Below are 56,236 nucleotides of genomic sequence, written 5' to 3' on the forward strand. Positions count from 1 at the left end.
ACCGGATCGTGCAGGCCTGTGCCAAGGAGCAGCAGATCTTCCGCATCGACCACTATCTCGGCAAGGAGACGGTGCAGAACATCCTGGTGCTGCGCTTCGCGAACACCATCTTCGAGCCGATCTGGAACCGGAACTACATCGCCAGCGTGCAGATCACCGCCGCCGAAACGGTGGGGGTGGAGGAGAGGGCCGGTTACTACGAGACCAGCGGGGCCCTGCGCGACATGGTGCAGAACCACCTCACCCAGATGCTGGCCCTCACCACGATGGAGCCACCGGGGCGGTTCGATCCGGAGGCGATCCGCAACGAGAAGGCGAAGGTGCTGCAGGCCGCCCGTCTGGCCAGTGAGGAGGAGGCCTGGACCTGCTGCGTGCGCGGCCAGTACGGCCCGGGGGGATCGGCCGGCCGGCCGATCCCCGGCTACCGCCAGGAGCCGGGCGTGAACCCCAACAGCACCACCGAGACCTACGTGGCGATGAAGCTGTTCATCAACAACTGGCGCTGGCAGGGGGTGCCCTTCTACCTGCGCACCGGCAAGCGGCTGCCGAAGCGCCTCTCGGAGGTGGTGCTCACCTTCCGCGAGGCGCCGGTCCATCTGTTCGACGCCGCCGGCGGCGCCCCCACCCCCAACCAGCTGATCCTCCGCATCCAGCCCGATGAGGGTGCCGAGTTCTGCTTCGAGGTGAAGGCTCCCGGATCCGGCATGCGCAGTCGCCCGGTCGACATGGCCTTCAGCTACGACGAAAGCTTCGGCGAGCCCAGTGATGAGGGGTATGTGCGGCTGCTGGCCGACGCCATGCTCGGCGATCCCACCCTGTTCACCCGCAGCGACGAGGTGGAGGCAGCCTGGCGGCTCTACACCCCGCTGCTGCAGCTGATGGAGGAGTCCCCCTGGCAGCTGCCCGTGCATCCCTACGAGGCCCGCACCTGGGGTCCCGCCGCCGCCGACAACCTCCTGGCCGACGACGGCCTCGTCTGGCGGCGTCCCTGACCCCGCCCCCCCGCCGCTACGCCGACCGCCCCCGATCCTCATGGCTGCCCAGCTCACCCTCCAGGCCCCAACCGCCCTGCCGCCCCAGGAGGTGACCGCCTACCTGGAACGCCTCTGGGGCGAAGACCTGCAGCACTCCAGTGGCGCCGCCAGCTTCAGCCTGGTGGTCTACGAACCCTCCTGGCTGCAGCAGCACCTGATCCGCACCGGCCGCGTCAGTTGCGGGCTCACCGGGCTGCTGGAGAGGGACGTGATCCAGGCCGCCAAGGCCGCCGTGCCCGAACTGGGTCTGCCGCTCAGCACCGCCGTGATGGATCAGCGCCTGGCCTGGGCCCTGGGCCAGCAGCCGGGCAACCGGCCCATGGAGGACCTGCGGGGCCAGTTCGTGAGCGCCGCGATCAGTGGCCTCACGCCGCGGCGACTGATCACCCTGGCCCCCAGCCTGGATGAGGGCCGCGGCCTGGAGACCCTGGTGGCGGCCTACTGCCCGCTGCCGGAGGAGGGCGGCGGCGGCCAGGCGTGCGGCGATGTGGTGGTGCTGCGCGGCGGGCGCGGATCCCTCGAGCAGGCCCTGCCGCTGGTGCAGCCGCTGATCCCCCCCGAGCTGCCGTGCTGGGTGTGGTGGAACAGCAGCCTCGATGAAGCGCCCCAGCTGCTCGACGACCTGGCACCCCCTCCGCGCCGGCTGGTGGTCGACAGCTCGCTCGGCCAACCCCGACGCTGCATCGATCTGCTGGTGGAGCGCATCGAGGCCGGCCAGGCGGTGAACGATCTCAACTGGCTGCGGCTGCGCACCTGGCGCGAGTCGCTGGCGATGGTGTTCGACCCGCCGTCGCGCCGCAATGCCCTGGAGCACGTGGTGCAGCTCGACGTCGACGTGGAGGGCGACCACCCGCTCAAGGGCCTGCTGCTGACGGCCTGGCTCGCGGATCGACTGGGCTGGCACCTGGTGGACACCTACCGGGTCGAGGAGGGCGAGGGGATCGGCGCCGAATTCCAGCGCACCGATGGCGTGTCGGTGCAGTTCCGGCTGATGCCGGTGCCGGTGGGAAGCCCCAAGCTCCATCCCGGAGCCCTGGTGGGCCTGCGCCTGATCTGCGCTCCCGAGGGCCGTCCGCCCCTGTGCGTGATCCTCTGCTCCGAATCGGGGGGCTGCATGCGACTGGAGGCCGGCGGCATGGCCTCGATGGAACTGGCCGAGGATGTGGTGCCGCTGCCGAATGAGAGCGAGGAGATGGAGCTGGCGCGACTGCTCTCCGGCGGCCACGACACCACCAATCCCCTGATGGCCGCGTCCGCGCGGCTGGCGGCGAGATTGCTGCCGGACTGATGGCCTGCCTGATCGGCGCACCCTGCAGCGGCAGTGGCAAGACCCTGCTGAGCCTCTGTCTTGCCGCCGTGGCCCGCAGGCGCGGCCTGACGCTGCAGCCGTTCAAGGTGGGGCCCGACTACCTGGATCCCCAGTTGCTCAGCCGTGTGAGCGGGCGCCCCTGCCGCAACCTCGATCCGCTCCTGTGTGGCGATGGCTGGGTGGAGCGGAGCTTCGCCTGGCATGGCAGCAGCGCCGATCAGGTTCTGGTGGAAGGGGTGATGGGCCTGTTCGATGGGCGCGGCCCCGGCACCAGCGGCAGCTCCGCCGCCGTGGCCGCCCTGCTCGACCTGCCGGTGGTGCTGGTGGTGGAAGCCTCCCGGCAGGCGGGGTCGCTGGCCGCATTGGTGCGGGGATTCCGGGATCACGGCCCGCCCGCCATCCGACTGGCGGGGGTGGTGCTCAACCGGGTCAGCAGCTCGCGGCACAGGAGCCTGCTGACCGAAGCCCTGGCCAGCATCGACGTGCCGCTGCTGGGCATCCTGCCCTCCGACCCGGCCCTGGAACTGCCCTCCCGCCATCTGGGACTGCTGCCCCCGGGCGAGCTGGCCGATCTGCCCGACCGGCAGCAGCGCTNGGCAACACTGGCCGAGCGGCACCTGGATCTGGAACGGCTGGAGCACCTGCTCCGGCCAGCGACACGCCTGTACGGCGAAGGTCAGCCGATTCAGTGGTGCGTGGCCCGGGCCGGCCTGGGCCAGATCACCGCCGATCCAACCGACGCCCAGGGTCTGAGGCCGTTGGTGGCCGTGGCCAGCGATGCCGCGTTCCATTTCCGCTATCCGGAGGGCGAGGAACTGCTTAGAGCCGCAGGACTGGAGCCTCAGCCCTGGAGCCCGCTGGCCGATCAGCCCCTGCCCGCCGGCACCCGGGCCGTGGTGATCCCAGGTGGCTACCCGGAACTCCACGCCGCCCGGCTGGAGGCCTGCCGTCGCAGCATCGGGTCCCTGCAGCAGGCCGCTGGGAACGGCCTGCCGATCGCCGCGGAATGCGGCGGGCTGCTGCTGCTGGGCCGGCATCTGACAGACCCCCAGGGAGGCCGGCACCGCATGGCTGGGTTACTGCCGTTCGATGCCTGCCGGGGGGAGCTGAGCCTCGGCTATCGCCAGGCCACCGCCCTGACGCAGGGGCTGCTGGTGCGGCGGGGTGAACGCTTCTCCGGGCACGAATTCCATCGTTGGCAGCTGCAGGCGATGGGTCCGGGACAACCGCTGTGGGAGATGGAAGGATGGGGGGTGGCGACCCACACCGAAGGATGGACAACGCCGAACGTGCACGCCAGCTGGCTCCATCTCCACTGGGCTGGTTGCCCGGTGATCCCCTTCCGGCTGGCCGCCGCAGCAAGAGCCCACGCTTCGAGCGCGGCGCTGCAAGCCGCAGCGGTGCCGGCGCTTCCAACGCCACCGAGCGCTGGCGCCTGATCGTGCGGGGCAGAGTGCAGGGGGTGGGGTATCGCGCCGGCTGCCGCGACAGGGCCCGGGACCTGGGGCTGGGTGGATGGGTCCGCAACCTTCCGGATGGCTCGGTCGAGGTGGAGGCCGAAGGCACGGCCGAACAGCTCGCCGAACTCCGGCTCTGGTGCGAGCACGGGCCTGAGGGTGCCGGCGTCAGCGGCGTGGGCATCAGCCAGATCGGCCTCACCGGCCAGGACTGGTTCGAGGTGCGACGCTGAACCGGCATCGGAGCGCTGATGGCTCACCTGCTCGGGGAAATCACGGCCTTCGGTCTGGCGATCTCCCTGTCGNCCCTCCACATCGGACTGCTGCTGCTGCTCCTGCTCGGTCCCGATCCGCTACGGCGGGGTGGCTGGTTCGTGGCGGCCTGGCTGGTCACCACGGCCGNCATGGTGCTGGGCCTGCTCACCATGGGGCATGGCCTGCTGCTCACCATGGAGAAAGGCACCTCCCACCGCACCGGCCTGGACCTGCTGGCAGCCGGAGCACTGCTGGCCCTTGGGCTGCGGGAGCTGCTCAACGCCAGCGAGGGAGCCGCCCCCCCTGGCTGGAGCAACCGCCTGGAGCGCTTCGGCGCCATGCCTCTGCCCGTGCTGCTGGGGATCAGCACGGGGCTCCAGGTTGCTGCTCCGGATGATCTGATGCTCTACGCCAAGACCGCCGGCAGCCTGCTGGAAGCCGGCCTGCCCCGCCCCCAGGAGGCCCTGGCCACAGCGGTGTTCAGCCTGATGTGCAGCCTGCTGCTGCTGCTGCCGCTGCTGGCGCTGCTGCTGCTGGGCCGCGAGCGGATGCTGCCGCTGCTGCTGGGCGGCAGAACCTGGATCGAGACCCGCGGGGATCTGGTGATGGGTCTGGTCAGCCTCGCGCTGGCTGGCTACCTGGGCTGGCAGGGCGTCGAGGGCCTCGGACTGACCCGGCACTGAGGGCCGGGAGGCAGCGGGAACTCACTGCAAGGCAGGCCCGGAGAGGCTCAGCCGCTCTGCAGCCACTCGCGCCAGAGCTGCTGATCGGCGTGACTGGCGGAGCCGGCCACCAGGCTCACCGCCTGGCTCGCCCGGCTCACCGCCACATACACCAGCTGACGGCGCAGCACAGCATCCTTCGGCCAGAACACATCGGCATCGACGAACACTTCGGCGAAGGTGCTGCCCTGGCTGCGGTGCACGGTGAGCACCGCAGCCGGCCCCAGCGAAGCGAAGGCATCGCGCACCAGGAAGAAACGCCGCCAGAGAGCCCTGGCAGCCGACGCCTCGGCGGCGCGGGCGGCGGCGCGCAACCGGCCCAGCACCGCATCGAGCCGGGCCCGCGCCGGGCTGCCGATCGGCGGCAGCAGGCGCAACTGCAGCTGCCCGTCACCCAGCTGCACCGTGGCGGTGAGCGTGTCGATCAGGGGCACCGCCAGGCCCCCCTCCAGCAGATCCCCAGCCAGGTCCGCCTCAGCAACGCCGAACTCCGCCAGGTCACAGCGCTCGGGCACCACATCCAGCACCACCAGCTCGCGGTTGGAGCCGAGCACCATGTCGGGTTCCTCGGCGATCTCCTCCCCCTGGCGGCAGGCGGGGGCCATCACCGCCGCGCGGGTGATCAGCACCTCCCCGGGGAGCACCGGCAGCTGGTCGGCCATCTCACCGTGCAGGGCGCGGCGCGCGATCGGCACCAGCTGCTCCAGCGAACGGTTGGTGTAGCAGAGGATGCGGGCCAGGTCGGGATTGTCGGTTTCCGCCGAGCGGCGCAGGGCCGTCTGAGCCGCTAGCAACCACTCCTCCCGGTCGAGCAGGGCCACCATGCCCTCGGCGGTGCGGATCGGCGGCAGCGGCGGGGGTCGCCGGCAGGGCAGCGCCTGCTCGCGAATCCCACTGGCCAGCCGCAGCACGGGCCCCTGGTGGCGCACCACCTGGCGCAGCTGGGCGCAGCAGGCCCTGGCCAGGCCGAACACGGGACTGCTCGGCTCCCCGACCGGAGGCAGCTGGGCCGGGTCCCCGACGAACACCAGACGGGTGCCGAACGGATGGGCGCAGCGCAGGGCGATCTCCAGCAGCTGGGAATCCACCATCGAGGCCTCATCGATCAGGACCAGGCCGAGATGCTCGAGGGCTGCGGCGGTCTGGCCGGTTTCCTCGCAACGCTCCAGGTCCCCCTGGCGCCTGAGCTTGAGTCGCAGCAGGCGATGGATGGTGGAGGGGTACCAGGTGGGCGTGAGGGCCACCGCGGCCAGATGGGAACGCAGCACCCCGACCGCCTTGTGGGTGGGTGCCACGACCGTCCAGCACAGTCCAGCCGCCTCCACCTGGACCAGAAAGGCCATCGAGAGTGTGGTCTTGCCCGTGCCGGCATAGCCACTGAGCACGAACGGCCGGCCTTCGGCTGGACCCTTCAGCCAGCTGGCGAAGGCCTCGGTAGCGGCCTGCTGGTCGGGGGTGAGCAGCACGGCATCAGGCGCAGCTGGAGGGATGGGGAGGCGGCCTGATCAGCCCACCGGCAGCCAGACTCCCAGGTGCTGGGCCAGCGCCAGCGGAGATCCAACCCAGACGAGTCCGGGCAGGGCCACGGCCGGACCGATCACAGCGCCCACCAGCACCTCCAGGCGGGTGTGGCCGAGATTCTCTTTGAGGGGTCTGAGGGCAGGGGGGGTCTCGGGGTGAGTNCTCCCANGAGGCCATCGGGCAGGCCGTTGACCCGCTGGGCGGTGAGGCCGGCGGCGCGGCGCACCCCGGCCGCGTCGTAGAGCACCACGAAGCAGAGCACGGCCGCCAGGCCAAACAAGGGATCGGCAAAGCCCAGCTGCCAGCCCAGGGAGGCGGCGGTGCCGGTCATCAGGGCCGAGTGACTGGACGGCATGCCCCCGGTTTCTACCAGCACCCTGGGATTCCAGCGGCGATGCACCACCAGTTCGATCACCAGCTTCGAGAGCTGGGCCACCCCACAGGCGGCCAATCCCCACCAGAGAGGGCCGTTGTCGAGCAGTCCCTGCAGGAGCGGCGAAGCGGACGAGTCGACGCTCATCGGTCGCGACTGGTGATGTAATCGGCCAGGGCCAGCAGGGGGGCAGCCCTGAGGGCACCGCTCCCGCCGGCAGCGAAGGGCACCAGGGCGGCCTTNGCCTCCGCCACCAGCGCTTCGGCCCGCTGGCGGGATTCCTCCAGCCCCAGCAGCTTGGGATAGGTGGTCTTGTCGGCGGTCAGATCCTTGCCGGCGGTCTTGCCCAGCACCTCGCTGCTCGCCGTCACGTCGAGGATGTCGTCGATGATCTGGAACGCCAGACCGATCCCGCGGGCATAGGTGCGCAGGGCCTCAAGCAGCTCGGTGGGGGCACCTGCGATCAGCGCACCGCTGAGCACGCAGGCCCTCAGCAGGGCACCCGTCTTGTGGAGATGGATGTACTCGAGCGTGTCAAGGTCGACGTCCTTGCCCTCGCACTCCAGATCCACCACCTGGCCGCCCACCAGGCCCGGCGCGCCGGAGGCCAGACTCAGCTCCCCCACCACCGCCAGAAGCCGCTCCGCCGGTACACCCGGACTGCGCAGGGCCACCATCTCGAAGGCACGCGTCAGCAGCGCATCGCCGGCCAGGATGGCGTTGGCCTCGCCATAGACCTTGTGGTTGGTGGGCCGGCCGCGGCGCAGGTCGTCGTTGTCCATGGCGGGCAGATCGTCATGGATCAGCGACATGGTGTGGATCATCTCCAGCGCCACAGCCGTGGGCATGGCCAGCTCACGGCTGCCGCCGGCCAGCTCGCAGGCCGCCAGGCAGAGGATCGGCCGCAGCCGCTTGCCACCGGCCAGCAGGGAGTAACGCATCGCTTCCCGCAGGCTTTCAGGCCGCTCCGGCGCCAGGGAGCGGTCGAGGGCCTCCTCCACCCGCTGGCGCGCTGCCTCCAGATAGGCGGCGAAATCGAAGGGGGTGGATACCGCCGCAGTCATGAAGCTTCGGCCAGGGGCCTCCGGGCTGGCGGGATTCTCTCAGGCGATCCGTCACTGCAGCGGCACAGCAACCTCTCGGGTGCCACGGCGACCGCCAGGGCAGAGCCCGCGAAGCCCGCCGACGCCCGTCCCGGTCTGGCCGGCGCTAGGGCACCAGATCGCCCAGACCATGCGCCAGANCGTGGTGACGGCACCAGGCCACCACGGTGTTCACCAGCAGCAGCGTCACCGTCATCGGCCCCACGCCACCGGGCACCGGAGTGATCGCGCTGGCGATCGGCTCGACCTCCTCGTAGCGCACATCGCCGCAGAGACGCGCCCTGGCATCGGGTCCTGCCCCCGGCTCGGGCTCCAGCCGGTGGATGCCCACATCCACCACCACAGCGCCTGGCTTGACGTGCTCCGCCCCGATCATCCGAGGCTTGCCGGCCGCCACCACGAGCACATCGGCCTGCCGGGTGAGCGCAGCCAGATCGGTGGTGCGGGAGTGGGCGATGCTCACCGTGGCCTGGGCGGCCTGCAGCATCAGCGCCATCGGCTGGCCCACCAGGATGCTGCGGCCGACCACCACCGCCCGCTTGCCGGCGAGCTCGACGCCGGCTGCCGCCAGCAGGGCCATCACGCCGGCGGGCGTGCAACTGCGCGGGCCCGGCTCGCACTTGAGCAGCCGCCCGAGATTGAGGGTGTGCAGGCCATCGGCATCCTTCTCCGGATCGATGGCAGCCAGAAGGGGCCGCTCATCCAGTCCCGCCGGCACGGGCAGCTGCAGCAGGATGCCGTCGACGGCCTGATCGGCGTTCAGCTGCTGGATCGTGCTGAGCACCTGCTCTGCGCTGGTCGCCGCCGGCAGATGGGCACCCAGGCTGGTGATGCCCACCCGGGCACAGGCCTTCTCCTTGTTGGCCACATAGACGCCGCTGGCGGGGTCATCCCCGACCCGCAACACTGCCAGGCCCGGAGGCCGTCCGATCTGCGGCAGCCGCTCGGCGATGGTGGCGGCGAGCCGGGCTTCGATCGCCGCTGCGAGCTGACGACCATCGAGGCGAGTGGCCATGGAAACGCGCCGCGCTGCCCCCAGCTTGCCGCCCCGCGCCGTCGCTAGCGTCGGGGCATGCGATGGCAGCGCCTGCACTCCCTCTGGCATGCCTGGCTGCGCGCCGAGCAACCCCAACAGAGGATCACGCCGTGGCGGTTGCGCGACAGCGGCGCGGTGTTGCTGGTCTGCATTCTGGTGGCGCTGGTGGCCAGCTGGCCCTGGCTGGTGGAACCCAACCTGACGATCGGCATGCCGGCACCGTTCACGGCCCGTGCACCCAAGCCGGCCAGGGTGCTGGACAGCTCTGCCCTGGAGCAGCGCCGTCAGCAGATGCTGCCGCGCACCACCGTGCAGGTGGTGGACGAGCAGGCCAATCAGGCGATGTTTCGCCAGCTCGAGGCCAACCTCAAGCAACTGGAGCAGCTGGCCGAGGAGGATCAGCCCCGGGTGGAGCCGCTGAAGCTCACAGCTGCGGAGCGCAGCTGGCTGCGCCAGCAGGATCCCGTGGCCCTGGCGCAATGGCAGCGGGATCTGCGCCAGGGCCAGCTCCGCATGCTCAGCCAGGGCCTGGCACCTGGGTTGGCCGAGGGTCAGCTGCTCGCCGCCGCCAGGCTGCAGCTGGAATCCCTCCCGCCGCAGGGCCGGGAGCTTGGGGCCAGGCTGCTGGCGAGGACGCTTCAGGGGCAGACCAATCTGCGCAGTGATCCCGCCCTGAGCCAGCGCCGTCTCGAAGCCCTGGTCAGCCAGCAGGGGATCCCCACGATCCAGGTGAGGTCCGGTGATCTGATCACCCGCCAGGGGGAGCCAATCACTCCCCAAGCCTTCGATGTGCTCGATTACTTCGGGCTTGTCAACCGGCGCCCACGCCCGCTCGCCTGGCTGGGCCACTTCCTCGAGGCCCTGGCCGTCACCGCTGTGATGGTGCTGCTGCTGCGTCGCTGGCGCCCCTGTCTGGAGCCCCGCCAGGCCCTGCTAGCCCTCGGTACGTTGCTGCTGGTCCAGGGTCTGAACCTGTGGCTGGGGCCGGTGGCCAGCCCGCTGGTGCTGCTCGTGCCGCCCACCCTGCTACTGGCCCAGGGACTGGGCAGCGTCTGCGGCCTGGCCTGGCTGGCGGCGGCCACGCTGTTATGGCCCCTGCCTCTGACGAGCAGCCTGGCCCTGCGGCTGCTGGTGGCGACGGCCACCGCCACGATCGCCGCCCTCAGCGCGGCCCATCAGCGGCGGCGGTCGGGACTGCTCCAGCTCGCGGTGCTGCTGCCCAGCGGCGCGGTGCTGCTGCAGTGGCTGCTGCTCGAGGGCAGCGGACAGCCTGGCCAGTTCGATCTGATCAGCGAGGCCCTGCTGCTGGGTGGTCTGCTGATGGGTGGTCTGCTGCTGGCGCCGCTGGTGGAGAGCTTCTTCGGTCTTCTCACCCGGGCCAGGCTGCTGGAGCTGGCCGATCTGGAGCGGCCCCTGCTGCGGCGGTTGTCCTGCGAGGCGCCGGGCACCTTCGAGCACACGCTGATGATCGCCGGCCTGGCCGAAGAGGGTGCCCGGAGCATCGGTGCCGATGTGGATCTGGTCCGCACCGGCGCCCTTTATCACGATGTGGGGAAGCTCCATGGGCCCCAGTGGTTCATCGAGAACCAGGAGGAGGATTGCAACCCCCACGACCGGCTCGATGATCCTTTCGCCAGCGCCGCGGTGCTGCAGGCCCATGTGGACGAGGGTCTGAAGCTGGCCCGTCGCCACCGACTGCCGAAGCCCCTGGCTGACTTCATCCCCGAGCACCAGGGCACGCTGAAGATGGGCTACTTCCTTCACCAGGCCCGCGAGCGCGACGCCACCGTGCCGGAGGCCCGCTTCCGCTACAGGGGCCCCACCCCCCGCAGCCGCGAAACCGCGATCCTGATGCTGGCCGATGGCTGCGAGGCAGCGCTGCGTTCCCTGCCGCCGGGCACCAGGGAAGCGGAGGCCCGCGCCATGGTCCGCCGTATCGTGGAGGCCCGCCAGGCCGATGGCCAGCTGAGCTGCAGCGGCATCAGCCGGGCCGAGCTGGAGCTGCTGATCAGGGCCTTCGTGCGGGTCTGGAAGCGCATGCGCCACCGCCGCATCCCCTACCCGATTCCAGCCCGGAAGGCCTTCAGCGCCTGATCGCCTGATCCATGACACCGCTCAGCTTTCGCGAACTCCAGGCCCAGCTGCAGCCGGAATGGAGCCAGGCCTCCACCTCCCAGGGACCGGATGTGGATGTGCTGCTGGTGCCATCGCTTTCGATGGACCAGAGCCAGATGGAGCTGGTCACCGGCGCGCATCATTACGAGGAGCGGCAGCTGTTCTCGCTGATCCGGCTGCGGGATCCTGGGGTGCGGATGCTCTACGTCACCAGCAAGCCGATCGCCGAACTGGTGGTCGATGCGGTGCTCGAACTGCTGCCGGGCGTGCCCACCAGCCATGCCCGCCGGCGCCTCCACCTCTTCGACACCGATGACGCTTCCAACCGGCCCCTGACCGCCAAGCTGCTGGAACGGCCCTCTCTGCTGGCCCGCATGGCGGAACTGCTGCGGCCGGGTCGCAGCTTCATCAGTTGCTTCGTGGTGAGTGCGCTGGAGAAGGAACTCTCCGAGCGGCTGCAGGTGCCGCTGCTCGGCACCGATCCTGCTCTGGGCCACTGGGGCAGCAAGGCCGGCAGCCGGGAGCTGTTCGCCCGCTGCGGTGTGCCCCACCCACCTGGCAGCCCGTTGGTTCACAACCTCGACGACCTCTGCGAAGCCACGGCGGAGCTCTGGGAGGCCCACCCGGAGCTGCGCCGGACAGTTGTGAAGCTCAATGAGGGATTCAGCGGCGAAGGCAACGCCCCGCTGGCCCTCGAACCGCTGGGCCTGGCGGAGCTGAGCGCCAAGGGTCGTCGACGGAGCCTGCGCCAGGCCCTGGAGCGGCTGGCGATGCCCTCGGCACGCTGGCGCGACCTGCTGGCCGAGCAGGGGGCTCTGGTGGAGGCGTGGGTCGAGGGGGGCGACGAGCTCAGCTCCCCCAGTGTGCAGGGCACGATCCACCCGGGTCTGTCCGGTCGGCCGGGCACGGTGGAGGTGCTCTCCACCCACGAACAGGTGCTCGGCGGTGCCAGCGGCCAGACCTACCTAGCTGCCGCTTTCCGGCCAACGCTGGCTACCGGCGTGAGCTGATGCGGCACGGCCAGGCCGTGGGCGAGGCCCTGGCGGCGGAGGGGGCTCTGGAGCGGTATGCCGTGGATTTCATCGCCCGCCGCTTCGGTGATGCCTGGCAGCTCCAGGCGATCGAAGTGAATCTGCGGCANGGGGGCACCACCCACCCCTACATGGCCCTCAGCGCGATCACCAGCGGGGCACTGGATCCTGACAGCGGGATCTACCGCTCCCCCACAGGCGTCCCCCTCTGCTACCAGGCCACCGACAACCTCTGTGATCCGCGCCTGAGGGGGCTGCTGCCGATCGATCTGATCGATATCGTCGCGGAGGCTGGGCTGCACTATGACCCCGCCCAGCTGCGCGGCAGTGTCTTCCATCTGCTGGGATGCCTCTCCGAATTCGGCAAGCTGGGCATGACCTGCATCGGTCGCAGTCCGGAGCAGGCCTCAAGCGTGTATGCGGCCACCGAAGCGGAACTCGTGCGGGCCGCCGCCCGGCGCGGGCACGGCTGATGGTCGCCCGCAGGCATGGTCAAAGCACTCGCCGCCAGGCAGGATCAGGTACGCGGCCGAGTGATCCGATGCTGACTGCCCCCGACCGATCCGGTGCCCAGTCCCAGCTGCCCGACTGGGTGCCCTGGCTGCAGATGGGTCTCACCAGCATGCTGGTCGTGCTGTTCGTGGTGCTCGTGGGCAAGACCCGCCAGCAGCACAGCCAGATCCAGGAGCTCCAGGAGCGCGTCCGGGGCCTGGAGAACAGCCGCGCCCTGGAACGCACCACGGCCCTGGAGCAGCAACTGCGCTCCACCGTGGATCGCCTGCAGAACCTGGAGCGGGGTCAGGCCCGGCTGAACGCGATCGGCAGCGACACCGCCCAGCTGCGCCAGGAGCTCCGCCAGCTGCGCCAGAGCAGCCAGGAGAAGGGCGTCCAACCGGCACCCCCGCCGGTCTCGACGCCGCAGTCGCCGCCGCCACTTCCCCCGCTGACGCCCTGAACGGGCCTAACCCTTCACCGCGTCGCCACTGGCACTGGGGAGGATGTAGCGCTGCAGGCCGATGAACAGCAGCAGCACCGGCAGGATCGAGATCACCGATCCGGCGGCCACCAGACGCCAGTCGAGCGAGAAGCTGCTGGCCAGCTGCTGCAGGCCCANGGGCAGGGTGTAGAGCTTTGGATCATCCAGGATCACCAGGGGCCAGAGGAAATCGCTCCAGGTGCCGATGAAAACGAACATCGCCAGGGTGATCAGATCGGCCCGGGCCGCGGGGATCATCACGTTCCACCATTCCCCCANGGGGGTGCAGCCGTCGCTGCGAGCCGCTTCCTCCAGCTCGACCGGCACCCCCAGGAAGCTCTGGCGCAGCAGGAAGATGCCGAAGGCCGTGGCGGCCTGGGGAAGGATCAGCGCCCAGAGGCTGTTGCGCAGGCCGATCTGCACCATCAGCAGATAGAGGGGGATCATCACCACCTGAAACGGGATCAGGATGGTGGCCACCACCAGCGCCAGCACCAGGCCCCGGCCGGCGAAGCGCAGCCGGGCCAGCGGGTACGCCGCCAGCGAGCAGAACAGCAGATTGGCCAGCACCGCCAGAGCGCTCACGATGGCGCTGTTGCGCAGATACAGCCCCATGGGCTGGTCGGCGAACAGCCGCCCGTAGGCCTCCAGACTCGGCTGGGCCGGCAGCAGCGCCGGTGGGCTGGTGAAGATGTCCTCCGCCGGTCCCTTCAGCGAAGTGCTCACCAGCCAGAGCAGCGGCACCAGCATCGCCAGGGCCACCAGCAGCAGCAGCGCCAGGAGGAGGGCCGCCGCCAGGGGGGAGCGGCGCGCACCGGAGGAGGGCTGACCCATCACTGGCTCGCAGGCTGGCGGCTCATACCCGGGGCCTGTCGGCCAGGGGCAGGTCGCCCAAGGTGGGCANGGGTGCCTTCTNGGGGTGGAGAGGCAGGCTGCGCGTGCCGGCGATCAGCCGGTTGAGGGCATTCACGAAAGCATGGGCCGCTGCCACCACGATGTCGGTGTCGGCGGCGTGCCCGGAGTAGAGCACGCCGTTCTGGCGCAGCCGGATCGTCACCTCGCCCATGGCGTCGATGCCCTCGGTGACGGACTTCACGGAGAACTCCACCAGCTCGTTGGGCACCTGGGCCAGGCGGTTGAGCGCCTGACACACCGCATCCACCGGGCCGGTGCCGATCGCCGCCTCGGTGAGCTCGGCGCCATCGGCATTCAGCAGGGTGACGGTGGCGGTGGGCTGCAGACCGGTGCCGCAGCTCACCTGCACACTCCTGAGGGTGAAGGTGCACTCGTCCTGCTGCTGAACCTGCTCACTCACGATCGCCTCGAGATCGCGGTCGGTGATCTCGCGCTTGCGGTCGGCCAGCTCCTTGAAGCGGGCGAAGGCATCATCGAGATCCTCACGGCTGAGCTCATAGCCCAGTTCCTCCAGACGGGCCCGGAAGGCGCTGCGGCCGCTCAGCTTGCCCAGCGAGATGCGGTTGTCGTTGAGGCCCACGGTGCGGGCGTCGATGATCTCGTAGGTGAGGCGGTTCTTGAGCACGCCGTCCTGGTGGATGCCCGATTCATGGGCAAAGGCGTTGGCCCCCACGATCGCCTTGTTGGGCTGCACCGCCATGCCGGTGAGGTTGCTCACCAGGCGTGACGTCTTGGTGATCTCCTCGGTGCGCACGCCGGTGAGCGGTTCGGTGGAGTCGGCCGNCGGCCCAGGAAGGGATTGAAGTAGCTGCGGCGCACGTGCAGGGCCATCACCAGCTCCTCCAGCGAGGCGTTTCCGGCCCGCTCGCCGATGCCGTTGATCGTGCACTCGAGCTGGCGGGCACCGTTCTTGACGGCCTCGAGGAAGTTGGCGACCGCCAGGCCCAGGTCGTTGTGACCATGCACCGAGATCACCGCCTGATCGATGTTGGGCACATGGGCGTTGATGCCGGCGATCAGTTCGCCGAATTCAGCCGGTGTGGTGTAGCCCACCGTGTCGGGGATGTTGATCGTGGTGGCGCCGGCCCGGATCGCCGCCTCGATCACCTGATACATGAAGTCCGGATCAGAGCGGCCGGCGTCCTCGCAAGAGAACTCAACGTCGTCGACCAGGGAGCGGGCGTAGTCGACCATCTCCGCGGTGATCGCCAGCACCTCGCTGCGGCTCTTGCGGAGCTTGTGCTCGAGGTGGATGTCGCTGGTGGCGATGAAGGTGTGGATCCGCCGGTGGGCCGCCGGGGCCACCGCATCGGCACAGGCCTTGATGTCGCCGGCTGCGGCCCGGGCCAGGCCGCAGATCACCGGCCCCTCGGGGGTGCCCACCGTCTCGGCGATGCGCTGCACGGCATTGAAATCACCGGGGCTGGCGAAGGGGAAGCCGGCCTCGATGATGTCGACCCCCAGGCGGGCGAGCTGCTGGGCGATCGCCAGCTTCTCCTCGAGGTTGAGACTGGCACCGGGCGACTGCTCGCCGTCGCGCAGGGTGGTGTCGAAGATCAGCACCCGACCGGGGTCGCGGGCCATGGTCGATAGGCTCCTAAAGCGGATTGATTATGAGTTAGACCCATTCTAGGGTCTGGCCGGACACTGCGCCTACAGTGACTGCAACGGGCATGGGCGATGGCCGCGGCGCAACAGGTCTCAGGACAGCTGGCGCTGGTGCTGCATGCCCATCTCCCCTACGTGCGCTCCAGAACCCCAGGCTCCCTTGAGGAGGACTGGTACTTCCAGGCGGTCCAGGAGTGCTACCTGCCGCTCCTGGCGGTGCTGGAAGCCGCAGCAGCCGACCCTGCCCAGGCGCCGCGACTGACGCTCGGGCTCTCGCCCACGCTGCTCTCCCTGCTCGCCGACGACGAACTCAATCAGCGCCTTGTGCCCTGGCTTGAACAGCGCCAGCAGCTGCTCGATCGGGCGNCGGCCGAACTGACCGACGCGGCCGCCGCCCTTGCCGCCCAGCTCGCCGGCATCGAGCGCCAGTGGCGCGAATGCCAGGGGCGCCTGGTGNCCCGCTTCCGCCGGCTGCAGCAGCAGGGGGTGGTGGATCTGATCACCTGCGGGGCCACCCACGGCTACCTGCCTCTGCTGCGGCAGGTTCCGGAAGCCGTGCGGGCCCAGCTGCTCACGGCCATCCGGGAGCATGAGCGTCAGCTGGGCGAGCGGCCCCTGGGCATCTGGCTACCCGAGTGCGCCTACTACGAAGGCCTGGATCAGCAACTCGCCGCAGTCGGCCTGCGCTATTCCGTGCTCGATGGTCACGGGCTGCTGCACGCCCTGCCTCGACCCCGCTTCGGGGTGTTCGCGCCGGTCTGCTCCCCCGCCGGGGTGGCCTTCTTCGCGCGTGACAGCAACGCCACCCTGCCGGTCTGGAGTGCCCGTGAGGGCTATCCCGGTGACGGCGCCTACCGGGAATTCCACCGCGACCTCGGCTGGGATCTGCCCGAGGACGAGCTCGGCGAAGNCGGCATCACCGACCGCCGCCCCCTGGGGCTGAAGCTGCACCGGGTCACGGCCCAGGGCTGCCCGCTGGAGAGCAAACAGCCCTACGACCCGATGGCGGCGGCGGAGCGCACCGGTCAGCATGCCGACCACTACTTGGCGGGACGGGCGGCAGAGCTGGCTGCCCTGGCCGGCTCGATGGACCGACCACCCCTGCTGGTGGCGCCGTTTGACGCCGAGCTGTTCGGTCACTGGTGGTTTGAAGGTCCCCGCTTCCTGGCGGCCCTGTTCGATCGGGCGTCACGCCATGGCGTGGAGCTGGTCAGCCTGCGGCAGGTGCTGGCCAGCGGCCGCCCCCTGCAGGTGTGCCGCCCCTCGCCCAGCAGCTGGGGTCANGGGGGCTACCACGACTACTGGCTCAATGACACCAACGCCTGGGTGGTGGGTGAATGGCTGCGTGCCTCGCGGGCGATGGTGCGCCGGGTGAACCAGGGTGTGGCCACCGCGGAGCAGCGGGAACTGCTCACCCAGGCCGGCCGCGAACTGCTGCTGGCCCAGAGCTCCGACTGGAGTTTCATCCTGCGGGCAGGAACCACCACCGAGCTGGCCCGCGAGCGTATCCAGCGCCATCTCGATCGCTTCTGGCGGCTGCTGGAGGCGATCAACAGCGGCTCGGCACTGCCGGCAACGTGGTTGAAGGCCGTGCGCCAGGAGGACGGCCTCTTCCCGCTGCTGAATGCGGCCGACTGGGTCACTCCGCCGGCCTCCGCCGCGGCGCAGCCCTCCACCGCAGCGCAGCCATCAACCTGAGATCAACCGCGCCAGCAGGGCCGGCTCGCGGCCCTTCAAGCCGATCAGGCCGGCGCGCACACTCCAGGGAGCCGTGACGAACAGGCGAAGCATCGCCGCGACCAGCTCCGGCAGGCTGAGGGTGTTCGCCAGGAAGCCATACCACTGACCACTGGGCAGGGCGAAGAAGCTGGCAAAGAAAGCCCGCAGCTGCTCCTCTGGNAAGCGCATCAGCTTCTCCAGCCCGAACTGGTAGAGGGCATGCCGGCGGCGCAGCTCGGTTGGCCAGAGGGCCTGCCAGNCGCAGCGTGNCAGCGCCGCGGAATCGGCGGCCGGATCGGCGAGGGCGGACGNCAGGGCGGCCGCGAGGCCGGGGGCCCGGCGCAGCAGCGAGCCCACCATGTAGCCGGAGGCCGGATGCACCATCGCCGCCGCGCCACCGAAGGCCAGCACAGGCTGATCCAGCTCGGGCAGGGGAGGGTTCATCGGAAACAGACAGAACTCCTCGTGCTCCACGGCAGTGATGGTGAGGCCGCGGTGGGCAAGGCGCCGCTGCAGGCGGTCCTTGAGGGTCTCGAACGGCAGCGGTGGTGCCAGGGCCAGGGAGGTCTCCTCCAGGAAGAACCGGTCGTTGCCCAGATCCATGGCATAGAGGAAGGTGGGCGGACCGGCAAGCTCGGCGTCGCCGAGGTGATCGCAGCGGTAGTCCATCAGCACGAACTGACCGGGCTGCACGGGCGGCGAGCTGCATCGCCCCACCACGCCATAGGCCGCCTGGCCCGCCACCGCCCCCCGATCCGGACGCCGCACGAACACCGGCCGGTGGCCGGTGGCATCCACCACCAGCCGGGCCCGGTGCGACTGACCGTCGGCACACTCCACCAGACTCAGCCCTCCCTCCATCCGCAGGGCCAGGGCCTCACCCCGCAGCCAGCGCACCCCNGCCGCCTCGGCCTGCTCGAGCCAGTGCCGCTGCAGCTTCTGCTTGTCGAACAGCCCGTAGTCCCGGCCGTGAATGGTGGGGGCGTTGGCCGGTGCGTCCGGATCTGCCGCACCGGCGCCGAAATAGCTCACCGTGTGGCTCCAACGGTGCTCGAGCAGATGGGCCAGGCCCAGGGAGTCGACCTCCTCACCCCAGATGCCGTAGGTGTTCGGCCAGGGATCGCGAGGATCCGTCGCCGACAGAACGGCCACGGCGACACCTTGTTCCCCAAGGGCAGCGGCGATGGCGAGCGCCGCCGGCCCACCGCCCACCACGAGCACCTCCAGCGGCGGCGGGGGCGTCAGGATTCGGTGGTCTCCGCTGGCCCATCGGTCGAGGCGACGGCGTCATCCATCTCCGGCTCCTCCTCCGGGGCCGGTGGCACCAGCACAACCTCGGCCAGCCGATCGCCGGCATCGAGCTTCTGCAGGCGAACGCCGGTGGCCGCCCGCGACTGCTGGGGCACCGCATCGGCCTGGGTGCGCACGATCACACCGCGCTCGCTCACCAGCAGCAACTCCTCCCCGGCTCCCAGCACCTTGAGCCCCACCAGGGCATCGCCGTCGCGGCGGAACTTCATCGCACGCAGACCCATTCCGGCACGCTTCTGCAGGCGGAACTGATCCACCGGCACCCGCTTGCCCAGACCGCTTGCAGAGGCCACCAACACCCAGGGGCCCTCGCTGGGCGCCACCTCGTCAGCCTCCTCCTCGTCGCTGGCCGCGCTGGAGGCCACCCGATCGGCCAGCTCCGCCGGCAGCACATCCATGCTGACGAGGGAGTCGCCATCCCGCAGGTTCATGGCACGCACGCCGCGTGCGGTGCGACCCAGCGGCCGCAGCTCCTCATCGTTGAGGCGGAAGTGGATCGTCATGCCGTGGCGCGAGCCGATCAGCACACTGTCGCCGGGCAGGGCGAGACGCACCCAGCTGAGCGCATCACCGTCGACCAGATCGATGGCGATCAGGCCATTGGAGCGGATGTTGGCGAAGGCCGAAAGACGGGTGCGCTTGATGAAGCCGCCACTGGTGAGCATCACGAGCACGCCGTCGTCGGTGAATTCGCTCACCGCCAGCAACGAGGTGATCAGCTCCTCGCGCGGAATCGGCAGCAACTGCACGATCGGTGTGCCCTTGGCGGCGCGACTGCAGAGCGGCACCCGATAGGCGGGCACGGTGTAGACGACGCCGCGGTCGGAGAACAGCAGCAGGTTGTCATGGTCGTTGCAGCTGATGAAGAGCTTCACCGCCTCCTCGCCCTGGCTGCGGGTGCCGGCCTTGCCTCGGGTGCCGCGGCTGGTGGCCTCGAACTCGCTCACCGGCATCCGCTTGAGATAACCGGTCCCGGTGAGCAGCACCACCGAACGCTCGTTGGCGATCAGGTCGATGTCGTCGAGACCGCCCTCCACATCGAGGATCTCGGTGCGGCGGGGCGAGTCGTAACGGCTGCGGATCGCCCCGAGCTCGTCGGTGATGATCCCGAGAACCCGCTCGCGGCGGGCCAGGATGTCCTTGTAATCGGTGATCTTGGCGAGCAGATCCTCGTGCTCGAGCCGGATCTTGTCGGCTTCGAGGGCCGTGAGTCGGCGCAGCTGCATCTGCAGGATGGCATCGGCCTGAAGCTCGCTCAGGCCGAATTGCTCGATCAGTCCCTTGCGGGCCACGGCGGTGTCGGCGGCCCCACGGATCAGGGCGATGATCGCGTCGAGGTTGTCGAGGGCCACCAGCAGGCCCATCAGGATGTGGTCGCGCTCCTCCGCCTTGCGCAGCAGGTAGCGGGTGCGCCGCTCGATCGTCTCGATGCGGAAGTCGAGGAACACCTGCAGCATCCGCCGCAGGTTGAGCAGCACGGGCTCGCTGCCAACCAGCGCCAGCATGTAGGCGTTGAAGTTGCTCTGCAGCGGCGTGAGCTTGAACAGGTTGTTGAGCACCACCTGCGGGTAGGCGTCGCGCCGCAGTTCGATCACGACGCGCATGCCGTCACGGTCGGATTCGTCACGGATGTCCGAGATCCCGTCGAGCTTCTTGTCGTTGACCAGCTCGGCGATCCGCTCGATCAGGGCAGCCTTGTTGGTCTGATAAGGAAGCTCGGTGATGATCACCGCGTCGCGATCCGGGCGACCCGGCACCTCGAGGGTCTCGATCGACGCCACCCCGCGCATCGTCACCGAGCCGCGGCCCGTGGCGTAGATCTCGCGGATGCCGCTGCGGCCCAGGATCTGTCCGCCCGTTGGGAAGTCGGGGCCGGTGATGATCGCCTGAAGCTCCCGGTCGCTGAGCTCCGGGTTGGCAATCAGCGCCAACAGGCCATCGAGCAGCTCACCGAGGTTGTGGGGCGGGATATTGGTGGCCATCCCCACGGCGATGCCGGAGGAGNCGTTCAGCAGCAACTGAGGGATGCGGGCCGGCATCACCGTCGGTTCCTGCTGGCTGCCGTCGAAGTTGTCGACGAAGTCGACGGTCTCGCTCTCGATGTCTTCGAGCAGGGCGTCGGTGGTGAGCGCCTGCAGCCGCGATTCGGTGTAGCGCATCGCGGCCGGGGGGTCGTTGTCGACCGAGCCGAAGTTGCCGTGCCCGTCGATCAGCGGCATGCGCAGGGAGAAGTCCTGCGCCATCCGCACCANGGCGTCGTAGACCGCCGTGTCACCGTGAGGGTGATATTTACCGAGCACCTCACCCACCACGCGGGCGCACTTGCGGTAGGGGCGGTCGCTGGTGAGGCCGAGCTCATACATCGCGTAGAGGATGCGGCGATGAACCGGCTTGAGACCGTCGCGGGCGTCGGGCAGGGCCCGGCCCACGATCACGCTCATCGCATACTCCAGATAGGAGCGCGACATCTCGTTGCGGAGATCGGTCTGGATGATGCGGCCGTCTGACTGGCCCTCGGGACCTTCGGAATCACCGGGGTTGATCGGTCCGGTGGGATCCGCCATGCACGAGGGTCGTCAACCAGGGGATTCTATCGAAACCTCCCCGGGCTGCCTGCTGCCGTGACGCCACGCTCGGCCAGCCCCCCCTCCCTGCCACGGCGCACCGAGGCCGCTCTGCGCCGCAGCCAGGAGCAGGGCCGACTGCAGGTGCGCACCGCCGCCGACTTCCGGCGCCTGGTGGGCGAAGCCGGGCTGGCCGAGGCCTATGCCGCCACCGAGGTGGTGGTGGCCTCGGAGGCCCTCTTCACCGACCAGGCCAGCCTGGTGCTGAGCCTGGGGCCCACGGATCCACCGATCCGGCTGCGCACGGTCCGGCTAGCCGGCGTGTCTGCCCTGGCGGGATGCGGCCCCGCCGATCTGGTGCTGCCGATCGGGGGTGGTCTGAGCAGTGGCGTGGGCGAAGGAGACTGCCGCGGAGGCGCCCAGGTGCTGGCGGCCCTGCTGGCGGGAGAGCCGGTGAGCGTGGCCGGCATTGGCGAGACCACGGCCCAGCATCCACGCCGGGAGCTGCATGGTGAGCTGCGTCTGGGGCAGATCGGCAGCGGCCGCCTGCTGCTGCATCGGGCGATCCAGGAAAACGGTGTCGTGGCCGTGAGCAGCGCCGAGGGACTCCTGCACACCGCCTGCGGCAGCCTGCTCGGCCCGCTGGTGAACGGCCTCTACACCTGTGCTGGAGCCGGCAGCATCGGGCTCACCATGCCGGGGCTGGAGTTGCTGGGACCGGGCTCGCCGGTGCTGGTGGCCGGCGCCGTCGGGTGGGTGATCGGCAGCGGCAGCGGCCACCAGCCCCAGCCCCGACGCCAGCCCGGCGGCCATGCCCTCAGTCCCGGTGCAAGCGCCGCGGTGGCTGCGGATCTGCATGATCTCGATCCCCGCTGGATCCGCCCCTGCTTCTTCGAGGGGCATGGCAGCGCCCTGATCACGGCGGTCGCGGCACCGGTCCCCCTGCTGGATGGCGGCACCGCCAGGGCCGCCGCCGCCGGCCCCGAGGCTCTGGAGGCCCCGGTGCTCGACCTGGCGATCCCCCGACGGGTCAAACCGGCCCTCGGCAGCATCACCTACGCCGAACTGGAGCGCGGCAGCTTCCGGCTCGACGGACGGGAACTCCGCTGCGCCCCGGCCCACAGCCCCGGCTGGCCCGCAGCATCGCGGACGAGCTGGTGGAGCGGCTGCGTCAGAACCGCTTTCCTCTGCGGCTGCCAGCCATGCCGCTGTCGCGCCGGCCGGCCCTGATGCCCCTCGATCTCTGAGCAGGCAGTCCGGCGAATCACACTTAAGCTCCCGCTCAATCCCATTGCCGCCAGGCCGCCCGCCATGGCCGACGACACCGCCAAGCCCGTGCCTGAGCCCTCTCCCGAGTCCACTCCTGCGGCCACGCCCGAGGCCATGGCTGAGCCCGCTCCTCAGGCCCCAGACCAAGTCGGCGTTGCAGAGAGCGTGACGCCCAACGCTCCTCCCAGCGCAGAGCCTGGTGATTCGGCGGCGCCGAGCCCTGAGCCCCCGTCGNCAAGCCGACCAACCGGAGNCCCAGACCGAGCCNGAGCCTCAGCCGGAGCCCGAACCGGCGCCTGACCTGGCGATGGCAACAGCCGAAGCCGAGGCCGAGGCCGCCACGGTTGTCGCCAGGACCATCGAGGTTCCGCCGCTGGAGCCTGGTGCGGAAGCGGGCATGGCCGGCGATGAGGGTGGCGAGTGGGCCCTGCTGGTGGGCAAGATGCGCGAGTGGCTGTCCAGCGGTCAGCTGCAGCAGATCTGGAGCCAGGCCCGCACCCCCCTCACGGCGATCGCCGCCCTGATCGGTGTGCTGCTGTTGCTGCGCATCTACAGCTCACTGCTGGGTGCGATCGACAGCCTGCCGCTTGTGCCGGGCCTGCTCGAGCTGGTGGGGCTGATCTGGCTGCTCCGCTACGGCGTGCCCAAGCTGGTGCGGCGCAGTGAGCGCGAACAGCTCATCAACGATCTCAAGAAGCGCCGCCAGGACTTCCTGGGATAAGACGGAAGGCGTTCGGGCCGATTGATACCGTGGCCCGAATACGCACAGCTCCGGTGAACATCCAGCTCGGTCGCAACCGCGTCGTCCGCCGCGCCTACGGCATCGATGAGATCGCCCTGGTGCCCGGAGGACGCACGGTGGATCCGGCGGTGACCGACAGCAGCTGGACCCTGGGCGGAATCCAACGGGAGATCCCGATCATCGCCAGCGCCATGGACGGTGTGGTGGACGTGGGCATGGCCGTGGAGCTCAGCAGGCAGGGCGCCCTCGGGGTTCTGAACCTGGAGGGGGTGCAGTGCCGCTACGACGACCCCAATCCGGCCCTGGATCGCATCGCTGCGGTGGGCAAGGAGGAGTTCGTGCCGCTGATGCAGGAGCTCTACAGCCAGCCGGTGCGTGCAGACCTGATCCACAGGCGCATCGCCGAGATCAAGGAGCGGGGCGGGATCGCCGCGGTGAGCGCCACGCCNGTGGCGGCCCTGAGGTTCGGCGAGGCCATCGCCGAGGCCGGCACCGACCTGTTCTTCGTGCAGGCCACCGTGGTCAGCACCGAGCACATCGGGTCTGAAGGGCAGGAGAGCCTGGATCTGGAGGCTCTCTGCCGCGATTTCGGTGTGCCGGTGATCATCGGCAACTGCGTCACCTACGACGTGGCCCTCAAGCTGATGCGGGCCGGCGCCGCCGGCGTGATGGTAGGCATCGGCCCCGGCGCCGCCTGCACCAGCCGCGGCGTGCTCGGCATCGGCATCCCCCAGGCCACCTCGGTGGCCGACTGCGCCGCCGCCCGCGACGACTACATGAACGAGAGCGGCCGCTACGTGCCGATCGTGGCCGACGGGGGCATCGTCACCGGCGGTGACATCTGCAAGTGCCTGGCCTGCGGCGCTGACGCCGTGATGATCGGCTCGCCGATCGCCCGCGCCGCCGAGGCCCCCGGCCGCGGCTTCCACTGGGGCATGGCCACCCCCAGCCCGGTGCTGCCCCGCGGCACCCGCATCAAGGTGGGGACCACCGGCAGCCTGGAGAAGATCCTGCGCGGCCCCGCCTCGCTCGACGATGGCACCCAGAACCTGCTGGGCTGCATCCGCACTTCGATGGGCACCCTCGGCGCCCGCACCCTCAAGGAGATGCAGCAGGTGGAGGTGGTGGTCGCCCCGTCGCTGCTCACGGAAGGCAAGGTGTATCAGAAGGCCCAGCAACTGGGCATGGGTAAGTAGGCCTCCTATCGTGTGGATGTGGGGGCTTTACGGCTCACACACTCCTCACACCTCCGGCCCGGCATCCCCGGGCCTTCTCTCTTCCGGTCGGGGCGGCTCAGATCACGGCCTGCAACGCTTCCAGGGGCGCTGGGGTGGAGGCCACCACCTCTTGCTAGATTCCGCTAAACCCTGTCGCCAACAAGGATGTCCAGCGCTGCCGCGGTCACCGACGCCTCCTTCGAGCAAGACGTTCTCAAGAGCGACATGCCCGTTCTGGTCGACTTCTGGGCTCCCTGGTGCGGACCCTGCCGCATGGTGGCCCCGATCGTCGACGAGATCGCCAAGGAATTCGAGGGCAAGATCAAGGTGTTCAAGCTGAACACCGACGAGAATCCCAACGTGGCCAGCCAGTACGGCATCCGCAGCATCCCCACCCTGATGGTCTTCAAGGGTGGCCAGAAGGTCGACACCGTGGTCGGCGCCGTGCCCAAGACCACCCTGTCGGGCACGATCTCCAAATACCTCTGAGATCCGAGAGCATCTGAGTTCCGAGATTCCCGCCCCAAGCGCCTCCACGTCAGACCTGGGCCGCAGTCCTCTGCAGGCTCTGGCCCTGCAGCTCGAGGGACACCCCCAGCGCCGCCAGATCGAGCGTTCGCTCGTGGCGCTCCTCCAGCTCAGCCGCCGCGAACGAGGAGCCGATGAGTGGCGCCTGATCAGCGACGCTCTCGGTGATATCAATGATGCCCTGGCTGTGTTCCAGCCCCACCGGCAGGTTCGCAAGATCACGGTGTTCGGCTCGGCCAGGACCATCGCCAGCGATCCCTGCTACACCCTGGCCGAGGAGTTGGCCAGCCAGGCTGTGCAGGCCGGATTCGAAGTGATGACCGGCGCGGGGGCCGGGATCATGGAGGCGGCCAATCGCGGCGCCGGCTGCGAAAAAAGCATCGGCCTCAACGTGGATCTGCCCTTCGAGCAGCATCCCAACCGCTATGTGAGCAGCTGCGAGGGGCGGTTGCTCCACTTCCGCTACTTCTTCACGCGCAAGCTGTTCTTTCTGCGCGAGAGCGATGCCGTCGTGGTGCTACCCGGGGGCTTCGGCACGCTCGATGAGCTCTTCGAGGCGCTCACCCTGATCCAGACCGGCCGCACCCAGCCCATCCCGGTGGTGCTGCTGGCGCCTCAGGGGGACAACTTCTGGGGGGGATGGCGCCGCATCGTGGAGCGCTTCATGGCCAGCCGCGGTCTGATCTCGCCGGAGGATTCCTCGCTGGTTCTGGAGGCCGAGGATGCCTGCCAGGCCGTGGCCCACATCAGCCGTTTCTACCGGGTGTTCCATTCGGCCAGGCTCGGCGAGGACCGGATCGAACTGGTGCTCAACGTGCCGCTGACCGGCGCGCAGCTCGAGGAGCTCAACCACCGCTTCGATGATCTGGTGGATGAGGGTGTGATCCAGGCCAGCGAGACGGTGGACGAAGCCGGGCTGCTGCGCCCCAGCCTGCGCTTCCACTTCGACAAGCGGCGCATAGGTCGGCTGTATCAGCTGCTCGACCACCTCAATGGGCTGGATCTGNCCCCCAGCGAAGCCCTCGACCATCCTGGCCAGCGTCAACCCTGCACCAGCGAGCCCTGACCATGAGTCGGATCGGCCTGATCGACTACGGCATGGGCAATCTGCACTCCGTGCAGCGCGCCTTCGAACGGCTGGGTGCCACGCTGGTGCCGGTGCTGAAAGCCGACGGCATGGAGGGGTGCGATGCCCTCATCCTGCCGGGTGTGGGGGCCTTCGATCCGGCCATGGAGCGTCTGGATCAGAGCGGCCTGGCCGCGTCCATCCGCCACTGGTGCGACGCGGGCAAACCGCTGCTGGGGATCTGCCTGGGCCTGCAGTTGCTGTTCGAGCGCAGTGAGGAAGGCGAGGCTGCCGGTCTCGGCGTGCTGGCCGGCACGGTACAGGCGTTGCCACGCCGACCCGGCCACCCGATTCCCCACATGGGCTGGGAGCCGCTGCTGCCGGCCAGCCCCAGTCCGCTGCTGCCCGCCGACACTCCGGAGACATGGGTGTATTTCGTTCACTCCTACGCAGCGGTGCCAAACCAGCCGGCCTGCACCACCGCCAAGGCGACCTTTGCCGACACCACCGTGACCGCCGCGGTGTGGCAGGGCTGCATCGGTGCCTGCCAGTTTCACCCGGAGAAATCAGGTCCCCACGGTCAGGCGATCCTGCGGCGCTGGCTGCATTGGCTCGATCACGACCAGGCTCGCAAGCCATGAGCCTGCGCCTGAGCGGGGGCAGGCGGCTGCAGAGCCCACCGGGGGATCGGGCCAGGCCCACCAGTTCGCGGGTGAGACTGGCCGTCATGAACGTGCTGGCGGCGGATCTGCCGGGCTGCCGCTGGCTCGACCTCTGCTGTGGCAGTGGCGTGATGGCCTGCGAGGCACTCCAGCGGGGTGCGGCCAGCGTGGTGGCGATCGACCAGGACCGCCGCATCGCTGCAACGGCGAGAGCCAATCTCGATGCCGTGCGGCGCGGACTCTCCAGGCCTGCGCAGGTGGCCGTGCACACGGCCGAGGTGCGGGACTGGCTGCAGCGCGCGGCTCGCACGGAGTTCGATCTGATCTACGTCGATCCGCCCTACGCTTCAGATCTCTACGCCGCCATCGCCGATGGTGTGCGCTGGGGAGGCCTGCTCAGGCCCGGTGGCACGCTGATCTGGGAATGCGCGGTAAGCCTGGTGCCGGATCCGCCGGCCGGCTGGCGTCTGCGGAGCCAGCGGCGCTATGGCGGCACCGCGCTGGTGCTGCTGGAGCTCGACCCAGGGGCCGGGGCGGATCTGGGGTCAACCGCCGAGAACGCTGCTGCGGCGGTACTGATTCCAGGCTGCCACAAACAGCCCGAGCAGGGTCACGGGGATCAGGCCGAGCACGATGCCGCAGAGCAGGGGTTCGATCATGACGGGATCGCGTTGATGGGCAGGCCACAATTCTTCCACGAGCTCGAACCCACCGCGAACTGAGCTGTCCGACTGTGAACCTGAGCGCTGCACGATCCGACACCCCCGAAGCCGATGCGGCAACGGCCCCGCCGAGCCGCCGCGGCCTGGTGGCGGGACTGGTGCTGGCTGCCGCTGCCGCCTGCATCGTGCTGGTGCTGGTGATGCTTCCGGCTGCCCACACCGATCTCTACACTCGCCAGACCCTGGAGCTGAAGGGTTCGGCTGGACGAGGAGGACAGCTCTTCCGGCTCAACTGTGCCGGCTGCCACGGCATGGCGGCCCAGGGCCTGGTGGGGCCCAACCTGCATGGTGTTTCGGAGCGCAAGAGCCAGCGACAGCTGATCCAGCAGGTGGTGAGCGGCCGCACGCCACCAATGCCCCGTTTTCAGCCGGATCCCCAGGCGATGGCTGACCTGCTCGCCTTCCTCAACGCTCTCGTGTGAGCACGACGGCAGCCGTGGTGGTGGTGCTGGTTGAGCCGGCCGGCGCCCGCAACGTGGGCAGCGTGGCCCGCCTGTGCGCCAACTTCGAGGTGAACGAGCTGAGGCTGGTGGCGCCGCGCTGCGACCCCAACGGCCAGGAGGCCCGGCAGATGGCGATGCATGGCGGATCGGTGCTGACACAGGCCCGGCGCTTCGACAGCCTGGCGGAAGCTCTGGCGGATTGCCGCCGGGTGGTGGCAGCCACGGGTCGCTGCGCCGGTGAACCACTCCCCGTGCTGCCGCTGCCAGGCCCACTGGAATGGCTGCTGGCAGAGCCTGCCGCCCCCCAGGCGCACCAGCCCGGCCCGGAGCAGGCAGCGAGGGCACTGGTGTTCGGGAGGGAGGACCGGGGTCTGAGCAACGACGAACTGCTGCAGGCTGGACGTCTGCTGCGGATCGAGACCGGCCCCGACTACGGCTCCCTCAACCTCTCCCATGCCGCGGCCGTGGTGCTGCATGCCCTGCATCAGTGCCGGAAGCGCGAAGCTCCTCCTCCTCCTGCCGAGGCCCTGCCGGAACCCAGCCGCCGCGACGAGCTGGAAGGCCTGTTCAGCGATGCCGAGGCCCTGCTGCTGGCGGTCGGCTTCCTCTATCCCCACACCGCCCATGCCCGCCTGGCCAAGCTGCGCGCTCTGCTGCAGCGGGCCCAGTTGAGCAGTTCGGAGGTGGCGCTGCTGCGGGGCATGGTGCGCCAGCTGCGCTGGGCCAGCCGTCAGACCGCCGGCACCCCGGGTGCGCAGCAGACGGGCCCCTCTTAGCGTCGGGGGGAGCGAGCCCACGGGCCATTGAACACCGGTCGACCTTCCCGCACCCCCCGTCGCGGCTGGATCCAGCCCCTCCTGCTGGTGCTGCGGCTGGCCGTGATGGGGGTGGGCCTGGGCGTGCTCGCCGGCACCGGCCTGAAGCTGCTCGCACCCCATCTGGCCAAGGGCGCCAGCCAGATCTCCCGGCTCGAACNGGACCCGGCAGAAGTCCCCAGCCTCAGCCGCCGCGGCCTCGACCTGGGGAAGTTCGAGCAGCGAACGGAGCTGACGGCCCTCAGTCAACGCTGGACTCAGCTGGCGGCGGGCCAGAAGGACCTCACCGCATCGGCCTTTCTGCTGGTGCTGGATGACGGCCGCTTCGCTCAGCTGAAGCCCGACCTTCCGCTGCCGGCGGCCAGTTCCATCAAGACGCCGATCCTGCTGGTGGGTCTTGATGAACTCGACAGCGGCCGGCTGCGCTGGAATGAACCCCTGTCGCTGACCAAGGAGGTGGTGGGCGGCGGCGCCGGCTGGATGGCCAACAGGCCGTTNGGCACCCGCTTCCCGTTCTTCGAGGCCGCCACCGAGATGATCAGGGTCAGCGACAACAGCGCCACCAACCTGCTGATCAAGCGTCTCGGCGGCAAGCAGAAGCTCAACCAGCGCTTCCTGAGCCTCGGACTGAGCGCCACGGTGGTCAACAACTGGTTGCCTGACCTCGACGGCACCAACACCACCAGCAGCCGCGATCTGGCCCGCTCGATCGCCCTGGTGGACACCGGACAGAAGCTCGGTCCACGGGCCCGGGATCTGTTCCGCGAGATCATGGGCACCTCCCGCACGAACACCCTGATCCCCCGCGGCCTGCTGCAGGGGCTCGGCAAGGACAGCTCCGATCCCGACTCCGAACTGCTGGGCCAGGGCATCACCGTGTACAACAAGACGGGCGACATCGGCATCGCCTATGCCGACGCCGGTCTGATCCAGTTGCCCAACGGCCAGAGGGCGGTGGCCGCGTTCATGGTGAAAGGCCCGTTCAATGACCCCCGCTCCACCGATCTGATCCGGGCCATGGCGGCAGAGGTCTCTCGCACCCTGGTGGCCCAACGATGACGATACGAGCTCTGACTGCCGCGGCCTCCCTGCTGNCCCTGGNTCCTGCCCTCCAGCCCTGGTTTCGCCGCCCCGACCGGGCCGGCCCAGCCCCCTGGGGCAGCACCTGCACCCGCTCCGGCACCAGCCACGGAACTGCGCCGCCAGACCGTGGCCCCGCTGCCCGGCGGTCTGGACGGCGTTCTGATGGTCAATGACAACAACCCGGAACTGATCACCGAAGCGGGAATCCTGCTCTCCACCTTCCCCGGCACCGGTCGTGGCGTGCCGACGGCCCATCTGGATGTGCCGCTCACAGGCCGCTTCGATCTGTTCAGCCACCACGTGTATGCAGGCAGACCGGAGAGCCTGGATTCCACGCTCTGGCTGGCGGTGGTGGCCCGGCCGCGCGGCGACGCACCGGTGAACCTGCGCCTGCTGGCAGGCTCCACCGCCCTGTCTCAGTCGCTCGATCCGGCCATGGCTGGGGCGCCGTTCCTGCCACTGCCACCGCTGCTGACCCAGACAGCCACACCGGTGTATTCAGGCCCCGGCAGCCGGGTGGCCACCGAGCTGCTGGACCGCCAGCGCAGCCCTGAGATCCCCTCCAGNCTGGACCCTGCCTGCCGACCGGCTCACCACCCTGCTGGTGCTGCCCCTGCCGGTGCGGGGACTCGATCCCCTGCTCAATGGCCGCAACCTGCAGCTGCGGCTCGAGAGCAGTGGCCCGATCAGCCTGGCCACCCTGGCGGCCTTCGGACCCGGCGACGGTCCGCCCCCGGTCGAGACCTGGGCCCGGCTACTGGAGGGCGGGCTCAGTCCCAGGGAGCACCAGCCCACACCGCGCGGCGCCCCGGGCAAGCTGATCTACTCCCGCGTCAGCGGGGTGCAGATCGGCAGGTTGTGGCGCGGCACCATCACCGACTCCGGCAGTCGCTGGCTCAGCACCTCGGCGGCCCCCATCTCCTGGCCGATCGCCTCCCTGGAGCGGGGCACCCTGGGCACCGGCCAGGTGCAGACGGCTGAGCTCAAGGCCTTCTACCCCGGCACCGNCTGGGCAGCCCATGGCAACTACGGCGTCGAATACGACCTCACCCTGCCGCTGCGCAACACCGGTTCCCGGCCCGTGCAGCTGCAGCTGGCCCTGGAATCCCCGCTCAAGCACGACCAGCCGCTCGGAGGCCTGCGCTTCAACAGCCAGCCCTCCAGGGCTGTGATGTTCCGCGGCACGGTGGAGGTGAGCGGCCTGGATGATCCCGACGGGCGGCCGTCTGCCCGCCGGAGTTTCCATCTCGTGCAGCGGGCCGGCGAGCCGGGGCCGGCCCTTGGCACGGTGAGTCTGGCTCCCGGCGCCCAGCGCAGCCTGCGGGTGCGGCTGATCTATCCGGCCGATGCCACCCCGCCCCAGGCACTCAGCCTGCTGCCCGTGCCGACGCCAGGAGCGTCAGGAGCGCCTGTGAAACAATCCCCCGATCAGCCCGCCCCGTCTCTCTGATGTCAGCCCGCCAGCGCAGGGTGTATCCCTTCACCGCGATCGTCGGGCAGGAGGAGATGAAGCTGGCCCTGCTGCTCAACGTGATCGATCCGCGCATCGGCGGCGTGATGATCATGGGTGACCGCGGCACGGGCAAGAGCACCACGATCCGCGCCCTGGCCGATCTGCTGCCCGAGATCGATGTGGTGGCGGGCGACCCTTACAACAGCTCCCCCACCGATCCCGACCTGCAGAGCGCCGAGGTGCGCCAACGGCTCGAGCAGGGCGAGCAGCTGCCCGTCGAGAAGCGCCAGGTGCCGATGGTGGACCTGCCCCTGGGCGCCACCGAAGACCGCCTCTGCGGCACCATCGACATCGAGAAGGCCCTCAGCGAAGGGGTTCGGGCGTTCGAGCCGGGCCTGCTGGCCAAGGCCAACCGTGGCCTGCTCTATGTGGATGAGGTGAACCTGCTCGACGACCACCTCGTCGACGTGCTGCTGGATTCGGCCGCCTCCGGCTGGAACACGGTGGAGCGCGAGGGGGTGAGCGTGCGCCACCCTGCCCGCTTCGTGCTGATCGGCTCCGGCAATCCCGAGGAAGGTGAACTGCGTCCCCAGCTCCTCGACCGCTTCGGCATGAGCGTGGAGGTGCGCACCGTGCGCGACCCCGAACTGCGTGTGCAGGTGGTGGACCAGCGCACCTCCTTCGACAACGATCCCGACGCCTTCAACATCGGCGTGCAGCCCGGCCAGGACGCCCTGCAGGCCCGGGTGGTGGAGGCCCAGCAGCGCCTGCCCCAGGTGCAGATCGACGATGATCTGCGCATCCGCATCAGCGCCATCTGCGGCGAGCTGGATGTGGACGGCCTGCGCGGCGACATCGTGACCAACCGGGCCGCCCGCGNCCTGGCAGCCTTCGAGGGCCGCACCGAGGTGAGCGAAGACGACGTTGCCCGGGTGGCCGCCTGCTGCCTGCGCCACCGCCTGCGCAAGGACCCGCTGGAGCAGATCGATTCGGGCGATCGGGTGGTGAAGGTGTTCTGCAAGGTGTTCGACCGTCCGGAGAGCACCGACCGCAGCGCCTTCGAGCTGGCCCTGGCCGCTTGATGTCGCGGCCGGGAACCCCATGAGGATCCTCGGCCTCGACCCTGGTCTGGCCAGGGTGGGCTACGGCTTGATCGAGATCGATCCGCATCCCGGAGGCCGGCAGCGACTGCTCGACTGCGGCATCATCCGCACCGACCCAGGCCGCAGCGAGGGCGAGCGGATGGTGGAGATCGCCCGTGACCTGAGGCTGCTGGTACGCACCTGGCGCCCCGCTCTGGCGGTGGTGGAGAAGTTCTTCTTCTACCGCTCCAGCACCACCATCGNCGTGGTGCAGGCCAGGGGAGTTCTGCTGATGACCCTGGCTCGCCTGGGCATCGCGGTAGCGGAGTTCCCGCCGATGCAGATCAAACAGGCCCTCACGGGCAACGGCCACGCCGACAAGGACGACGTGCTGGCGGCGGTGATGCGTGAGCTGGAGCTCGAGCAGCCGCCCCGNCCCGACGATGCCGCCGATGCCCTGGCCGCCGCCCTCACCGGCTGGTTCCAGCGCTGAGTCAACGATGAGCACCAACCGGTCTGCCCCCAAGGCCGAACTCAGGCGGCTGTACCGGGAGCGGCGCCGCGCCGCCCTCGATGGCGACCGCTCCCGCATCGAGGCCGCTGTGCTGGGAGCAGCTGAGGCCCTGCTGCAGGACCTGGCCGCTGTGGGCCCGCTCGACCCTGTGGGGCTCTACTGGCCGCTGGAGGGGGAGCTGGATCTGCGGCCCCTGGCTCGACTCACCGCTGCGGCCCTGCCGGCGATCAGCACCCGCCAACTGGTGTACCGCCCCTGGCAGCCCGGCCAGCCCTCACCGCCGACGCCTGTGGCATCCCGGCCCCTNCCCCCCGAGGCAGGCGAGCTGGGCCCGGGGCAGCTGAGTCTGCTGCTGATCCCNGCGCTCGCCATCGACCCCAGCGGCATCCGGCTNGGCTANNNCGGCGGCGGCTGGTATGACCGGCTGCGGGCCAGCGCAGGCTGGCGTCGCCCACCCGCGCTGGCGGTGCTGCCGTCCGCCTGCTGCGGGGCGGAGCTGCCGAGGGATCCCTGGGATGTGCCGCTCGATGGCTGGATCTGCGAGACCGGCCTGCGGTGGTGCGGCGGGCCTCCAGACCGAAACCGCCAAGCTTGACAATCGCTTCACGCTCCGCGCGGCCAGGGTTCAGGTTTGCGAAGATGCCCTCCAGTGCTGCCGCTGTTCCGTTGAACCTCGCGCTTCAATCCGGGTCGAACCATCGGGCCAGCCTCCTCTCCGCCGGCAGCAGCGCCGCCGACAAGGTTCTGGAAGCCGAGCTCCAGGCCCGGGGCGACAACCATGACGCGCTGTCGATGATGATGAGTTCGATGGTTCGGATGGTGCAGGCCGGCCAGACCAGCCAGAGTCGCTGGAAGGATTCCTGAGTGCCATGCGCAAGTCTCTGCGCTTCGCCGCCACCCTGATGGCGGCTGGTCTGNCCCTCGCTGCCGCCCTGGTGAGCGGACCACCCCCGGCGAGCGCCCACGCCATCGAAAGCAGCCTCGAGCGCGTTGCCGAGCTCAACGACCAGTTGCTGCTCGAGAGCCGCTTCGGCACCGGTGAGCCCGCCGACGCCGCCGTGGTGCGCCTGATTCCCCCGGGGGGAGAGCCGATCGAGATCGGACAGACCGATGCCGAGGGACGGCTGCGATTCAGCCTCCCCAACCAGGCCACCTCCGACTGGGAGGTTCAGGTGGACCGCGGTGCTGGCCACCGCGATTACCTCGAACTGCCAGCGGCCGCCCCTGCAGGGCATGCCAGACGCCTCAACCCGCCGGCCCGGCCCTGGAGCTCCCCCGTCTCCGGGGGGCTCGGCCTGGCCTTGATCGGTCTCTGCAGCCTGGGGGTCATCCTGCAGCGCCGTCGCTGATGGCAGGCCCCAGCACCGGCAGCCCGGCCCTCGATCAGATCGTGGCCCGGCTGGGCGGCACCGCCGATCCGAAGCGGCGCTACGAATACGTGCTCTGGCTCGCCAAGAAGCTGCAACCGCTGCCCGAGGAGTTCCGCACCGACGCCTTCAAGGTGAAGGGCTGCGTGTCCCAGGTGTACGTGGTGGGCCAGCTGGAGGGGGGCAAGCTCCACTGGCAGGGCGATTCCGACGCGGCGATCACCAAGGGGCTGCTGGCCCTGCTGATCGAGGGGATGGAGGGGCTCACCCCCGAGCAGGCCGCCGCCATCGACCCCTCCTTCATCGCCGCCACGGGGCTGCAGGCCAGCCTCACCCCCTCCCGGGCCAACGGCTTTCTCAACATCCTGCGCATGATGCAGACCCAGGCCAGGACGCTGACCGGCAGCGTCGCGGAAGCCAGGCCGGCCGATTTCTAGGATCCGGCGACTGCGGGGAGCGCGGCGATGAGCATCGGGATCGGCCTGCTGGGCCTGGGCACGGTGGGAGCGGGAGTCGCGGGCATCCTGGCCACCCCGGAGGGTCGCCATCCTCTGGTGGGGCAGCTGGCCCTGCGACGCGTTGCCGTACGCGATCCGGCTCGCCCTCGCCCTCTGGCGATCGCAGCCGAACTGATCAGTACCGACCCCGAGGCCGTCGTCGACGATCCGGCGGTCGACATCGTGGTGGAGGTGATGGGGGGACTGGAGCCGGCCCGCTCCCTGATCCTGCGGGCGATCGGCGCCGGCAAGTCGGTGGTCACGGCCAACAAGGCCGTGATCGCCCGTCACGGCGAGGAGATCGCCGCCGCCGCCGCCGAGAAGGGCGTGTATGTGCTGATCGAGGCCGCCGTGGGTGGCGGCATCCCGATCATCGAGCCCCTCAAGCAGTCGCTGGGGGGGAACCGCATCCAGCGGGTGAGCGGCATCATCAACGGCACCACCAATTACATCCTCAGCCGCATGGCCGAGGAGGGCGCGGCCTATGCCGATGTGCTGGCTGACGCCCAGAGGCTGGGCTATGCCGAAGCGGATCCCGCCGCCGATGTACAGGGTGGCGACGCCGCCGACAAGATCGCCATCCTCACTGGCCTGGCCTATGGCGGTCCCGTGAGCCGGCAGGCGATCCCCACGGAGGGAATCGACCAGCTCGACACGAGGGATGTGGCCTATGCCGCCAAGCTGGGTTACGTGGTGAAGCTGCTTGCGGTCTCGCAGCATCTCNGCAGCGCCGATGGCAAGCAGCTGCTCGATGTGAGGGTGCANCCGACCCTGCTGCCCAGGAGCCACCCGCTGGCCGGAGTCAACGGCGTCAACAACGCCATCCTGGTGGAGGGGGATCCGGTGGGCCAGGTCATGTTCTACGGCCCGGGAGCCGGGGCCGGGCCCACGGCTTCGGCGGTGGTGGCCGACATCCTCAACATCGCCGGCATCCGCCAGGCGACCGGAGGCGCGGAAGGCGGCACGGGCGGCCTGGATCCCCTCCTGGCAGCCGGCAGCTGGAGGACCTGTCGCCTCGTGGAGAGCGCCATCACCAGCCATCGCAACTATGTACGGCTCCAGGCCGGCGATGAGCCAGGGGTGATCGGCAAGATCGGCACCTGCTTCGGCCAGGCCGGCGTGTCGATTCAGTCGATCGTGCAGTTCGATGCCACCGCCGCGGGAGCAGAGATCGTGGTGATCACCCATGAGGTGATGGAGGGCCACTTCCAGGAGGCCCTGGCCGCGATCGATGCACTGCCGGAAGTGCAGGCCGTTGCCGCCTGCCTGCGCACCCTCTGATCGGAGCCATCAGGTCCGCAAATCGCGATGCACTGGCGCATCANGGCCTGCAGGAGCCAGAGTGGATGCAGAAATCGAAAGCAACCCTTAAGGCCGTTCCTTCACGGCGCCAAGTTCCCTGAGGGCACATCGCTCCGATCGGTCGCCCCGATCCGTCGCCATCCCCATGACCATCCTTTCCACTCAACACTCCCCGGTGCGCCAGGGACAGTGTGTCGAGATCGCCTCGGACCCCCAGCTGTACCAGGTGATCAGCATCGACGATCGGCACGACCGCTGCTGGCTGCGGCGCTGGCCCCTGGCCCGCCAGGGTTCGGAAGTGTTTGAAATTTCCCTGCAGCAGGTCCGTCCCAGCCGGCCTCACCGGTCTTGAATGAACGCCTGATCGTGAGCCCCGGCCCTTGATCCGGCTGCCGATTCCGAAGCTGTCGGAGCAAGTCTTCAGGGTCTGGCTCCTGCTCCTGATCCTCTCCTCCTGCACGGCGATCCCCAGGGCAGACCAGCGTCTGGTGGTGGCCAGCAAGAATCGCATCGACAGCATCGACCCTGCGGCCGTCTACAGCTTCGGCGCCCTCCAGGTGCTCAGCGGTCTTGGAGACACCCTGTACCGCATCGACAGCAGCGGCGCCGTGGAGCCCAGCCTGGCGGTGGGCTGGCCCGAGCTGAGTCCGGATGGTCTGCGGGCCCGGGTGAAGCTGCGCCGTGACGTGCGTTTCCACGACGGCAGCCCTTTCAACGCCGCCGCGATGGTGTTCACCCTGGAGCGTTTCCTGGCCATCGGCAAGCTCAGCTACCTGCTGGGAGACCGGGTATCCGGCGTGCGGGCGGTGGATTCCCACACGATCGAACTGACGCTCAAACGGCCCTACAGCGCCCTGCCGCAGCTGCTGAGTGCCATCAACCTGACACCGCTCTCCCCCAGCTCCTACCGGCAGCACGGCCGCCGCTTCCTCAATGACCGCTTCGTGGGGACCGGGCCCTACCGGCTGAGCTTCTTCAATCCCCAGCAGCAGCGGCTGGAGCCTTTCCGGGGCTACTGGGGTCGGCGGCCCGCCAACGGCGGCATCGACCTGGTTGGGCTCAACAATTCCACCGCCCTGTTCGGGGCCCTCAGCAGCGGTGAGGTGGACGTGCTGCTCTCCACCAGCCTCGAGATCGACCAGCAGGCCGCCCTCAGTCGCCGGGCTCGCCGCGGCGAGCTGCGCGAAGGCAGCGGGCCGGCACTGGAGATCGGCTATCTCACCCTGCTCACCGACCAACCGCCCCTGAACGATCCACGCCTGCGCCAGGCGGTGGCGCTGAGCCTCGACCGTCGCACAATCAGTGAGCGGGTGACGCTCGGCCAGCGTCCGCCCCTGCGCAATCTGGTGCCGCCCAGCCTGGCCGGCAGCGATCCCAGCGCCTGGCCGGAGTACGACCCGGCAAGGGCCCGCCGGCTCTACAGAGAGGCCGGCTACTGCCGGGGCCGCCGCCTCGGCCTGCCGCTCACCTTCCGCTCCAACATCCCGGCTGACCGCCTGTTTGCACTCACCTGGCAGGCCCAGCTTCAGCAGGACCTGGGCGACTGCGTGCAGCTGGAGGTGAGCGGCATGGAGGCCACGACCGCCTACCGACAGCTCGGAGAGGGCAGCTTCCCCCTCATCCTGCTGGAGTGGATGGGGGACTTCCCGGATGCCGACAACTATCTGGTGCCCCTGCTGGGTTGCGAGGAGGAGAAGGGTGATCGCTGCCTCAGTGGAGCCAGCGCCGCCAGCGGCAGCTTCTGGGCCGCGCCAGGGCTGCAGGAGGAGCTGGGCCGCAGCGCCAGCCTCACCGGGGAGCCGCGGCGGAGCCTGCTGCACCGCATCCAGCGCCGAACCGCGGCCGCCAATCCCTATCTGCCGGTCTGGCTGGTGGCGCCGCGCGCCTGGGCGCGACCACCGGTGAGCGCACCCCGCTTCGACGGGTCGGGCCGACTGCTGCTGCAGGAGCTGAGCCGGCTGAGGGGCCGCGGTGACCGTGGCNGGGCCAGGCCATGAGCGGCAACGGCGCACTGCTGCGTTACCTGGGGGCTCGTCTGGCCCTGGCGCCCCTGATGCTGTGGCTGATCGCCAGCCTGGTGTTCCTGCTGCTGCGGGTCGCGCCCGGTGATCCGATCGATGCCCTGCTGGGTACCCGCGCGCCGGAGGCGGCACGGGCCGCTCTGCGCAGCCAGCTGGGGCTGGATCTGCCGCTCTGGCAGCAATACGGCCAGTTCCTCAGCCAGTTGCTGCGAGGTGAACTCGGGACATCGCTCACCAACCAGGAACCGGTTAGGGCGATCATCGGTGCCAGCCTGCCGGCCAGCCTGGAACTGGGGGTGGTGGCACTGCTGCTGGCAGCTCTGGTGGGTCTGGCGGTGGGCTTCAGCGGCATCGCCCGACCGGAAGGAAGGCTGGACCTGGCCGGCCGGCTTTACGGCATCGGCACCTATGCCCTGCCTCCGTTCTGGGCCGCGATGATGGTGCAGCTGATCTTTGCCGTCTGGCTCGGCTGGCTGCCTGTGGGTGGACGGTTGCCTCCGACCGTGCTGCCACCCACCGACGGCGGTTTCTATCTGCTCGCCGGCCTGAGGGAGGGGGTGGCCTCGGGCCGATGGCAGCTGCTGGCCGGCACGGTGCGCCACCTGGTGCTGCCGGCCGGCACCCTGGCCCTGCTGCTGAGCGGCATCTTCGCCAATGCCCTCCGGCTCAATCTGCGCCGCGTGCTGGAGTCGGACTACGTGGAGGCTGCCCGCAGCCGCGGCCTCGGCGAAACCCGCGTGGTGCTGCGCCATGCCCTGCCCAACGCCCTCCTGCCCGTGCTCACGATCACCGGGATCACCGTGGCCTCGCTGATCGGTGGCGCCCTGCTGATCGAGGTGACCTACTCCTGGCCCGGGATCGCCGCCCGTCTGCAGGAAGCCATCGCCCAGCGCGATTACCCCCTGGTGCAGGGGATCGTGGTGGTGGTGGCCGCCCTGGTGGTGCTGGTCACCGTGCTGGTCGACCTGCTGGTGGCCCTGCTGGATCCGCGGGTGAGGTTCTGATCAGGCTGCTCCAGCGGCGTGCCTGGGCGGCATCGAGCACGTAGGCCACCACGCCGTTCTGCTGACGGCGTTGGGGTGGCAGGAGCGAGGGATGGTCCAGTCCTTCGAGGAACTCCAGGGTGATGCTCAGCAGCAGCTCCTGGACCTTGCGGGGCTCCACACCCACGAGCTCATCACCGAGCCGGAAGACCGCCTTGCCGTCGCCGACGATCCGCACCGGCGAAAAGTGGCTGCCCCCCTCCACCAGCACCAGACGGCTGAAGGGATGGGCTGCGTCCTGGAACAGGTTGAGCTGCTCCTGCACTGGTGGCGTCACCAGATCGAGGCTGCCGCCCACCAGGAGCACCGGGAGATCGAGCGCCGCCAGGCCACCTCCGGGCCAGAGCAGACTCCCGAAGCCGTTGTAGGCCACCACGCCGCGAAGCCGGGTGGAGCCCTGCAGCAGCGGATCCGGCAGCGCCGATCCCCCTGAGGACTCCCCGGTGACCTGGGGCAACTGGCACTGCAGCAGGCGGGAGAGATTGGTCAGCGAGAGGGCCGCCAGGTCCTGGCGGCAGCGCTCTCCAAGCCCTCGCTCGGGCACCAGACCCGCCGCCATCAGCGCCGTGAGCCCCCCGAGGGAATGCCCCACAAGCACCACCCCCTGCTCCCCGGCCGGCGGCGGCCCCAGCGGCGGCAGCAGGCCGTCGCGCCGGGCCTCCAGCACCGCCTGGAGATCCGCCAGGCGGCCCGGCAGGCTCTCGGCCCCCGGAGGGGGGAGATCGCCCTGCAGGGAAGCCCGCATGGCCTGTCCATTGCTGCCGGGATGCTCCACCACCAGAACCGGCCAGCCTTGGGCCGAGAGGGAAGCGGCCAACCAGCTGAGTTCCGTGCTGTTGCCGCCGAGGCCCGGCATCATCACCAGCCACGGTGAGGGCCTCGCCACGCGGCTGGGCCAGAGCTCCAGGGGCAGCGGAGTGGGCCGATGGGCCACACTCAGCTCCACGCGCTGGGGCTTGAGACGAGCGAGCCCAGGCAGGGCATGGGCCCGCGAGTTGCGCAGGGGTACACGCAGGCGGTGCAGCTGGCCCATGGCGACCTCCTGCTCCTGAATCTGGAGCCGCCAGCGCTGGGCCAGGTTCAGCAGGCCGTCGAGGCGGAGCACGAGACTCTCTCCAGGAAGGGCCTCCAGCAGGTTGAGGGCGGTCACCACACCGCGTCGCTCCAGAACCCGACGCAGGGTCGAGTCCAGCTCGGCCAGGGTGGTGGCACCATCCGGCCGGGTGAGCAGACCTCCGAGTTCCTGAAGCATCCGCTCCCCGGTCCAGCTGTTGAGCAACTGCAGGCCGAAGCTTCGTTCCTTGATCAGGGGGGCGCGCAGCAGCCGGATCAGGGAAGCCCGATCAGCAGGATCGAGCAGATTGAGCCAGATGGCCAGATCCCCATCACTGGTATCGGGGTTGCGGCTCCAGTCCTCGAGCTGGGCCAGATCGATCGGCAGCCGCAGACCATCGAGCTCCACCTCCAGCTGTTGAGCCGCACGGACCGGGGGCACGGTCAGCAGCAGACTGACGAGCAGAGCAACGATCCAGCGGGGACGGTTTGGCACAGACACGGACCCGGGCCGGGCGCGGCACCTGGTTGTCCCAGTTTCCCCTGCCGCTGCGTGAACTGGCCCTGATCCGTCTGGTCTCCTCGCTGGGGGCCGGCGCTGTGCTCTATCTCACTCCGCTGGTGTTCCACCAGGTCGGCTTCAGTGCCGTCGATGTGACGCAGGGGGTGGCCCTGGCGGCCCTGGCGGGCACGGCCGGGCGGCTGCTGTGCGGACTGCTGCTGGACCGCGGGCTCAATTGCTCGCTGCCGGTGCTGCTGGCGATCCTGGCGTCGCTGGCGGGCGACAGCCAGCTTCTGGGTGCCGCGGGCCTTGACGGATACCTCCTGGGCCAGTTGCTGATCGGTTTGGCCATGGGCCTCTACTGGCCGGCGATCGAACTGGCGGTTCCGCTGAGCTGCGCGGCACCGCCAGCACCGATCCCCTCGGCGCGGGGGTACGCCCTGGTGCGCAGCGCCGATGCGGCCGGCATCGCCAGCGGCGCCCTGATCGGCTCGGTTCTGGCCGGCAGGACGTGGCTGCGGGGCATCTATGTGCTCGACATCCTCTGTCTGATCGCGATGGCGCTGCTGCTGCTGCTGCGTCCGCTGCCAGCACCCCAGCGCCGCGCCGCGACCGAGATCGACGACTCCTGGCGACAGTGGCTGCCACCGCTGCTGCCACTGCTGGCGATCACCCTGCTGGCCACGACACTGCCGGCCCTGATGCAGAGCGCCCTGCCGCTGGATCTGGTGCGCGGCGGGCTGGCGCGCCGGGCGGTGCCGGAAACTCTCGGGGCGCTGCTGATCGGCCTGCAGCTGGGCCTGCTGGTGCTGATCCAGTGGCCGGTCGGGCAGGCTCTGGCACGGCGGCCGGTGGGGATCGGCCTGGGGCTGAGCCTGGTGAGTTTCGCTCTCGGCACGGGGCTGCTGGCGGGCTCGACGCTGCTGGCCGGCGGCATCTGGCTGGTGCTGCTGGCCCAGCCACCCCTGGCGCTGGGCCAGGCGGCCTTCCTGCCGATTGCCACCGAAGCGGTGATCGAGCTCACGGCACGGCCACACCAGGGGCTCGCCATGGCGCTCTTCTCGCAGTGCTTCGCGATCAGTGCCTTTGCAGCGCCGCTGCTGGCCGGCCTCGCCCTCGAAGGCCATGGCCATGGTGGCTTTCTCTGGCTGGCCATGGCCCTGCTCTGCCTGGCCGGCCTGCTGCTGGTGCGGCGGCTGGGGCCGGCCTCGCCGGCATGCGTGTCCAGGTCGACCAGGCGCCGCTGAGTGGTGCTGCGGGGTGCTCAGGCCGGCGGCGGAGCCAGCCAGCTCTCATGCGGCAGGGGCTCGGTGCCGTACTCCCAGTCGTCGTAGTCGGGATCGTTGCGGATCTGCTGGTGCACCTGCTTCTGCACCTCGAAGTCGTGAACGTGGGCCGTGGCGGAGGCCGGCTCAGCCGACTGGGAAGCGGCCGCGGCGGCGGCCTGAACGGGATCGGCGGAGGACATGGCCCGGCGTCGGCAGGGTTTCCATTCTTGCCGGACCCGGCGCAGCATGGCGTCATGGACAGCCGCCCGTCCCTGCCCCGCCGTTCCTGCTCTCCGGCGGCAGTCAGCCAGGCCAGCGGACTGGCGCTCGCCATTGCGCTGGGCCTGACCGGGGCCGCCCCGGAGCTGGCCTGGGGCTCCACCCCGCAGGCCTGGTCACGCTATGACCAGGAGGTGCAGCGCGCCTGCCTGGCCGCCAGCAGACTGCGCCAGTCAAGCCCGGCCGGCGACAGAATCGATCTGCCCGCTCCGACCACAGGCCCGGGTGCGGCAACCGGACTGGTCAGTGTGCTGCTCCTGCGCGGCACCTACCCGCAGCCCCACATGGCCGGCCGCAGCGGCCTGGAGCTCTGCGTCTACGACGCCAGCCGCAGACAGGTGCGCCTCGGCGATGCCGATCGGCTGAACCTGCAGCCCGCCGTCCTCAGGCGCTGAGAACGCGCAGCGTCACACGTTGAACAGGAACTCCATCACATCGCCCTCCTCCACCACATAGTCCTTTCCCTCGGCACGAAGCCAGCCTCTGTTGCGGGCTTCCACCAGGGAACCGGCCTCCAGCAGCTGCTCGCAGCCGATCGTCTGGGCGCGGATGAAACCGCGTTCGAAATCGGTATGGATCACACCGGCCGCCTGGGGGGCGGTCATGCCGGCCTTGATCGTCCAGGCGCGGGTTTCCTTCTCACCGGTGGTGAAGTAGGTGCGCAGGCCGAGGAGGCTGTAGGTGGCGCGGATCAGGCTCTGCAATCCGCCTTCCTCGACCCCCAGGCCCGCCAGGAACTCGGCCCGCTCCTCCTCCGGCAGCTCGATCAGCTCGGCCTCCACCTGGGCCGAGATGCGCACGGTGCCGGCACCTTCGCTCTCGGCCAGGGCTGCCACCTCCTCGCAGTAGGCGTTGCCGGCGGCGAGATCGTCTTCGCTCACGTTGGTGGCGTAGATGATCGGCTTGGCGGTGAGCAACCCCAGTGGCTTCACCAATACCGCTTCCTCCTCGCTGAGCGCCACGCTGCGGGCGGCGCCACCGGCCTCCAGCACCGTCTGGATGCGCTCGAGTGCCCCATCCTCCAACTGGGCCTCCTTGCTGGTGCGCAGTTGCTTCTTGAGGCGCTCGCGCCGCTTCTCCACCTGAGCCAGATCCGCCAGTCCCAGTTCCAGATTGATCACTTCCGCATCCCGCGCCGGCCCCACCGAGCCGCTCACGTGGATCACGTCGTCGTTCTCGAAACACCGCACCACGTGCACGATCGCGTCGACTTCGCGGATGTTGGCCAGAAACTTGTTGCCCAGCCCCTCACCCTGGCTGGCCCCCTTCACCAGACCGGCGATGTCCACGAACTCCACACGGGTGGGGATGATCTCCCGGCTGGCACTGAGGGCCGCGAGCTGATCCAGCCGCGGGTCGGGCACTGCCACAACGCCCGAATTGGGCTCGATCGTGCAGAAGGGGTAATTGGCGGCTTCGGCCTGGGCGTTGGCCACCAGGGCATTGAACAGGGTCGACTTGCCCACATTGGGCAGGCCCACGATTCCGGCTTTGAGCATGGCTGGAATCTACGGGCCGCCGCTGGCCCCTTCCGGCAGCGAAACTGGGGTGGATCTCCACCCCGATCACCATCGCCACGCTCACGCCCCAGCGACCAGCGGCCAGTCAGGCCGTTGTGCCCGGTCCAGTCCCCCGCCGGACCCGGACGACCTGGCTGCGGCGCCGCAGCCTCTGGGTGGCGCTGGTTGCCGGAGCACTGCTGATCGGCGGCGTGGGGGTCGTCCTGCGCCAACGCAGCACCAGCCAGGCCGGCCGGCTGGCCGACTACACCGTGCTGGCCGAATCCGGCAGCCTGCCGGGGGTTGTGACCGCCAGCGGCGAACTCGAGGCCGAGCAGAGCGTCAACGTGAGTCCGAGGCGCCAGGGTGTGCTGCAGGAGCTCTACGTGGAGGAAGGGGATGTCGTGCGCCGCGGCCAGCCCTGGCCCGCATGGACAGCGACGATCTGCGCGAGCGACTCGGCGAGCTTCGCGCCCAGCTCGCCTCCGCCGAGGCCCAGCTGGCCCGCAGCCGCAGCGAACTGGATCGCAACGAGCGGCTCTACCGCCAGAACGCGATCAGCCAGAGCGACTTCGACCGGGTGCGCAGCATCTTCCTGGTGGATGAAGCCGCAGTGAAGGCGGCTCGCCAGCGGCTGGAGGCCCGCCAGGTGGAGCAGGCCGATCTGATCGTTCGGGCTCCCTTCGACGGCGTGGTGAGCCAGCGCTTCGCCGATCCCGGCGCCTTCGTGACGCCGACCACCACCGCCGCCGCCGTGGCCGGTGCCACCAGTTCCTCGATCGTGGAGCTGGCCCAGGGCCTGGAGGCGGTGGCCAAGGTGCCCGAGAGCGACATCGGACGGATCCGCCTCGGCCAGGACGCCGAAGTGCGGGTGGATGCCTTCCCCGACCGCCGTTTTCCCGCCCGCGTCAAGCGAATCACTCCCCGGGCCGTAAAGCTCAACAACGTGACCTCCTTCGATGTGGTTCTGGCGTTCCTGAAGCCCGAACCTCAGCTGCGCATCGGCATGACCGCCGACATCGGCTTCCAGACCGGCCGCGTCCAGGCCGACACCCTCGTGCCCACCGTGGCGATCGTGACCGAGGAAGGCCGCCCCGGCGTGCTGCTGGTGGGCAGGGACAATCAGCCCACCTTCCAGCCGGTGGAGCTGGGCGTCAGTGGCGGCCGCAACACCCAGATCCTCTCCGGCGTGAAGGCCGGCACCCGGATCTTCATCGACATGCCCCCCTGGGCGAAGCGCAAACGCAGTTAGGCCAGGAAGCGACGGGCCGCCGCCACGATGCGACCACTGGCCTGACCGTCGCCGAAGGGATTGTGGGCGCGCGCCATTGCCTCGTAGGCAGCCGCATCGGTGAGCAGCTGGCTGGCCTCACGGAGGATGTCAGCGCTGGCTGTACCGATCAGCCGCGCCGTGCCAGCCTCCACGGCCTCGGGGCGCTCGGTGGTGCGACGCAGCACCAGCACCGGCTTGCCCAGGGCCGGCGCCTCCTCCTGCAGGCCTCCGGAATCGGTCAGCACGAGGGTGCAACCGCGCATCGCCGCCACCAGCTGGTCATAGTCGAGCGGCTCGGTGAGGAAGGCGCGCGGGTGAGCGCCCAGCAGCGCCTGCAGCGGCTCGCGCACGGTGGGGTTACGGTGCAGCGGCAGCAGCAGCGCCGTATCGGGGAAGCGCTCCAGCAGCTGCAGGAAGCCGCCGCCGATCTCAGCGAGGCGCTCTCCCCAGTTCTCGCGGCGATGCACCGTGGCCAGGATCACCCGCTGCCGCTGCCAGTCGAGGCCGGGGAGTTCATAGGCGGGGGTCCGTTCCGCCATCAGCAGCAGGGCATCGATCACCGTGTTGCCGGTGGTGAGCACCTCGCCGATCACACCGGAGGCGCGGCAGTTGGCCGCCGAACGCTCGGTGGGGGCGAAGTGCAGCTGGGCCAGCTGGGAGATCAGGCGCCGGTTGGCCTCCTCCGGGAACGGATCGAAGAGGTTGTCGGTCCGCAGACCGGCCTCCACGTGGCCCACCGGGATCTGCTCGTAGAAGGCCGCCAGGGCGGAGGCGAAGGCCGTGGTGGTGTCGCCCTGCACCAGCACCAGATCGGGGCGGTGATGGCTGAACTCATCCCGCAGTCCCTGCAGGGCGGCGCAGGTGATGTGTGTGAGCGTCTGCTGGGGCGCCATCAGAGCCAGGTCGTGGTCGGCCTGGAGACCGAACAGATGCATCACCTGGCTCACCATCTCGCGGTGCTGACCGGTGAGCACCACCCGGGTGCGGAAATCCGCGGCGCCCTGGAAGGCCAGGATGACCGGCGCCAGCTTGATCGCCTCGGGCCGGGTTCCCAGCACGATCGTGACGAGGGGCAAGGGCACCGGCAGGGGCACAGACGTGGCGGGATCCTACGGAGACCGGCCGGGGCACCCGTTCCGAAAGGGTGGCCGCCAGCGCCGAAACCCGCACAAGCGTGGAATGGTTCGAGCCGCGCCCTCGATGGTGCACCCCCTGTACCGCCATCCCCGTTGCCTGCGGCGGCCTGGATGGCCCCCCGATGACGACATCCCGCGCGGCGAACTCGATGAGGTCGAGGAGATCATGCGCCGCAGTCGCTTCGACGGCAGGATGCAGGCCAACCAGTCCCTCGAGCTGATGGAGGCCGTCCCTGTGGCGACCGATGAAGCGCTTACCCAGAGCCACAGGGCCAGGGGAATCAGGAGTGGCTGAGTCGGGCGATCAGCAGCACGCTCAGTCCCACAGCCAGGCCCAGCATGGCCAGGCGGCCATTCCAGATCTCCGCCTGAGGCGTGAAGCCGCGCCGCCAGGCGTTCAGCTCCTCGGAGCTCACCGGCTCGACAATCGGTTGGTCGACAGGCGGTTGCTGGCCGCTCTGGTGCTCGAGCTCCTGCGGGTCGACGCCCTTGGACTCGGGTTGCTCGGGGACGGCCGCTTCGGACCGTGGTCCGTCCGGCTTCCGTTCCGCGGGTTCCATGGCGACGCAGCAGAGACTGCGATGCCAACTTAGGGGGCTCCTCAGAAAGAGGGTTCGGGAGCGTAGAGCCGCCCCGCCTGCTCCAGGGGCATGCGTGCCGCCACGCCCAGCTCCAGCGGGCTGCAAAGGCCGGCCGAAAGGCGCTCACAGGCCGCCACGCCGATCATGGCGGCGTTGTCGGTGCAGTAGGCGAGGGGCGCCACACGCCAGTGGAGTCCCTCCCGCCGGCAACGCTCCTCGAGCAGCCCCCGCAGGCGGCGGTTGGCGGCCACGCCACCCACCAGCACCAGGGTCTCGAGGCCCTGATCGGTGGCACAGCGGCAGCTCCGCTCCACGAGCACCTCGGCCACCACCCGCTCGAAGCTGGCCGCCAGATCCGCCACCGGCAGGCACTCACCGCCGTCCGCCTGCACGGCCTCCAGGGCCCGGACCTGGCGCAGCATGGCGGTCTTGAGGCCGCTGAAACTGAAGTCGTAGGGGTAATAGCCCCCTTCCGGCCGGGAGACGCGCCCCTGGGGCAGGGGGAACCGGAAGGCATCGCCGGCGGCGGCCGCCCGCTCGATCGCCGGCCCTCCCGGATAGCCGAGACCCAGCAGCCGGGCCACCTTGTCGAAGGCCTCCCCGGCGGCGTCATCGTGACTTCGCCCCAGCCGCTGGTAGCAGCCTGGACCGTCGACCCGCACCAGCTCCGTGTGACCACCACTCACCAGCAGGACCAGAGAGGGGCCGGGGGGGAGCGGCTCGCCCAACTGCACCGAGCAGAGATGACCCTCCAGATGGTGCACCCCGAGATAGGACTTGCCGTAGAGCCGCGCCAGGGTGCGGGCGGTCACCGAGGCCACCAGCAGAGCCCCGTTGAGTCCGGGGGCCACCGTGGCCGCCACCGCGTCGAGCTGGGCCAGCGCCACGCCACTGTGCGCCACCACCTGATCGATCAGGCCCGGCAGGGCCTCCACGTGGCGGCGGGAGGCGATCTCCGGCACCACGCCACCCCAGCGGGCATGCTCGGCCACCTGGGAGGCCACGACGCTCGCCAGCACGGTTCGATCGCGCACGATCGCCGCTGCCGACTCGTCACAACTTGTTTCGAGCGCCAGAACGGTCGGCATCGTCCTCAGCCGGGTCTCCTACTGTCCGCCAGTGACATCCTGCCCCGCGACGCCCTTCCCGGTCATGCGCCGTCTTTTCGCGATCCTGCTTTCGGCCTTCCTGATCTTCGGCCTGGCCCCGGTGGCCAAGGCTGATGGTTCCGTGGCAGGCCTCANCCCCTGNCTCCGAGAGCGCCCGCTTCCAGCAGCGAGCCGCCGGAGCCAAAACCGATCAGGCCAAGGCACGCTTCGAGATGTACAGCCAGGCCCTCTGTGGCACTGACGGCCTCCCCCACCTGATCGTCGATGGCCGCTGGAGCCACTCCGGCGACTTCATGATTCCCGGCATCGCTTTCCTCTACATCGCCGGCTGCATCGGCTGGGCAGGGCGCAGCTATCTGATGTCGATCCGCAACAGCAAGGACGCCACCATGAAGGAGATCCAGATTGATCTCCCCCTGGCCTTCAAGAGCACCCTGGCTGCCGCGACCTGGCCCCTGGCAGCCTTCGGTGAGTTCACCAGCAAGAAGCTCACCGAAGCCGACAGCAAGATCACGGTTTCGCCTCGCTGATCTGGCCTCAGGAACGGCCACCTTCAGAACTTTCATCGTCCACCCCATCCTCAGCCTCCAGCACCTGCAATGAAGAAGTTCCTCACCACGGCCCCGGTGTTTTCGGCGATCTGGTTCACCATCACAGCCGGCATCATGATCGAATTCAATCGCTTCTTTCCCGATCTCCTCTTCCATCCGATGTGATCGGGTCGAAGCGGCACCGAAGCTCAATACTTCATCAAGGCGGCCGCTGGCCGCNTTTTTGCTGGTGCGTTGATCGCGGATTCAGCTGAGATCCATCAACCGCTCGAGTTGGAGCAGCGCCTGCTCGAGATCACCATTCACCAGCACGGCATCGAATTCGCCCTCGGCGGCCAGTTCGATGCGCGCGCGCTCCAGCCTCTGCTGGATGGCGACCTCGCTGTCGCTGCCGCGACCGCGGATGCGCCGCTCCAGCTCCGCGTAGCTGGGAGGCTTCAGGAAGAGCTGGAAGCCGCTGGGAAAACTGCGGCGCACCTGGCGCGNCCCCTCCAGTTCGATCTCCAGCAGCACCGGCCGTCCGGCGGCCAGGTGATCCTCCACGGGCTGGCGCGGCGTTCCATAGAGGTTGCCGGCGAATTCCGCCCATTCCAGGAAGCCGCCTGCCGCCACCTGCTGCTCGAAGTGCTCTCGGCTGAGGAAGAAATAGCTGCGGCCCTCCACCTCACCCTGGCGAGGCGCGCGGGTGGTTGCCGACACCGACAGCCAGATCTCGGGGTGACGCTGCAGCAGCCTCGCCACCAGCGTGCCCTTGCCCACGCCACTCGGACCGGTGATCACGGTGAGGCGGGCCATCAGCAGGGCAGGGGCTGGGCTGCAGAGTAGAAGCCAGTGCATATCCACCCGGCACCGGCCATGGCCCTCCAGCCGATGGACGTGACCAGCCTCAAGGCGGTGCTGGCGGAATGGCGACCGCTGCTGCTGCCGAGCCGCTTTGAGAAGGCCCAGCAGGCCGATGCCCAGACCATGCAGCTGGGGCTGCGCACCCTCCAGGGCATGCGATGGCTGGAGCTCAGCTGGCTGCCGGAAGCGCCCCGCTGCCACACCATTCCCCCACCGCCGCGAGAGGGCGATGGCAGCACCCTGGCCCAGCAGTTACAGCACGGCCTGCGCGGCCTGGCCCTGGTGCAGCTCGAACAGNCCGGCTGGGAGCGGGTGGTGCGGTTCGGCTTTGCCCGGCGCCCCGGGGAGCCGATCGAGCGGCACGTGGTGCTGGAGCTGATGGGTCGCCACAGCAATCTGTTTCTGATCGAGGGCAGCAGCGGACAGGTGATCGCCCTGGCCCGCCAGGTGAAACCCGCGCAGTCGCGGCTGCGGCCGATCGGCACCGGCGATCCCTACCGCCCACCGCCGCCCCTGGGCGGTGAGCCGCCGAGCCTGGCTGAGCCATTCGCGCGCTGGCGGCAGCGGTTGCAGCTGCTGCCGCTGCCCCTGGAGCAGGCGCTGCGCAGCGCCTACCAGGGCATCAGCCCGGCCCTGGGGCATCAGCTGGCCCCCCAGGACTGGCTGGAGCAGCCGGTGGGTGGCCTCACGGATGCCCAGTGGCAGGCACTCTGGCTGCAGTGGCAGGCGTGGCTCGGCGCGATCGAGGCCGGCCCGCAGTCCGGCCGGCTGCGGTGGCAGACCTGCGAGCACGGCTACCGCTGCTGGAGCAGCGATCCCGACGCCCCCCGCACGACCCCCTGGCGATCAATACGGCTCTGAGCAGTTATTACCGGCGAGGTCTGCAGGCGAAGCAGCTGCACGAGCGGCGCCGGCAGCTCGAACACCAGATCACCGCGGCCAGGGAGCGTGAAGGGCTCCAGCTTGCCGAGCAACAGCAACTGCTGGATCGGGTGCCGGAGAGCGAGATCCTCCAGCGGCGCGCCGACGCTCTGCTCAGCCAGCCCCGGCCGAGCCGGGACAGCATCGATGAGGCGCAGGCGCTCTACCGGCAGGCCCGCAAGCTCCGCCGCTCGGGCGCAGCGATCACCCCGAGGCTGGAGCAGCATCGGTGCCGCCTGGCCGCCCTCGAGACCAGCCTCACCTTCCTGGAGCAGGCCGAGAGCCTCGAGCAGATCGAGGCTCTCGCCGCCGAGCTGGAGGAGCAACTGGGGCGTCGCCGCTCTGGCCATCGCCAGAACCGCCGTCTGGACTCCGCTGGCCGCGGCCAGCCCCAGGCCCTGGAGCTGCGCAGCCCAGGCGGGCTGGCCCTGCTGGTGGGCCGGAACCATCGTCAGAACGACTGGATCGCCTTCCGTCAGGCACGCCGCGGCGACCTCTGGTTCCACGCCCAGGAGCTGCCGGGCAGTCACGTGATGCTGAAGAGTTCGGAAGCACCAGCCGACGACGCGGATCTTCAGGCCGCCGCGGATCTGGCGGCCCACTTCAGCCGTGGCCGCAGCAATAGACGCGTGCCGGTGGTGATGGTGCCCAGCGACGAGCTGCAGCGCATCCCCGGCGCGTCGCCCGGCACGGTGCGCCACCGCGGCGGCGCCGTGATCTGGGGTGTACCACAGCGGGCTCTTACCCTGCTGGCATCGCGGCCGCACGAGCAGCGCTGATGAGCGAGTTGCCCGCAGACCCCTCTCCACCCACCGCGCCGCCGCCGCCGCCGCCGATCCAGCTCCCCGAAGCGGCTGCGGCGGGGCCGGATCTGGATGACTTCCCCGGCGAGGTGGAGATGAGCCTCGTGGATCACCTGGAGGAGCTGCGCCGCCGCATCCTGCGCAGCCTGCTGGCGGTGCTGCTCGCCGCCGTCGGCTGCCTGGCTGCGGTGAAGCCCCTGGTGCGGCTGCTGGAGATGCCGGCCAGCGGCATCCGGTTCCTGCAGCTGGCGCCAGGGGAGTTTCTGTTCGTATCGCTCAAGGTGGCGGGCTATGCCGGCCTCACCCTGGCCCTGCCCTGGGTGCTCTACGAGGCCCTGGCGTTCGTGCTGCCGGGGCTCAGCCGGCGCGAACGGCGGCTGGTGGCGCCGGCGATCGCAGGCTCCGCGGTGCTGTTCGCCGCGGGCCTGGCCTTCGCCTGGTGGGCCCTGGTGCCTGCCGCCCTGCGCTTTCTGGTGAGCTACGGCGCCGATGTGGTGGAACCGAGCTGGTCGATCGAGCGCTATCTGGACTTCGTTCTTCTGCTGATGCTGGCCACCGGCCTGGCCTTCCAGCTGCCCGTGCTGCAGCTGCTGCTGGGCGCCCTGGGACTGATCCGGGCTCGCACGATGCTGGCGGGCTGGCGCTGGGTGGTGCTGACGGCCGCCATCGCCGGCGCCGTGCTGACGCCCTCCACCGATCCGTTCACGATGCTGTTGCTCTCCGGCGCCATCACAGCCCTGTTCCTCACCGGCGTCGCCTGGTGGCCCTCAGCGAGCGGCTGCGACCCGCCGCGATCGCGGGCAGCGGCGGCTGAAGGTCACAGGCTTCACAGCAGAAATTCCTTCAGTCGAGCACCGGACACCTCGAGAGGCAGGCCGAGCGCCTTGCCCAGACGCGGTCGGTCGGGAGTGGTGGCCAGCCACCGGCGCACCGCCTCCGCCACCCCCAGATCATTGAGCGCCGCCACCAGCCGGGCCAGACGGGCGGTGTACTCCTCCGCCGTGAGCGGGAACGACTGCTGCTCCAGAGAGGCCCACATCACCTGCAGATAGACGCGGCCCCGGCGCTGCACGAGCTGCAGGTCGTAGGACGCACGCCAGCGCTGCGCAGCAGCCCCAGCAGCTCATCGACCGTCAGCGGGGAGGTCAAGGGAAGCTCGCCAATGCGCAACAGCATGTTGCAGGCCCGCCAGAGCCCCTGCAGCGCGGAGGCATCGGAGGGAGGGCAGGACCTAATGTGGCCGCCACGTCGTCCGGCCCCGTTGCCATGACCCAGATGCCAGCGAGCGCCTCGAGCGGTGATGTGCCCGGGATGGGTCGTCGGCAGTTCATGAACCTGCTGACCTTCGGCTCGGTCACCGGCGTGGCCCTCGGTGCGCTCTACCCGGTGGTGAACTATTTCATNCCCCCCAAGGCCGCCGGTTCGGGTGGCGGGACTACCGCCAAGGACGCCGCCGGCAACGCCGTGACCGCCAGCGGCTGGCTCGGCACCCACAAGGAGGGCGACCGCAGCCTCGTGCAGGGCCTCAAGGGTGATCCCACCTACCTCGTGGTGGANGGCTCCGATGCCATCGGCAGCTACGGCATCAACGCCATCTGCACCCACCTGGGCTGCGTGGTGCCCTGGAACAGCGGCCAGAACAAGTTCATGTGCCCCTGCCACGGCTCCCAGTACGACGCCACCGGCAAGGTGGTGCGCGGTCCGGCCCCGCTCTCGCTGGCTCTGGCCCACGTGTCGGTCGAGAACGACACGGTGTTCCTCAGCCAGTGGACCGAGACCGATTTCCGCAGCGGCGACAAGCCTTGGTGGGTCTGATCACGCCCTGATCCGATCGCTGCCGTCCCCCTGCCCCGTCGCCCCTTCTCTTCGATGCGCCGCACCCTCTCCCTGCTGCTTAGCTCCCTGGTGGGCACCACCCTGGCCGTCGCCGTGCTGCTCGGGGCCGCCACTCCCGGCTGGGCCTACCCCTTCTGGGCGCAGCAGAACTACGCCAGCCCGCGCGAGGCCACCGGCAAGATCGTCTGCGCCAATTGCCACCTGGCCAAGAAGCCCACCAGGGTCGAAGTGCCCCAGGCCGTCTTCCCCGACACCGTGTTCAAGGCCGTCGTGGAAATCCCCTACGACACCTCGGTGCAGCAGGTCGCCGGTGACGGCAGCGCCACCGGCCTCAACGTCGGCGCGGTGGTGATGCTGCCCGATGGCTTCACGCTCGCTCCGCAGGNCCGTCTCAGCGACGAACTGAAGGAGGAGACCGCCGGTCTCTTCTACACCCAGTATTCCGACGACCAGCCCAACATCCTCCTGGTCGGACCCATCCCCGGCGACCAGCACCAGGAGATCGTGTTCCCGGTGCTTTCACCCGATCCCGCCACGGACAGCAGCATCCACTTCGGCAAATACCAGCTGCATGTGGGCGGCAATCGCGGCCGGGGCCAGGTCTACCCCACCGGTGAGAAGAGCAACAACGGTGTGTTCAATGCCCCCGCCGCCGGCACCGTCTCCGCCGTCACCCCTGGGGAATCGGGAGCCACCGTGGTGGAGATCACCACTGCCGATGGCGCCACGGTCACCGAAACCGTGCCTGCAGGCCCCACCGTGACCGCTGCGGTTGGTGATGCGGTGGCAGCCGGTGCACCCCTGACCAACGATCCCAACGTGGGTGGCTTCGGTCAGATCGACGCCGAGATCGTTCTCCAGAATCCGGTCCGCATCTACGGGCTGCTCGCCTTCTTCGCCGCCATCGCCGTCGCCCAGATCATGCTGGTGCTCAAGAAGCGCCAGGTGGAGAAGGTCCAGGCCGCCGAGGGAATCGTCTGACCTGGGGCGACCCCTGCCCCTCCTGCCCTGATCGCGTTGATCCCCCTCTCCACGTTCACCTCTCCGGGGCCCCTGGTCTTCCAGCTGGGCCCCTTTGCCTTGCGCTGGTACGGCCTGCTGATCGCCGTTGCGGTGCTGGCCGGGCTGTCGCTGGCCACGCGGCTGGGCAGGTCCCGCGGCATCGAACCGGTGGTGATCGCCGACCTGCTGCCCCTGCTGGTGCTCGGTGCCGTGGTCGGGGCACGGCTCTACTACGTGGTTCTGGAGTGGCGCCAGTACGCCGCCAACCCGCTCGATGCCCTGGCCATCTGGCGCGGCGGCATCGCCATCCACGGTGCCCTGATCGGCGGTGTGCTGACCACGGTTCTGTTCTGCCGCTGGCGCCGCCAGCCCTTCTGGAATCTGCTTGATGTGCTGGTGCCATCGGTGGCCCTCGGTCAGGCGATCGGCCGCTGGGGCAACTTCTTCAACTCCGAGCCTTCGGCCTTCCCACCGACCTGCCCTGGAAACTGCAGATCCCTGCGGCCAGCCGGCCACCGGAATTCCTGGATCAACTCTATTTCCACCCCACGTTTCTCTACGAATCGATCTGGAACCTCGGCGTCTGCGGCCTGCTGCTGCTGCTGGTGCGGCAGAGCCACCTCGGTCGTCTGCAGTTGCCGAGCGGCGCACTCAGCTGCGTCTATCTGATGGCCTACAGCAGCGGCCGGGTGTGGATCGAGGCGCTGCGGATCGATCCCCTCTGCCTGTTCGCCGAGCCCCCCTTCTGTGAAGGGGGCCTGCGCATGGCCCAGCTGGTGAGCCTGCTGCTGATCGGCCTCGGCGGGCTGGGCCTCTGGTGGCTCTACGGCCGCCGGCGGCCCCTGCCCGATCCCGCTGGGGTGAGCGCTTGAGCCGTCCCGCCGTGGCCATCGTGGGCGCCGGTCCCGGAGCGCCCGACTTGCTCACCCTGCGGGCCGCCAGGGCGCTCGAGCAGGCCGAGGTTCTGGTCTGGACCGACTCCCTGGTGAATCCCCAGATCGCCGCTCTCGCCCCCCGCCACTGCGAGCGCATCCGCACCAGCAGCCTGACTCTCGAGGAGGTGATCGCCGTGGTGGTGGAACGGGCTGTCGCCGGCAGGCGCGTCGTGCGTCTGCATGACGGCGACCCCTGCCTCTACGGTGCGCTCGCAGAGCAGATCTGCCGCCTGGCCGATGCGGGCATCCCGGTGGAGGTGGTACCGGGCATCAGCGCCTACCAGGCCACCGCAGCCTGCCTCGGAGCCGAGCTGACCATCCCGGGCCTGGTGCAGACGATCGTGCTGAGCCGTGCCGGCGGCCGTACCGGCGTGCCCGACACCGAATCCCTGCCCCGGCTGGCAGCCCTGCGGGCCTCCCTGTGCCTCTACCTCTCAGCTCGCCACGTGGAGGAGGTTCAGGCCGAGCTGCTGCGCCATTACCCCGCCGACACACCGGTGGCCATCGGCTACCGGGTGAGCTGGCCTGACCAGTGGCTCAGCCTGGTGCCCCTCAGCGAGATGGCCCGTGTGAGCCTGGAGCGCAACCTGATCCGCACCACCCTCTACGTGGTGAGTCCAGCACTGACCCCGCCGCAGGACGCCCGGTCCAGGCTCTATTCTGCCAGCCATCGCCATCTGTTCCGCGGCGGCACGCCGGAGGACGATCAGCCGGCCGCCATGCCCTCCTGCGGATCCGATGCATCCGAGGGAGCGGCAGCCTCGCTTTCGCCATAGAGCTCCCGGGCCAGTCGCTGTCGATCGAAGCGGCAGCCGAGCCGAGCCACGATCCCCTCGAGATCCCTCGCTGCATTGCCCAGGCAGCAGGTGCCACCCGGTGAGGGGGTCACATTGAACACCAGGCCAGGCAGAGCCGGGATGCTGGCTTCCCCGAGCATCAGCCTGCGGTTGGCCTTGTCGATCAGCTGGGGCCGCACACCGCCGTAGCCCTCGGCGAAGCGCAGATCCTCCAGACGCATGCCGGGCACGATCTTGCGGGCATCGGCCAGAAACAGGCGACGGCGCAGCCAGGGCACCTCGAACAGCAGGTTCCGGATGATGTAGTCACGGATGTCGGCGATGCGGAACAGCTGCCAGAACACGGCCAGAACCGCCCAGTCGAGCCTCAGCACTCTGAGGAACTCCCAGAAGGACGCGGGCTTGTAGCGCTCCAGCAGCGGCAGCAGCAGCGCCGTGGGGCCGAAACGGGTCTGGCCCGGGGCGCGCACGTCGGGATCGCCGTGGATGGCTGCGAAGGGCAGCCTGTCGTTCTGCAGGGTGTACACCTTGCCGCGGAGCAGATCGGGGGTGAAGTAGAAGCTCCCGGCCACCGGCAGGCAGGAATACTCCAGCCCGAAACCCATCGCCTGGGCCATCAGCAGGCTGTGTGCACCGGCGTTGACCACCACATGACGGGCCAGGATTTCGCGGGGGGCGCCGCGGCCGGCATTGCAGCCCCGGGTGGGCGAAAGATGCACCCGGAACAGCTCACCCTCCCGGCAGATGCGCGTGACCGTCGTACCCAGGTGCAGATCCAGCTGCCGCGGCCTGCCGCCGCCGGCGCCGCTCTCGGCCACGGCCACCACAGCCTGATCCACGAACGATTGCGCCAGCTGCTCGTAATCCACCGCCGTGTAGGTGCTGCGGATCCCGATCGCCACCAGGGCCTCGGGCCGCGGCTGACCATCGACCAGCACCACATTGGGCTCCCACTGGGCGATCTGCTCCTTCT

Annotated in this window: 53 protein-coding genes and 9 pseudogenes (1 of these 62 cut by a window edge); 43 read left to right on the plus strand and 19 right to left on the minus strand. The window is 69.6% G+C overall.

What is annotated here, in order from left to right:
- From zwf to SYNGFB01_RS10120, 5 genes are all read left to right on the plus strand, one after another.
- Positions 1 to 992 (plus strand): glucose-6-phosphate dehydrogenase (gene zwf, locus SYNGFB01_RS10100; RefSeq protein WP_048017923.1); only part of this gene is annotated, 992 nt, incomplete at its 5' end.
- 40 nt (positions 993 to 1,032) lie between these two features.
- Positions 1,033 to 2,322, plus strand: a complete 1,290-nt coding sequence (locus SYNGFB01_RS10105) for a glucose-6-phosphate dehydrogenase assembly protein OpcA (protein ID WP_048017924.1) — start codon at positions 1,033 to 1,035, stop codon at positions 2,320 to 2,322.
- Positions 2,322 to 3,782, plus strand: coding sequence for a cobyrinate a,c-diamide synthase (locus tag SYNGFB01_RS10110; protein ID WP_048017925.1), 1,461 nt, complete (start codon positions 2,322 to 2,324; stop codon positions 3,780 to 3,782). Before SYNGFB01_RS10105 ends, SYNGFB01_RS10110 begins: the two co-directional genes overlap by 1 nt.
- 2 nt (positions 3,783 to 3,784) lie before the next feature.
- A complete protein-coding gene (locus tag SYNGFB01_RS10115) occupies positions 3,785 to 4,033 on the plus strand; it encodes an acylphosphatase (protein WP_048017926.1) in 249 nt (82 codons plus the stop codon).
- Positions 4,034 to 4,051: 18 nt separating this feature from the next.
- Entirely contained in the window at positions 4,052 to 4,738 is a 687-nt protein-coding gene (locus tag SYNGFB01_RS10120; protein WP_048017927.1) for a GAP family protein, read from the plus strand.
- Between the two features lie 47 nt (positions 4,739 to 4,785).
- Here the strand turns inward: SYNGFB01_RS10120 and SYNGFB01_RS10125 are convergent, their stop codons facing one another.
- The 4 genes and pseudogenes from SYNGFB01_RS10125 to folD all read right to left on the minus strand — a co-directional run bounded on the left by SYNGFB01_RS10125 (position 4,786) and on the right by folD (position 8,789).
- Positions 4,786 to 6,243 carry an AAA family ATPase gene (locus tag SYNGFB01_RS10125; protein ID WP_235300099.1) on the minus strand — a complete coding sequence of 486 codons (1,458 nt, stop codon included), beginning with the start codon at positions 6,241 to 6,243 and terminating at the stop codon, positions 4,786 to 4,788.
- A 39-nt stretch (positions 6,244 to 6,282) separates the two neighbouring features.
- Positions 6,283 to 6,818, minus strand: a pseudogene (locus tag SYNGFB01_RS10130) (divergent PAP2 family protein).
- Positions 6,815 to 7,735 carry a geranylgeranyl diphosphate synthase CrtE gene (gene crtE, locus SYNGFB01_RS10135; RefSeq protein ID WP_048017929.1) on the minus strand — a complete coding sequence of 307 codons (921 nt, stop codon included), beginning with the start codon at positions 7,733 to 7,735 and terminating at the stop codon, positions 6,815 to 6,817. The pseudogene SYNGFB01_RS10130 and the gene crtE overlap by 4 nt, the downstream one beginning before the upstream one ends.
- A gap of 145 nt (positions 7,736 to 7,880) precedes the next feature.
- On the minus strand, positions 7,881 to 8,789 hold the full coding sequence (gene folD, locus SYNGFB01_RS10140; protein WP_048017930.1) for a bifunctional methylenetetrahydrofolate dehydrogenase/methenyltetrahydrofolate cyclohydrolase FolD: 909 nt from the start codon (positions 8,787 to 8,789) through the stop codon (positions 7,881 to 7,883).
- 57 nt (positions 8,790 to 8,846) lie between these two features.
- On the opposite strand from folD, the gene SYNGFB01_RS10145 reads away from it, so the two are divergent.
- From SYNGFB01_RS10145 to SYNGFB01_RS10155, 3 genes and pseudogenes are all read left to right on the plus strand, one after another.
- The gene (locus SYNGFB01_RS10145) at positions 8,847 to 10,904 is read left to right on the plus strand and encodes an HDIG domain-containing metalloprotein (RefSeq protein WP_048017931.1); all 2,058 of its coding nucleotides are present in this window, start codon (positions 8,847 to 8,849) and stop codon (positions 10,902 to 10,904) included.
- 11 nt (positions 10,905 to 10,915) lie between these two features.
- Positions 10,916 to 12,429 (plus strand): annotated as a pseudogene (locus SYNGFB01_RS10150) (peptide ligase PGM1-related protein).
- A gap of 68 nt (positions 12,430 to 12,497) precedes the next feature.
- Positions 12,498 to 12,911, plus strand: coding sequence for a hypothetical protein (locus SYNGFB01_RS10155; RefSeq protein ID WP_048017932.1), 414 nt, complete (start codon positions 12,498 to 12,500; stop codon positions 12,909 to 12,911).
- Positions 12,912 to 12,917: 6 nt separating this feature from the next.
- Here SYNGFB01_RS10155 and SYNGFB01_RS10160 read toward each other — a convergent pair whose 3' ends face one another.
- Positions 12,918 to 13,766 (minus strand): carbohydrate ABC transporter permease, encoded by an 849-nt coding sequence (locus tag SYNGFB01_RS10160; RefSeq protein WP_048017933.1) that lies wholly within the window; start codon positions 13,764 to 13,766, stop codon positions 12,918 to 12,920.
- Positions 13,767 to 13,788: 22 nt separating this feature from the next.
- A pseudogene (locus SYNGFB01_RS10165) lies at positions 13,789 to 15,431 on the minus strand (2-isopropylmalate synthase).
- A 96-nt stretch (positions 15,432 to 15,527) separates the two neighbouring features.
- Between SYNGFB01_RS10165 and SYNGFB01_RS10170 the strand changes: the two are divergent.
- Complete coding sequence (locus tag SYNGFB01_RS10170) at positions 15,528 to 17,153, plus strand: glycoside hydrolase family 57 protein (protein WP_048017934.1); 1,626 nt, start codon at positions 15,528 to 15,530, stop codon at positions 17,151 to 17,153.
- Here the strand turns inward: SYNGFB01_RS10170 and crtL are convergent.
- Positions 17,145 to 18,401 (minus strand): lycopene beta cyclase, encoded by a 1,257-nt coding sequence (crtL, locus tag SYNGFB01_RS10175; protein WP_082325981.1) that lies wholly within the window; start codon positions 18,399 to 18,401, stop codon positions 17,145 to 17,147. The genes SYNGFB01_RS10170 and crtL overlap by 9 nt on opposite strands.
- A gap of 14 nt (positions 18,402 to 18,415) precedes the next feature.
- Positions 18,416 to 21,049 carry a DNA gyrase subunit A gene (gene gyrA, locus SYNGFB01_RS10180; RefSeq protein WP_048017936.1) on the minus strand — a complete coding sequence of 878 codons (2,634 nt, stop codon included), beginning with the start codon at positions 21,047 to 21,049 and terminating at the stop codon, positions 18,416 to 18,418.
- A 57-nt stretch (positions 21,050 to 21,106) separates the two neighbouring features.
- Between gyrA and SYNGFB01_RS10185 the strand changes: the two genes are divergently transcribed.
- The 4 genes from SYNGFB01_RS10185 (at position 21,107) to trxA (ending at position 24,766) form a co-directional block, all read left to right on the plus strand.
- Positions 21,107 to 22,279 carry a homocysteine biosynthesis protein gene (locus SYNGFB01_RS10185; RefSeq protein WP_235300100.1) on the plus strand — a complete coding sequence of 391 codons (1,173 nt, stop codon included), beginning with the start codon at positions 21,107 to 21,109 and terminating at the stop codon, positions 22,277 to 22,279.
- A gap of 346 nt (positions 22,280 to 22,625) precedes the next feature.
- Positions 22,626 to 23,039 (plus strand): CAAD domain-containing protein, encoded by a 414-nt coding sequence (locus SYNGFB01_RS10190; RefSeq protein WP_152669613.1) that lies wholly within the window; start codon positions 22,626 to 22,628, stop codon positions 23,037 to 23,039.
- A gap of 53 nt (positions 23,040 to 23,092) precedes the next feature.
- Complete coding sequence (locus SYNGFB01_RS10195; RefSeq protein ID WP_048017937.1) at positions 23,093 to 24,256, plus strand: GuaB3 family IMP dehydrogenase-related protein; 1,164 nt, start codon at positions 23,093 to 23,095, stop codon at positions 24,254 to 24,256.
- 186 nt (positions 24,257 to 24,442) lie between these two features.
- Positions 24,443 to 24,766, plus strand: coding sequence for a thioredoxin (gene trxA / locus SYNGFB01_RS10200; RefSeq protein WP_048017938.1), 324 nt, complete (start codon positions 24,443 to 24,445; stop codon positions 24,764 to 24,766).
- A 49-nt stretch (positions 24,767 to 24,815) separates the two neighbouring features.
- Here trxA and SYNGFB01_RS15590 read toward each other — a convergent pair whose 3' ends face one another.
- Positions 24,816 to 25,007, minus strand: coding sequence for a hypothetical protein (locus tag SYNGFB01_RS15590; protein ID WP_235300101.1), 192 nt, complete (start codon positions 25,005 to 25,007; stop codon positions 24,816 to 24,818).
- On the opposite strand from SYNGFB01_RS15590, the gene SYNGFB01_RS10205 reads away from it, so the two are divergent.
- The 3 genes and pseudogenes from SYNGFB01_RS10205 to SYNGFB01_RS15595 form a co-directional block, all read left to right on the plus strand.
- Positions 24,993 to 25,871 carry a TIGR00730 family Rossman fold protein gene (locus tag SYNGFB01_RS10205; RefSeq protein WP_235300102.1) on the plus strand — a complete coding sequence of 293 codons (879 nt, stop codon included), beginning with the start codon at positions 24,993 to 24,995 and terminating at the stop codon, positions 25,869 to 25,871. The genes SYNGFB01_RS15590 and SYNGFB01_RS10205 overlap by 15 nt on opposite strands.
- Positions 25,872 to 25,873: 2 nt before the next feature.
- Positions 25,874 to 26,512: an imidazole glycerol phosphate synthase subunit HisH gene (gene hisH, locus SYNGFB01_RS10210; RefSeq protein ID WP_048017939.1), complete on the plus strand. Its 639-nt coding sequence runs from the start codon at positions 25,874 to 25,876 to the stop codon at positions 26,510 to 26,512.
- Positions 26,509 to 26,988, plus strand: a pseudogene (locus SYNGFB01_RS15595) (RsmD family RNA methyltransferase); the annotation flags it as partial. The gene hisH and the pseudogene SYNGFB01_RS15595, both read left to right, overlap by 4 nt.
- A 90-nt stretch (positions 26,989 to 27,078) precedes the next feature.
- Here SYNGFB01_RS15595 and petG read toward each other — a convergent pair.
- Entirely contained in the window at positions 27,079 to 27,192 is a 114-nt protein-coding gene (petG, locus tag SYNGFB01_RS15600; protein ID WP_072061608.1) for a cytochrome b6-f complex subunit V, read from the minus strand.
- Between the two features lie 74 nt (positions 27,193 to 27,266).
- Here petG and SYNGFB01_RS10220 point away from each other — a divergent pair, with 74 nt between their 5' ends.
- The 14 genes and pseudogenes from SYNGFB01_RS10220 (at position 27,267) to SYNGFB01_RS10285 (ending at position 38,836) form a co-directional block, all read left to right on the plus strand.
- Positions 27,267 to 27,677 (plus strand): c-type cytochrome, encoded by a 411-nt coding sequence (locus SYNGFB01_RS10220; protein WP_369795541.1) that lies wholly within the window; start codon positions 27,267 to 27,269, stop codon positions 27,675 to 27,677.
- Positions 27,674 to 28,474 carry an RNA methyltransferase gene (locus SYNGFB01_RS10225; protein ID WP_235300103.1) on the plus strand — a complete coding sequence of 267 codons (801 nt, stop codon included), beginning with the start codon at positions 27,674 to 27,676 and terminating at the stop codon, positions 28,472 to 28,474. Before SYNGFB01_RS10220 ends, SYNGFB01_RS10225 begins: the two co-directional genes overlap by 4 nt.
- Positions 28,475 to 28,579: 105 nt before the next feature.
- Positions 28,580 to 29,572, plus strand: a complete 993-nt coding sequence (locus SYNGFB01_RS10230; RefSeq protein ID WP_082325988.1) for a serine hydrolase — start codon at positions 28,580 to 28,582, stop codon at positions 29,570 to 29,572.
- Between the two features lie 45 nt (positions 29,573 to 29,617).
- A pseudogene (locus SYNGFB01_RS10235) lies at positions 29,618 to 31,046 on the plus strand (DUF3370 domain-containing protein).
- Positions 31,046 to 32,131, plus strand: coding sequence for a magnesium chelatase ATPase subunit I (bchI, locus tag SYNGFB01_RS10240; protein ID WP_369795542.1), 1,086 nt, complete (start codon positions 31,046 to 31,048; stop codon positions 32,129 to 32,131). Before SYNGFB01_RS10235 ends, bchI begins: the two are co-directional and overlap by 1 nt.
- Before the next feature lie 19 nt (positions 32,132 to 32,150).
- On the plus strand, positions 32,151 to 32,624 hold the full coding sequence (gene ruvC / locus SYNGFB01_RS10245) for a crossover junction endodeoxyribonuclease RuvC (protein WP_048017942.1): 474 nt from the start codon (positions 32,151 to 32,153) through the stop codon (positions 32,622 to 32,624).
- Positions 32,625 to 32,631: 7 nt separating this feature from the next.
- Complete coding sequence (locus SYNGFB01_RS10250) at positions 32,632 to 33,240, plus strand: 5-formyltetrahydrofolate cyclo-ligase (protein WP_048017943.1); 609 nt, start codon at positions 32,632 to 32,634, stop codon at positions 33,238 to 33,240.
- 71 nt (positions 33,241 to 33,311) lie between these two features.
- Positions 33,312 to 33,509: a hypothetical protein gene (locus tag SYNGFB01_RS10255; RefSeq protein WP_152669614.1), complete on the plus strand. Its 198-nt coding sequence runs from the start codon at positions 33,312 to 33,314 to the stop codon at positions 33,507 to 33,509.
- Positions 33,510 to 33,514: 5 nt separating this feature from the next.
- Entirely contained in the window at positions 33,515 to 33,994 is a 480-nt protein-coding gene (locus SYNGFB01_RS10260; protein ID WP_048017945.1) for a hypothetical protein, read from the plus strand.
- The gene (locus SYNGFB01_RS10265; protein WP_048017946.1) at positions 33,994 to 34,449 is read left to right on the plus strand and encodes a SufE family protein; all 456 of its coding nucleotides are present in this window, start codon (positions 33,994 to 33,996) and stop codon (positions 34,447 to 34,449) included. Before SYNGFB01_RS10260 ends, SYNGFB01_RS10265 begins: the two co-directional genes overlap by 1 nt.
- A gap of 27 nt (positions 34,450 to 34,476) precedes the next feature.
- Positions 34,477 to 35,790: a homoserine dehydrogenase gene (locus SYNGFB01_RS10270; protein ID WP_048017947.1), complete on the plus strand. Its 1,314-nt coding sequence runs from the start codon at positions 34,477 to 34,479 to the stop codon at positions 35,788 to 35,790.
- A gap of 166 nt (positions 35,791 to 35,956) precedes the next feature.
- A complete protein-coding gene (locus SYNGFB01_RS10275; RefSeq protein ID WP_048017948.1) occupies positions 35,957 to 36,163 on the plus strand; it encodes a hypothetical protein in 207 nt (68 codons plus the stop codon).
- A 28-nt stretch (positions 36,164 to 36,191) separates the two neighbouring features.
- Positions 36,192 to 37,808 carry an ABC transporter substrate-binding protein gene (locus SYNGFB01_RS10280; protein ID WP_235300104.1) on the plus strand — a complete coding sequence of 539 codons (1,617 nt, stop codon included), beginning with the start codon at positions 36,192 to 36,194 and terminating at the stop codon, positions 37,806 to 37,808.
- Positions 37,805 to 38,836 (plus strand): ABC transporter permease, encoded by a 1,032-nt coding sequence (locus SYNGFB01_RS10285; protein ID WP_048017949.1) that lies wholly within the window; start codon positions 37,805 to 37,807, stop codon positions 38,834 to 38,836. Before SYNGFB01_RS10280 ends, SYNGFB01_RS10285 begins: the two co-directional genes overlap by 4 nt.
- On the opposite strand, the gene SYNGFB01_RS10290 is transcribed toward SYNGFB01_RS10285, so the two are convergent.
- The gene (locus tag SYNGFB01_RS10290) at positions 38,781 to 40,370 is read right to left on the minus strand and encodes an alpha/beta hydrolase (RefSeq protein ID WP_235300105.1); all 1,590 of its coding nucleotides are present in this window, start codon (positions 40,368 to 40,370) and stop codon (positions 38,781 to 38,783) included. The two genes, SYNGFB01_RS10285 and SYNGFB01_RS10290, sit on opposite strands and share 56 nt — an antisense overlap.
- Positions 40,371 to 40,456: 86 nt before the next feature.
- On the opposite strand from SYNGFB01_RS10290, the gene SYNGFB01_RS10295 reads away from it, so the two are divergent.
- A complete protein-coding gene (locus SYNGFB01_RS10295; RefSeq protein ID WP_235300106.1) occupies positions 40,457 to 41,677 on the plus strand; it encodes an MFS transporter in 1,221 nt (406 codons plus the stop codon).
- A gap of 17 nt (positions 41,678 to 41,694) precedes the next feature.
- On the opposite strand, the gene SYNGFB01_RS14965 is transcribed toward SYNGFB01_RS10295, so the two are convergent.
- Positions 41,695 to 41,898: a hypothetical protein gene (locus SYNGFB01_RS14965; RefSeq protein WP_048017951.1), complete on the minus strand. Its 204-nt coding sequence runs from the start codon at positions 41,896 to 41,898 to the stop codon at positions 41,695 to 41,697.
- Between the two features lie 54 nt (positions 41,899 to 41,952).
- Here SYNGFB01_RS14965 and SYNGFB01_RS10305 point away from each other — a divergent pair, with 54 nt between their 5' ends.
- Positions 41,953 to 42,372: a hypothetical protein gene (locus SYNGFB01_RS10305; protein ID WP_053068436.1), complete on the plus strand. Its 420-nt coding sequence runs from the start codon at positions 41,953 to 41,955 to the stop codon at positions 42,370 to 42,372.
- Between the two features lie 12 nt (positions 42,373 to 42,384).
- Here SYNGFB01_RS10305 and ychF read toward each other — a convergent pair whose 3' ends face one another.
- On the minus strand, positions 42,385 to 43,476 hold the full coding sequence (ychF, locus tag SYNGFB01_RS10310; protein WP_048017952.1) for a redox-regulated ATPase YchF: 1,092 nt from the start codon (positions 43,474 to 43,476) through the stop codon (positions 42,385 to 42,387).
- Here ychF and SYNGFB01_RS10315 point away from each other — a divergent pair.
- A complete protein-coding gene (locus SYNGFB01_RS10315; RefSeq protein ID WP_235300114.1) occupies positions 43,475 to 44,728 on the plus strand; it encodes an efflux RND transporter periplasmic adaptor subunit in 1,254 nt (417 codons plus the stop codon). The two genes, ychF and SYNGFB01_RS10315, sit on opposite strands and share 2 nt — an antisense overlap.
- On the opposite strand, the gene wecB is transcribed toward SYNGFB01_RS10315, so the two are convergent.
- Entirely contained in the window at positions 44,725 to 45,831 is a 1,107-nt protein-coding gene (gene wecB, locus SYNGFB01_RS10320; RefSeq protein WP_048017987.1) for a non-hydrolyzing UDP-N-acetylglucosamine 2-epimerase, read from the minus strand. The two genes, SYNGFB01_RS10315 and wecB, sit on opposite strands and share 4 nt — an antisense overlap.
- Before the next feature lie 118 nt (positions 45,832 to 45,949).
- On the opposite strand from wecB, the gene SYNGFB01_RS10325 reads away from it, so the two are divergent.
- On the plus strand, positions 45,950 to 46,180 hold the full coding sequence (locus SYNGFB01_RS10325) for a hypothetical protein (RefSeq protein ID WP_152669615.1): 231 nt from the start codon (positions 45,950 to 45,952) through the stop codon (positions 46,178 to 46,180).
- Here SYNGFB01_RS10325 and SYNGFB01_RS10330 read toward each other — a convergent pair.
- Together SYNGFB01_RS10330 and tsaD are read right to left on the minus strand one after the other, a co-directional pair.
- Complete coding sequence (locus tag SYNGFB01_RS10330) at positions 46,167 to 46,313, minus strand: high light inducible protein (protein ID WP_048017988.1); 147 nt, start codon at positions 46,311 to 46,313, stop codon at positions 46,167 to 46,169. The two genes, SYNGFB01_RS10325 and SYNGFB01_RS10330, sit on opposite strands and share 14 nt — an antisense overlap.
- A gap of 173 nt (positions 46,314 to 46,486) precedes the next feature.
- On the minus strand, positions 46,487 to 47,554 hold the full coding sequence (gene tsaD / locus SYNGFB01_RS10335; RefSeq protein WP_048017954.1) for a tRNA (adenosine(37)-N6)-threonylcarbamoyltransferase complex transferase subunit TsaD: 1,068 nt from the start codon (positions 47,552 to 47,554) through the stop codon (positions 46,487 to 46,489).
- A gap of 64 nt (positions 47,555 to 47,618) precedes the next feature.
- On the opposite strand from tsaD, the pseudogene SYNGFB01_RS10340 reads away from it, so the two are divergent.
- Both SYNGFB01_RS10340 and psaJ read left to right on the plus strand, forming a co-directional pair.
- A pseudogene (locus SYNGFB01_RS10340) lies at positions 47,619 to 48,105 on the plus strand (Photosystem I reaction center subunit III).
- 69 nt (positions 48,106 to 48,174) lie between these two features.
- Entirely contained in the window at positions 48,175 to 48,291 is a 117-nt protein-coding gene (gene psaJ, locus SYNGFB01_RS10345) for a photosystem I reaction center subunit IX (RefSeq protein WP_048017955.1), read from the plus strand.
- A gap of 81 nt (positions 48,292 to 48,372) precedes the next feature.
- Here psaJ and gmk read toward each other — a convergent pair whose 3' ends face one another.
- Positions 48,373 to 48,921: a guanylate kinase gene (gmk, locus tag SYNGFB01_RS10350; RefSeq protein WP_048017989.1), complete on the minus strand. Its 549-nt coding sequence runs from the start codon at positions 48,919 to 48,921 to the stop codon at positions 48,373 to 48,375.
- A 60-nt stretch (positions 48,922 to 48,981) separates the two neighbouring features.
- On the opposite strand from gmk, the gene SYNGFB01_RS16475 reads away from it, so the two are divergent.
- The 3 genes and pseudogenes from SYNGFB01_RS16475 (at position 48,982) to tatC (ending at position 51,507) form a co-directional block, all read left to right on the plus strand.
- Entirely contained in the window at positions 48,982 to 49,830 is an 849-nt protein-coding gene (locus SYNGFB01_RS16475; protein ID WP_369795543.1) for an NFACT family protein, read from the plus strand.
- Positions 49,743 to 50,669 carry an NFACT RNA binding domain-containing protein gene (locus SYNGFB01_RS16480; protein ID WP_369795544.1) on the plus strand — a complete coding sequence of 309 codons (927 nt, stop codon included), beginning with the start codon at positions 49,743 to 49,745 and terminating at the stop codon, positions 50,667 to 50,669. The genes SYNGFB01_RS16475 and SYNGFB01_RS16480 overlap by 88 nt, the downstream gene beginning before the upstream one ends.
- Positions 50,669 to 51,507 (plus strand): annotated as a pseudogene (tatC, locus tag SYNGFB01_RS10360) (twin-arginine translocase subunit TatC). Before SYNGFB01_RS16480 ends, tatC begins: the two are co-directional and overlap by 1 nt.
- Positions 51,508 to 51,519: 12 nt before the next feature.
- On the opposite strand, the pseudogene SYNGFB01_RS10365 reads toward tatC, so the two are convergent.
- Positions 51,520 to 51,869: pseudogene (locus tag SYNGFB01_RS10365) on the minus strand (DUF3067 family protein).
- Between the two features lie 90 nt (positions 51,870 to 51,959).
- Between SYNGFB01_RS10365 and petC the strand changes: the two are divergent.
- From petC to cobM, 4 genes and pseudogenes are all read left to right on the plus strand, one after another.
- Positions 51,960 to 52,508 (plus strand): cytochrome b6-f complex iron-sulfur subunit, encoded by a 549-nt coding sequence (gene petC / locus SYNGFB01_RS10370; protein ID WP_048017957.1) that lies wholly within the window; start codon positions 51,960 to 51,962, stop codon positions 52,506 to 52,508.
- Positions 52,509 to 52,562: 54 nt separating this feature from the next.
- Complete coding sequence (petA, locus tag SYNGFB01_RS10375; RefSeq protein WP_048017958.1) at positions 52,563 to 53,510, plus strand: cytochrome f; 948 nt, start codon at positions 52,563 to 52,565, stop codon at positions 53,508 to 53,510.
- 99 nt (positions 53,511 to 53,609) lie between these two features.
- Positions 53,610 to 54,403 (plus strand): annotated as a pseudogene (gene lgt / locus SYNGFB01_RS10380) (prolipoprotein diacylglyceryl transferase).
- Complete coding sequence (cobM, locus tag SYNGFB01_RS10385; RefSeq protein ID WP_082325983.1) at positions 54,400 to 55,242, plus strand: precorrin-4 C(11)-methyltransferase; 843 nt, start codon at positions 54,400 to 54,402, stop codon at positions 55,240 to 55,242. Before lgt ends, cobM begins: the two are co-directional and overlap by 4 nt.
- On the opposite strand, the gene SYNGFB01_RS10390 is transcribed toward cobM, so the two are convergent.
- Positions 55,173 to 56,236: the 3' portion of an FAD-dependent oxidoreductase gene (locus tag SYNGFB01_RS10390; protein ID WP_048017959.1), read on the minus strand. It continues 379 nt past the right edge of the window; 1,064 of the gene's 1,443 nt are visible here — the last part of the coding sequence; its start codon lies off the right edge, out of view — the gene reads right to left on this strand; it ends in the stop codon at positions 55,173 to 55,175. The two genes, cobM and SYNGFB01_RS10390, sit on opposite strands and share 70 nt — an antisense overlap.

This window comes from Synechococcus sp. GFB01, assembly GCF_001039265.1.
GTDB lineage: Bacteria > Cyanobacteriota > Cyanobacteriia > PCC-6307 > Cyanobiaceae > NIES-981.

Excerpts from the sequence above, each read along its gene's own strand:
- SYNGFB01_RS10285 (WP_048017949.1), top strand. The coding sequence starts at position 37,805 with ATGAGCGGCAACGGCGCACTGCTGCGTTACCTGGGGGCTCGTCTGGCC.
- SYNGFB01_RS10325 (WP_152669615.1), top strand. The coding sequence starts at position 45,950 with ATGGTGCACCCCCTGTACCGCCATCCCCGTTGCCTGCGGCGGCCTGGA.
- SYNGFB01_RS10315 (WP_235300114.1), top strand. The coding sequence starts at position 43,475 with ATGGCTGGAATCTACGGGCCGCCGCTGGCCCCTTCCGGCAGCGAAACT.
- ychF (WP_048017952.1), bottom strand. The coding sequence starts at position 43,476 with ATGCTCAAAGCCGGAATCGTGGGCCTGCCCAATGTGGGCAAGTCGACC.
- psaJ (WP_048017955.1), top strand. The coding sequence starts at position 48,175 with ATGAAGAAGTTCCTCACCACGGCCCCGGTGTTTTCGGCGATCTGGTTC.
- SYNGFB01_RS10275 (WP_048017948.1), top strand. The coding sequence starts at position 35,957 with ATGACCATCCTTTCCACTCAACACTCCCCGGTGCGCCAGGGACAGTGT.
- SYNGFB01_RS10265 (WP_048017946.1), top strand. The coding sequence starts at position 33,994 with ATGGCAGGCCCCAGCACCGGCAGCCCGGCCCTCGATCAGATCGTGGCC.
- SYNGFB01_RS10155 (WP_048017932.1), top strand. The coding sequence starts at position 12,498 with ATGCTGACTGCCCCCGACCGATCCGGTGCCCAGTCCCAGCTGCCCGAC.
- SYNGFB01_RS10190 (WP_152669613.1), top strand. The coding sequence starts at position 22,626 with ATGGCAACAGCCGAAGCCGAGGCCGAGGCCGCCACGGTTGTCGCCAGG.
- trxA (WP_048017938.1), top strand. The coding sequence starts at position 24,443 with ATGTCCAGCGCTGCCGCGGTCACCGACGCCTCCTTCGAGCAAGACGTT.
- hisH (WP_048017939.1), top strand. The coding sequence starts at position 25,874 with ATGAGTCGGATCGGCCTGATCGACTACGGCATGGGCAATCTGCACTCC.
- petG (WP_072061608.1), bottom strand. The coding sequence starts at position 27,192 with ATGATCGAACCCCTGCTCTGCGGCATCGTGCTCGGCCTGATCCCCGTG.
- SYNGFB01_RS10145 (WP_048017931.1), top strand. The coding sequence starts at position 8,847 with ATGCGATGGCAGCGCCTGCACTCCCTCTGGCATGCCTGGCTGCGCGCC.
- SYNGFB01_RS10305 (WP_053068436.1), top strand. The coding sequence starts at position 41,953 with ATGGACAGCCGCCCGTCCCTGCCCCGCCGTTCCTGCTCTCCGGCGGCA.
- SYNGFB01_RS14965 (WP_048017951.1), bottom strand. The coding sequence starts at position 41,898 with ATGTCCTCCGCCGATCCCGTTCAGGCCGCCGCCGCGGCCGCTTCCCAG.
- tsaD (WP_048017954.1), bottom strand. The coding sequence starts at position 47,554 with ATGCCGACCGTTCTGGCGCTCGAAACAAGTTGTGACGAGTCGGCAGCG.
- SYNGFB01_RS10105 (WP_048017924.1), top strand. The coding sequence starts at position 1,033 with ATGGCTGCCCAGCTCACCCTCCAGGCCCCAACCGCCCTGCCGCCCCAG.